Annotated in this window: 49 protein-coding genes (2 of these 49 running past the window's edge); 26 read left to right on the top strand and 23 right to left on the bottom strand. The window is 73.3% G+C overall.

Features of this window, described 5'->3' with window-relative positions; genetic code table 11:
• The 3 genes in view from GD748_RS11355 to GD748_RS11345 are tightly spaced (at most 5 nt apart) and all read left to right on the top strand, a layout consistent with a single transcriptional unit that may run on beyond the window.
• Positions 1-882, top strand: partial view of an ABC transporter permease gene (locus tag GD748_RS11355; RefSeq protein ID WP_152195317.1) — the 3' portion only. Its footprint begins 99 nt before the window's first position; only the last 882 of its 981 coding nucleotides appear in the window; its start codon lies off the left edge, out of view; its stop codon occupies positions 880-882.
• Entirely contained in the window at positions 879-1,895 is a 1,017-nt protein-coding gene (locus GD748_RS11350) for an ABC transporter ATP-binding protein (protein ID WP_152195316.1), read from the top strand. The genes GD748_RS11355 and GD748_RS11350 overlap by 4 nt, the downstream gene beginning before the upstream one ends.
• A gap of 5 nt (positions 1,896-1,900) precedes the next feature.
• Positions 1,901-2,770, top strand: a complete 870-nt coding sequence (locus GD748_RS11345; RefSeq protein WP_152195315.1) for an ABC transporter ATP-binding protein — start codon at positions 1,901-1,903, stop codon at positions 2,768-2,770.
• Between the two features lie 112 nt (positions 2,771-2,882).
• Here GD748_RS11345 and GD748_RS11340 read toward each other — a convergent pair whose 3' ends face one another.
• Positions 2,883-3,278, bottom strand: a complete 396-nt coding sequence (locus GD748_RS11340) for a DUF2695 domain-containing protein (protein WP_152195314.1) — start codon at positions 3,276-3,278, stop codon at positions 2,883-2,885.
• Between the two features lie 188 nt (positions 3,279-3,466).
• Between GD748_RS11340 and GD748_RS11335 the strand changes: the two genes are divergently transcribed.
• Entirely contained in the window at positions 3,467-3,889 is a 423-nt protein-coding gene (locus GD748_RS11335; RefSeq protein WP_152195313.1) for a DUF1801 domain-containing protein, read from the top strand.
• Between the two features lie 4 nt (positions 3,890-3,893).
• Here GD748_RS11335 and GD748_RS11330 read toward each other — a convergent pair whose 3' ends face one another.
• Entirely contained in the window at positions 3,894-4,793 is a 900-nt protein-coding gene (locus GD748_RS11330; RefSeq protein WP_152195312.1) for an ornithine carbamoyltransferase, read from the bottom strand.
• A gap of 303 nt (positions 4,794-5,096) precedes the next feature.
• Between GD748_RS11330 and GD748_RS11325 the strand changes: the two genes are divergently transcribed.
• Positions 5,097-6,221, top strand: a complete 1,125-nt coding sequence (locus GD748_RS11325; RefSeq protein ID WP_152195311.1) for a hypothetical protein — start codon at positions 5,097-5,099, stop codon at positions 6,219-6,221.
• A gap of 131 nt (positions 6,222-6,352) precedes the next feature.
• Here the strand turns inward: GD748_RS11325 and GD748_RS11320 are convergent, their stop codons facing one another.
• The 8 genes from GD748_RS11320 to GD748_RS11285 form a co-directional block, all read right to left on the bottom strand.
• Complete coding sequence (locus tag GD748_RS11320; RefSeq protein ID WP_152195681.1) at positions 6,353-6,871, bottom strand: MerR family transcriptional regulator; 519 nt, start codon at positions 6,869-6,871, stop codon at positions 6,353-6,355.
• Between the two features lie 259 nt (positions 6,872-7,130).
• A complete protein-coding gene (locus GD748_RS11315) occupies positions 7,131-7,706 on the bottom strand; it encodes a bifunctional nuclease family protein (RefSeq protein ID WP_152195310.1) in 576 nt (191 codons plus the stop codon).
• Positions 7,707-7,754: 48 nt separating this feature from the next.
• Positions 7,755-8,546, bottom strand: a complete 792-nt coding sequence (gene ftsR, locus GD748_RS11310; protein ID WP_226921224.1) for a transcriptional regulator FtsR — start codon at positions 8,544-8,546, stop codon at positions 7,755-7,757.
• Entirely contained in the window at positions 8,543-9,040 is a 498-nt protein-coding gene (locus GD748_RS11305; RefSeq protein WP_152195309.1) for an FHA domain-containing protein, read from the bottom strand. The genes ftsR and GD748_RS11305 overlap by 4 nt, the downstream gene beginning before the upstream one ends.
• Before the next feature lie 94 nt (positions 9,041-9,134).
• The gene (locus tag GD748_RS11300; protein ID WP_152195308.1) at positions 9,135-10,040 is read right to left on the bottom strand and encodes a DUF881 domain-containing protein; all 906 of its coding nucleotides are present in this window, start codon (positions 10,038-10,040) and stop codon (positions 9,135-9,137) included.
• Positions 10,037-10,369: a small basic family protein gene (locus GD748_RS11295; RefSeq protein WP_152195307.1), complete on the bottom strand. Its 333-nt coding sequence runs from the start codon at positions 10,367-10,369 to the stop codon at positions 10,037-10,039. Before GD748_RS11295 ends, GD748_RS11300 begins: the two co-directional genes overlap by 4 nt.
• Positions 10,370-11,269 (bottom strand): DUF881 domain-containing protein, encoded by a 900-nt coding sequence (locus GD748_RS11290; RefSeq protein WP_152195306.1) that lies wholly within the window; start codon positions 11,267-11,269, stop codon positions 10,370-10,372.
• A 35-nt stretch (positions 11,270-11,304) separates the two neighbouring features.
• Positions 11,305-11,925 carry a CDP-alcohol phosphatidyltransferase family protein gene (locus GD748_RS11285; RefSeq protein WP_226921222.1) on the bottom strand — a complete coding sequence of 207 codons (621 nt, stop codon included), beginning with the start codon at positions 11,923-11,925 and terminating at the stop codon, positions 11,305-11,307.
• A gap of 176 nt (positions 11,926-12,101) precedes the next feature.
• On the opposite strand from GD748_RS11285, the gene GD748_RS11280 reads away from it, so the two are divergent.
• Both GD748_RS11280 and GD748_RS11275 read left to right on the top strand, forming a co-directional pair.
• Positions 12,102-12,737, top strand: coding sequence for a DUF4126 domain-containing protein (locus GD748_RS11280; protein WP_152195305.1), 636 nt, complete (start codon positions 12,102-12,104; stop codon positions 12,735-12,737).
• 63 nt (positions 12,738-12,800) lie between these two features.
• On the top strand, positions 12,801-13,793 hold the full coding sequence (locus tag GD748_RS11275; RefSeq protein ID WP_152195678.1) for an LLM class F420-dependent oxidoreductase: 993 nt from the start codon (positions 12,801-12,803) through the stop codon (positions 13,791-13,793).
• 36 nt (positions 13,794-13,829) lie between these two features.
• On the opposite strand, the gene GD748_RS11270 is transcribed toward GD748_RS11275, so the two are convergent.
• From GD748_RS11270 to GD748_RS11255, 4 genes are all read right to left on the bottom strand, one after another.
• Entirely contained in the window at positions 13,830-14,585 is a 756-nt protein-coding gene (locus GD748_RS11270; RefSeq protein ID WP_226921220.1) for an RNase H family protein, read from the bottom strand.
• A 108-nt stretch (positions 14,586-14,693) separates the two neighbouring features.
• Positions 14,694-17,318: an aminopeptidase N gene (gene pepN / locus GD748_RS11265; RefSeq protein WP_226921219.1), complete on the bottom strand. Its 2,625-nt coding sequence runs from the start codon at positions 17,316-17,318 to the stop codon at positions 14,694-14,696.
• 241 nt (positions 17,319-17,559) lie between these two features.
• A complete protein-coding gene (locus GD748_RS11260; RefSeq protein WP_152195303.1) occupies positions 17,560-19,368 on the bottom strand; it encodes a thiamine pyrophosphate-binding protein in 1,809 nt (602 codons plus the stop codon).
• A 2-nt stretch (positions 19,369-19,370) separates the two neighbouring features.
• Entirely contained in the window at positions 19,371-20,141 is a 771-nt protein-coding gene (locus GD748_RS11255; protein WP_152195302.1) for a cyclase family protein, read from the bottom strand.
• 383 nt (positions 20,142-20,524) lie between these two features.
• On the opposite strand from GD748_RS11255, the gene GD748_RS11250 reads away from it, so the two are divergent.
• Entirely contained in the window at positions 20,525-21,010 is a 486-nt protein-coding gene (locus tag GD748_RS11250; protein WP_152195301.1) for a DUF6328 family protein, read from the top strand.
• A 6-nt stretch (positions 21,011-21,016) separates the two neighbouring features.
• Complete coding sequence (arfB, locus tag GD748_RS11245; RefSeq protein WP_152195300.1) at positions 21,017-21,448, top strand: alternative ribosome rescue aminoacyl-tRNA hydrolase ArfB; 432 nt, start codon at positions 21,017-21,019, stop codon at positions 21,446-21,448.
• A 123-nt stretch (positions 21,449-21,571) separates the two neighbouring features.
• On the opposite strand, the gene GD748_RS11240 is transcribed toward arfB, so the two are convergent.
• Both GD748_RS11240 and GD748_RS11235 read right to left on the bottom strand, forming a co-directional pair.
• Entirely contained in the window at positions 21,572-21,988 is a 417-nt protein-coding gene (locus GD748_RS11240; RefSeq protein ID WP_152195299.1) for a VOC family protein, read from the bottom strand.
• A gap of 85 nt (positions 21,989-22,073) precedes the next feature.
• Positions 22,074-24,617 (bottom strand): DUF222 domain-containing protein, encoded by a 2,544-nt coding sequence (locus tag GD748_RS11235; RefSeq protein ID WP_152195298.1) that lies wholly within the window; start codon positions 24,615-24,617, stop codon positions 22,074-22,076.
• Positions 24,618-24,897: 280 nt separating this feature from the next.
• On the opposite strand from GD748_RS11235, the gene GD748_RS11230 reads away from it, so the two are divergent.
• The gene (locus GD748_RS11230) at positions 24,898-26,502 is read left to right on the top strand and encodes an FAD-binding oxidoreductase (protein WP_152195297.1); all 1,605 of its coding nucleotides are present in this window, start codon (positions 24,898-24,900) and stop codon (positions 26,500-26,502) included.
• Between the two features lie 100 nt (positions 26,503-26,602).
• A complete protein-coding gene (locus GD748_RS11225) occupies positions 26,603-27,058 on the top strand; it encodes a methyltransferase family protein (RefSeq protein WP_152195296.1) in 456 nt (151 codons plus the stop codon).
• A gap of 77 nt (positions 27,059-27,135) precedes the next feature.
• Here the strand turns inward: GD748_RS11225 and GD748_RS11220 are convergent, their stop codons facing one another.
• A complete protein-coding gene (locus tag GD748_RS11220) occupies positions 27,136-27,873 on the bottom strand; it encodes a DUF5701 family protein (protein WP_152195295.1) in 738 nt (245 codons plus the stop codon).
• Positions 27,874-28,180: 307 nt separating this feature from the next.
• On the opposite strand from GD748_RS11220, the gene GD748_RS11215 reads away from it, so the two are divergent.
• Positions 28,181-28,366, top strand: a complete 186-nt coding sequence (locus tag GD748_RS11215; protein ID WP_152195294.1) for a DUF6191 domain-containing protein — start codon at positions 28,181-28,183, stop codon at positions 28,364-28,366.
• A gap of 284 nt (positions 28,367-28,650) precedes the next feature.
• On the opposite strand, the gene GD748_RS11210 is transcribed toward GD748_RS11215, so the two are convergent.
• Both GD748_RS11210 and GD748_RS11205 read right to left on the bottom strand, forming a co-directional pair.
• Entirely contained in the window at positions 28,651-30,294 is a 1,644-nt protein-coding gene (locus tag GD748_RS11210; protein ID WP_152195293.1) for a helix-turn-helix transcriptional regulator, read from the bottom strand.
• 184 nt (positions 30,295-30,478) lie between these two features.
• Positions 30,479-30,847: a VOC family protein gene (locus tag GD748_RS11205; RefSeq protein WP_152195292.1), complete on the bottom strand. Its 369-nt coding sequence runs from the start codon at positions 30,845-30,847 to the stop codon at positions 30,479-30,481.
• A gap of 268 nt (positions 30,848-31,115) precedes the next feature.
• Here GD748_RS11205 and GD748_RS11200 point away from each other — a divergent pair, with 268 nt between their 5' ends.
• From GD748_RS11200 to GD748_RS11175, 6 genes are all read left to right on the top strand, one after another.
• Entirely contained in the window at positions 31,116-32,096 is a 981-nt protein-coding gene (locus tag GD748_RS11200; RefSeq protein ID WP_152195291.1) for an AAA family ATPase, read from the top strand.
• Positions 32,093-33,322: a DUF58 domain-containing protein gene (locus GD748_RS11195; protein WP_152195290.1), complete on the top strand. Its 1,230-nt coding sequence runs from the start codon at positions 32,093-32,095 to the stop codon at positions 33,320-33,322. Before GD748_RS11200 ends, GD748_RS11195 begins: the two co-directional genes overlap by 4 nt.
• On the top strand, positions 33,319-35,637 hold the full coding sequence (locus GD748_RS11190; protein WP_152195289.1) for a transglutaminase family protein: 2,319 nt from the start codon (positions 33,319-33,321) through the stop codon (positions 35,635-35,637). Before GD748_RS11195 ends, GD748_RS11190 begins: the two co-directional genes overlap by 4 nt.
• A gap of 76 nt (positions 35,638-35,713) precedes the next feature.
• The gene (locus tag GD748_RS11185; RefSeq protein WP_152195288.1) at positions 35,714-36,751 is read left to right on the top strand and encodes a sucrase ferredoxin; all 1,038 of its coding nucleotides are present in this window, start codon (positions 35,714-35,716) and stop codon (positions 36,749-36,751) included.
• A gap of 119 nt (positions 36,752-36,870) precedes the next feature.
• The gene (locus GD748_RS11180) at positions 36,871-37,782 is read left to right on the top strand and encodes a hypothetical protein (protein ID WP_152816284.1); all 912 of its coding nucleotides are present in this window, start codon (positions 36,871-36,873) and stop codon (positions 37,780-37,782) included.
• A gap of 207 nt (positions 37,783-37,989) precedes the next feature.
• The gene (locus GD748_RS11175; RefSeq protein WP_152195286.1) at positions 37,990-38,913 is read left to right on the top strand and encodes a trypsin-like peptidase domain-containing protein; all 924 of its coding nucleotides are present in this window, start codon (positions 37,990-37,992) and stop codon (positions 38,911-38,913) included.
• A gap of 20 nt (positions 38,914-38,933) precedes the next feature.
• Here the strand turns inward: GD748_RS11175 and hrpB are convergent, their stop codons facing one another.
• Positions 38,934-41,429 carry an ATP-dependent helicase HrpB gene (hrpB, locus tag GD748_RS11170; RefSeq protein ID WP_152195676.1) on the bottom strand — a complete coding sequence of 832 codons (2,496 nt, stop codon included), beginning with the start codon at positions 41,427-41,429 and terminating at the stop codon, positions 38,934-38,936.
• 224 nt (positions 41,430-41,653) lie between these two features.
• Positions 41,654-42,610 (bottom strand): hypothetical protein, encoded by a 957-nt coding sequence (locus tag GD748_RS11165; protein WP_152195285.1) that lies wholly within the window; start codon positions 42,608-42,610, stop codon positions 41,654-41,656.
• Between the two features lie 260 nt (positions 42,611-42,870).
• Between GD748_RS11165 and GD748_RS11160 the strand changes: the two genes are divergently transcribed.
• The 3 genes from GD748_RS11160 to GD748_RS11150 all read left to right on the top strand — a co-directional run bounded on the left by GD748_RS11160 (position 42,871) and on the right by GD748_RS11150 (position 48,678).
• Positions 42,871-46,746: a 5'-nucleotidase C-terminal domain-containing protein gene (locus tag GD748_RS11160; RefSeq protein ID WP_152195284.1), complete on the top strand. Its 3,876-nt coding sequence runs from the start codon at positions 42,871-42,873 to the stop codon at positions 46,744-46,746.
• 165 nt (positions 46,747-46,911) lie between these two features.
• Positions 46,912-48,183 carry a M18 family aminopeptidase gene (locus GD748_RS11155; RefSeq protein ID WP_152195283.1) on the top strand — a complete coding sequence of 424 codons (1,272 nt, stop codon included), beginning with the start codon at positions 46,912-46,914 and terminating at the stop codon, positions 48,181-48,183.
• A gap of 105 nt (positions 48,184-48,288) precedes the next feature.
• Positions 48,289-48,678: a VOC family protein gene (locus GD748_RS11150; RefSeq protein ID WP_152195282.1), complete on the top strand. Its 390-nt coding sequence runs from the start codon at positions 48,289-48,291 to the stop codon at positions 48,676-48,678.
• Between the two features lie 171 nt (positions 48,679-48,849).
• On the opposite strand, the gene GD748_RS11145 is transcribed toward GD748_RS11150, so the two are convergent.
• Entirely contained in the window at positions 48,850-51,018 is a 2,169-nt protein-coding gene (locus tag GD748_RS11145; RefSeq protein WP_152195281.1) for a beta-glucosidase family protein, read from the bottom strand.
• Between the two features lie 109 nt (positions 51,019-51,127).
• Between GD748_RS11145 and GD748_RS11140 the strand changes: the two genes are divergently transcribed.
• The 4 genes from GD748_RS11140 (at position 51,128) to GD748_RS11125 (ending at position 54,978) form a co-directional block, all read left to right on the top strand.
• Complete coding sequence (locus tag GD748_RS11140) at positions 51,128-52,012, top strand: ATP-grasp domain-containing protein (RefSeq protein ID WP_152195280.1); 885 nt, start codon at positions 51,128-51,130, stop codon at positions 52,010-52,012.
• A 334-nt stretch (positions 52,013-52,346) separates the two neighbouring features.
• The gene (locus GD748_RS11135; protein WP_152195279.1) at positions 52,347-53,114 is read left to right on the top strand and encodes an SDR family oxidoreductase; all 768 of its coding nucleotides are present in this window, start codon (positions 52,347-52,349) and stop codon (positions 53,112-53,114) included.
• A 26-nt stretch (positions 53,115-53,140) separates the two neighbouring features.
• On the top strand, positions 53,141-54,058 hold the full coding sequence (locus GD748_RS11130) for an NAD-dependent epimerase/dehydratase family protein (RefSeq protein ID WP_152195278.1): 918 nt from the start codon (positions 53,141-53,143) through the stop codon (positions 54,056-54,058).
• Positions 54,055-54,978, top strand: a complete 924-nt coding sequence (locus tag GD748_RS11125) for an RNA polymerase sigma-70 factor (RefSeq protein ID WP_152195277.1) — start codon at positions 54,055-54,057, stop codon at positions 54,976-54,978. The genes GD748_RS11130 and GD748_RS11125 overlap by 4 nt, the downstream gene beginning before the upstream one ends.
• Before the next feature lie 54 nt (positions 54,979-55,032).
• Here the strand turns inward: GD748_RS11125 and GD748_RS11120 are convergent, their stop codons facing one another.
• A complete protein-coding gene (locus tag GD748_RS11120) occupies positions 55,033-55,263 on the bottom strand; it encodes a hypothetical protein (RefSeq protein WP_152195276.1) in 231 nt (76 codons plus the stop codon).
• 285 nt (positions 55,264-55,548) lie between these two features.
• On the opposite strand from GD748_RS11120, the gene GD748_RS11115 reads away from it, so the two are divergent.
• Positions 55,549-57,460, top strand: the 5' portion of a protein-coding gene (locus GD748_RS11115) for a glycoside hydrolase family 65 protein (RefSeq protein WP_152195275.1). Its footprint extends 422 nt past the window's final position; only the first 1,912 of its 2,334 coding nucleotides appear in the window; its start codon is at positions 55,549-55,551; its stop codon lies beyond the right edge, outside the window.

Raw genomic sequence — 57,460 nt, 5'->3', positions numbered from 1 at the left:
CTGCAGTCCCAGGGACGCCGCGCGCTGCGCCGCTTCCTCCACCACAAGGTCGCGATGACGGCGTTGGCCGTCTTCGTGCTCATCACCGTGGCCGCCTTCCTGGCCGACTGGATCGCGCCGTACGCCTACGACGAGCTGGACCTGCAGAACGTCAGCCAGCCTCCGACCTTCGAGGACAGCCACTTCTTCGGCACGGACAAGGTTGGGCGGGACTACTTCAGCCGCGTGCTGCACGGCACCCGGACGTCGGTGCAGGTCGCGCTGCTCGTGGCGGTGCTCTCCACCGTCATCGGGACCGTGGTCGGCGCCGTCGCGGGCTTCTACGGCGGACTCGTCGACAACATCCTCATGCGGGTCGTGGACTTCATCATGACCCTGCCGTTCCTCGCGATCGTCCTGGTCTTCGCGGCATTCCTCGGGGGCGGCTCCCCCATCCGGATCGCGTTCATCCTCGGCCTCGTGATGTGGACGACTATCGCCCGCATCGTGCGAGGGCAGTGCCTGGCGCTGCGCGAGGCCGAGTACGTCCAGGCCGGCCGGGTGCTGGGTGCGGGCGACCTGCGGCTCATCTTCCGCCACATGGTGCCCAACACCATGGGACCGATCATCGTCAACGCCACGCTCGTCGTGGCGCAGGCCATCCTGCTGGAGTCGACGATGTCCTACCTGGGCTTCGGCATCGACCCGCCCACCCCGGCCCTCGGCAAGCTCATCTCCGACGGTCAGGGCTCGATGCTGACCCAGTGGTGGCTCGTCTTCATGCCCGGCCTGACCATCGTCATCCTGTCCCTCTCGGTCAACTTCGTCGGTGACGGGCTCCGCGACGCGCTCGATCCCTCCTCCGGCGGCGGGAAGCGCAGGAAGAGGAGGAAGAGCTCATGAGCGAGCCGCTGCTGTCCGTCGCGGACCTGGTGACGGAGTTCGACACCCAGGACGGTCTCGTGCGCGCGGTCGACCATGTGAGCTTCGACGTCGGCCACGGCGAGGTGGTGGCCGTCGTCGGTGAGTCGGGCTCCGGCAAGAGCGTCACGATGATGTCGCTCATGGGGCTGCTCTCCGGCGCCGGCCGGGTCGTCCACGGACGTGCCGTCTTCGACGGGCGGGACCTGCTGGACATGACCGACGACGAGCTGCGGCGGATCCGCGGGGACGAGCTCTCCATCATCTTCCAGGACCCGCTGACGTCGCTGAACCCGGTGATCACCGTCGGTGACCAGATCGCGGAGGCCGTCCTCACCCACCGGGACGTGAGCCGGCAGGAGGCCCTCGACCGTGCCACGGAGCTGCTGACCGCCGTCGGCGTGGCCGGTGCCGAGCAGCGGGTGAACCAGTACCCGCACGAGTTCTCCGGAGGCATGCGCCAGCGCGTGATGATCGCCATCGCGATCGCCAACCGTCCCAAGCTCCTCATCGCGGACGAGCCCACCACCGCGCTCGACGTCACGGTCCAGGCCCAGGTCCTCGAGCTCCTCGCGAAGACCCAGCAGGACCTGGGCAGCTCCACGATCTTCATCACCCACGACCTCGGCGTGGTGGCGGAGATGGCGGACCGGGTGGTCGTCATGTACGCGGGCCGGGTGGTGGAGACCGGGCTCGTGCACGACATCTTCCGCGAGCCCCGCCATCCCTACACCCGTGGCCTCCTGGCGAGCCGGCCGGGCCTGGAGGGCGGCGACCGTCTGCCGGCGATCCCCGGGCAGGCGCCGAGCCTGCTGGCGATGCCGACCGGCTGCACGTTCCACCCCCGGTGCGACCAGTCCCACGGGCGCGCGCCGTGCTGGGAGACGGAACCGGCCCTTCGGGTCATCGACGAGAACCGGGCGAGCCGGTGCCACTACCACGAAGAGCTCGCGCACGACCCCGCCGGCGAGAGTGCCGCCGAGGGGCGGAGGTGATGGCGGTGGACGACGAGGTTCTCCTGCGTGTCGACGGCCTGGTCAAGGAGTTCGGCGCCCGTCGGGGACTGCACGGGCGCACCGAGCGGGTTCGTGCGGTGGACGACGTGAGCTTCACGGTGCGCCGCGGTGAGACCCTCGGCCTGGTGGGCGAGTCCGGGTCGGGGAAGTCCACGATCGCCCGGTGCGTGGTCCGGCTCGAGCGCCCCACCGCCGGGCGCGTCGACTTCCGTGGCCAGGACCTGGCGGACATCGGCAAGCGGGAGCTGCGCCGGGTCCGCCAGGACCTCCAGATGGTCTTCCAGGACCCGTACGCGTCCCTGGACCCCCGCTTCACGGTCCAGGAGATCGTCGCCGAGCCGTTGCGCATCCATGGCCGCTACCGGCGCGGCGGTGCGGCACGGGTCCGGGAGCTGCTCGACCTGGTGGGTCTGAAGCCGGAGCACGCGAACCGCTACCCGCACGAGTTCTCGGGCGGCCAGCGCCAGCGCATCGGCATCGCACGGGCCCTGGCACTCGGACCGCAGCTGCTCGTGCTGGACGAACCGGTGAGCGCACTCGACGTCTCCGTCCAGGCACAGGTCATCAACCTCCTGCGGGACCTGCAGGAGGAGATGGGGCTGAGCTACCTGTTCATCGCGCACGACCTCGACGTGGTCCGGCACATCTGCGACCGCATCGCGGTGATGTACCAGGGCAACATCGTGGAGACGGGCGACCGCGAGCAGATCTTCGACCGGCCCGAGCACCGCTACACCCAGGCGCTGCTCTCTGCGATCCCGGTGCAGGAGCCGTCCGAGCGGGGCACCCGGCAGCGCATCGTCCTCGACGACGGGACCGTCCGCCCCAACTCCCCCGACGAGCCGACGAGCTAGCGCGCCGTGACGCAGGAGCACCACCGTCGCTCCCGGACGCCCGTCGAGCGGCTCAAGATCTGCGCGACCGTCGGTGAACTACGGCTCGCCGCCGGTGGTAGCCGGCCGGGGCTCACCACCACGGGCGCGACGTCCGCGGCGCCCACAACGAGCACGGCTGGGTCGAGCCCGCCCGGACACCGTCGCACCCGTTCACGTGCTCCGGCCAGCACTCCGCGCCGGTGTCCGGGTCACGCACCGTCTCGACCGTGACGTCGAAGGCGTTCGTGTAGATCTCGCAGTCGCAGTACGCCCCCAGGCGACCGAGCCGGCGCTCGAGCGCTGTCGCCTGCGGAGCGCGCGCCGTCCGCCAGCGCCTGGCCCAGCGCAGCGTGCTGTCGCAGCCGAACTGCACGATCATCCGGTTGGCGAAGCAGAGGACGCACTCGCGCCAGAGCGGCGTCGTCAGGTCCTCGGCCAGGCTCGCCAGCTCGATCTCCAGCGTGCGGACCCCGTCGTCGACAGTCATGGGACCTCTCCCCCAGCATCCGGCCCGAACCCGGGTGGTTCGAACCTCTGTACGGAGCATGGCAGGCACCTACGACATCAAGGCCAGCCCAGGCGCGTCGCCCGCCGAGGCCGCGCGCACGGGCCGGGGTACGGTCGTCAGGTCAGCGTGCACTCTGGCGCCGGTGATCGTGCACCGAGGAGGACCCCATGACCGACCGCAAGGAGAACGCCCCGAAGCTGCTCTCGGGCGGCAACCCGCAGATCCCCAAGGGCGACGGCGCCGGGCCGGTGCGGGACTACATCGCCGCGATGCCCGGCTGGAAGCGGGACGTCGGGCAGCGGATCGACGACGTCGTCGTGAGCACCGTGCCGGACGTGCGCAAGGCGGTGAGGTGGAACCAGCCGTTCTACGGCGGCGAGAGCGAGGGCTGGTTCCTGTCGTTCCGCTGCTACACCAGGTACGTGCAGGTGCAGTTCCTCAGAGGCACCTCGCTCGACCCCGTGCCGCCGAAGGCGTCCAAGCACGACGAGGTGCGCTACCTCGACATCCACGAGGACGACGAGCTGGACGAGGAGCAGCTCCGGTCCTGGGTCGAGCAGGCCAGCCGGCTCCCGGGCGAGACGATGTGACGCCTCAGCCGAGCGCGCGCTCGACGATCGCGGCGTGCGTCGGCGCGAGGTTCCGCTTGGCGGCGAAGCTGATCGACCGCGGGTCGGCGAACGCCTCGGCGGTGACCTCGTCACCCCGGTGCACCGGCATCGCATGCATGAGCAGTGTGTTCTCCCCTGCCGCGTCGAGCGTCTCGGTGCCGATCCGGTACGGCTCGAACGCTGTCCGGCGACGGCCCGGTACGCGGGCGGACGCCGGCCAGGCGTCGGTGTAGATGACGTCGGTGCCGGCCACACCCTCGGCGAGGTCGTGCATCACGGTCACCCGTCCCCGCTGCCCGCGGTCGACCAGGTCCTCGCGGAACTGCTCGTCGAGGGAGTGCCCGGGCGGGCAGACGTGCCGGACCTCGAGCTCGAAGCTGACGGTCAGCTCGCACCACGAACGCAGCACGTTGTTGTCCTCCCCCACGAAGGTCAGGGTGACGTCGTCGAGGTGTCCGCGCCGCTCGAGCACGCTGAACGCCTCCGAGAAGACCTCCACCGGGTGCCCCGCATCGGTCATCGCGTTGATCACCGGCACCTGGCACGCCGCAGCGAGCTCGGTGACGGCGGCGTGGTCGCGCGCGCGGACCACCACGGCGTCCACCGCGTCGGAGAGGATCGCGGCGGTGTCGGCGATCGGCTCCCGCTCGCCCAGCACCACCGGCAGGTCCACGCGGTGGGCGCCGACTGCGTCGATCGCGGTGTCGTACGCCAGCCGACTCCGGAAGGCGGGGCCGTCGAAGATCGTGGCCACCCGACGGTCGGCGAACCGCCTCCGACGGCGCGAGCGCTCGTCCTTCCACCCCGCGGAGGCGAGCCACAGCCACTCCAGGTCGGGGCGTCGGAGGTCGAGGAGCGTCAGTAGGCTCCGGTCGTGCGGCACCGTGCCAATCTACCGGCTCGCGCGTCGTGAGCACGCCGGTAACCGGACGTAGCCGTCCCGAACGCGGCCGACGTCCGCCCCGAGCGCGGCCTGCGTCCGTCCCGAGCGCGGCCGACGACCCTCCCGAACGCAGCCGACGTGCGTCCCGAACGCGGCCGGCGTCCGTCCCGAGCGCCACCAACGTCCGTCCCAAACACCATCGGCTTCCGTCCCGAAACGCCACCGGCGTCCGTCCCGAGCGTGGCCGCGTGCGGGCGCCGGACGCCGCGCGACCCCCGGTCGCTCCCCCGTTACCCTGTCGACGTGCCCCGCTCCCCCGCCCCGTTCCGCCGCACGGCCGGACGGGTGGCCGGCATCCTGACCGTGGCGCTGCTCGCGCTCGGCCTCGCCGCGTGCGACGACACCACGACCCAAGACGGGTCGACGACCGCCCTCGAGGACCGGCTCGCGTCCATCCCGGACGTCGAGGACGCCCGCGTCCGTCTCCAGACCGGCGGTGACGGGTACGTCAGCCTGCAACTCGGTCTCACGCCCGGGGCGCGGGCCGGGCAGGTCACCCCGGTCGTCCAGGCCACCAAGGCTGCGGTGGAGGCCTCCGAGCACGTCGACACCGAGCTCATCGTGTACATCGACTGGGTGGACGGGGAGCGCTCCTACGAGATGGGCATGATGGGCCAGGTGCGCCTGCTCGGGGCGCTCGGCAACGAGGTTCCAGCGATGGCCGAGCTCATGCAGCACGACTTCGGCAGCACGCGGGTGTGGGTCGACGAGTACGGCGAGGACGGCGCCCAGTACGGCCGGGACATCGACGTCACCGTGACACCGGGCACCCCCGACCGGGCGCTCGTGCGGATCTTCCACGCCCTGCACGCTCAGCTGCCCGACCAGCAGCAGAGCACCCGCTTCGACATCAGCTACCACGACTACAGCGCGGACGGTCCGCGCGACGGACGACGGGTGGGCATCGACGCGCGGGCCCCCGCACCGGTGGTGGCCGCCGTCGACCGGATCATGCGCTCGCCCGAGCCGCGCGGGTGGGACGGCGCCACCGATCTCTCGGTCAGCACGGGCGGCTACGGCGCGGACCCGGCCGACTGGTACGTCTCCGTGCACGCCCGCCTCACACCGGCGGACCTGGCCGACGCGCCGGAGGACGAGCTCGCCGACCGCGCCGGCGACGACGTCGTGACCGCCGCGGCCGAGCACCTCGCGGAGGCGCTCGTCATGGACGGGCCGGAGGCGATGCTGGACGTCACGCTCGCGAGCGCCGAGGGCCACGCCGACGTGGGCGGCTTCTACTCGGCCAGCTGTGCGGAGGCCTGGGAGGACGAGAGCGGCCGCTCCCGCCAGCTCTGGGAGGCCTGGGTCGGCGCGGGCGGGCAGCCGACCCAGGACGGCGCGACCGCCACCGAGTGCCCGGACGCCTGAGCGTTACCGCCGGAGCTCAGCCGGCGTGGCGCGCGGCCACCCAGTGCCCCGAGCAGTTCGCCAGGGCAAGGTGCTCTACGTCGGCGTCGACGACGCCGGGCACGGCGGACGCCTGAGCGTCGCTGCTGAGCTCAGCCGGCGTGGCGCGCGGCGCGCCGACGGGCCAGCTCGTCCTCGACGGCCGGCTCCTCATCGTGGGCGCGCTCGGTGGGCAGCTCGGCGAGCGACCCCTCGACCTCGCGCCAGACGCGGCCGACGGCGATCCCGAACACGCCCTGACCGCCCTGGACCAGGTCGATCACCTCGTCCGCGGAGGTGCACTCGTACACGGACGCGCCGTCGCTCATGAGGGTGATCTGCGCGAGGTCCTCGACGCCGCGCTCGTGCAGGTGGGTGATGGCGCTGCGGATCTGCTGCAGCGAGACGCCGGTGTCCAGCAGCCGCTTGACGACCTTGAGCACGAGGATGTCGCGGAAGCTGTACAGCCGCTGGCTCCCCGAGCCCTTCGCGCCACGGATGCTCGGCTCGACCAGCCCCGTGCGGGCCCAGTAGTCGAGCTGGCGGTAGGTGATGCCGGCGGCACTGCACGCCGTGGGCCCCCGGTAGCCGGTGTCCTGGTCCAGGTCGGGCAGCGTGTCACCGAAGAGCATGCCCTGGGCGCGCTGGGGGACGCCGGTGACGGCGTCGGCCGTCGCATCAGTGCCGCTCACAGGGTTCTCCGTTCGTCCGCGTCCCTCGTGCCCCAGCCTTCAGGTCACGAGGATACCGCTGCCTCGCTGCTGATGGGTGACACGCTATGACCGCACCCCACCCAGGTCAACGAGGCTGGCCGCGGCAACCTCCGGCGTGTCGCAGGTCGCATGTCTGAGTCTCGACCTCAGGTCGAGACCCGCGGCGCGCGTCCGTCGCTCAACCCGCGCCGCCACCCCGCGAGCCGGGTCCCGGACCGTCGTCGTCGTTCTCCCCCGGCGCGGCGAAGTCCTCGGGCTCGACGTCCTCGAGGAACGCACGGAACTCCTCCATGACCTCCGGTGCGCCCTGCGCGGTCAGGTCGGCCTGCGGCTGCTCCTCCTCGGCCTCGTCGAGGCCTGCCTCCTCCACCGGGACGCCCGCGAGCGTGAGCAGGGTCTCCTCGCACAGCACGGGGCACCGGGCCCGCAGGGCGATCGCGATGGCGTCCGAGGGACGCGCGTCGACGATCTGTCCCCCGCTCAGCACGAGCTCGGCGTGGAAGATCCCGTGGACGACCTGCGTCACCCGCACCTCGCTCACCGTGACGCCGAGGCGGTCGAGGATCGAGACCAGGAGGTCGTGCGTGAGCGGCCGCGGCGGCACCAGCCCGGCCTGCGCGGAGGCGATCGCGGCGCCCTCCCGCGGGCCGATGACGATCGGCAGCACACGGGCGCCCCCGGGCTCGCCGAGCACGACGACCACCTCGTTGCCAGGCACGCTCACCCGCACGCCGAGCACCACCATCTCGCGCATGCGGCAACGGTACGTCCCCCGCCGGGCCCGCGCCCCTGGAACAGCGGGTCAGCCGAGCTGGTCGACGGCGGTCCGGAGCAGCTCGGCGTGCAGCCGGGCGTACAGCTCGGCCAGCTCCGCGGCCTGCGCGGCGCTGCGCTCCCGCGCGACGCCGGAGCGCTGCGAGCGTGTCGGTGCGACGACCTGGTCGATGACGTCGGCCTGGCGCTCGGCACCCGTGCGCACGGTGCGCAGGTGGCGGGCACTGATGCCGTGCCGGGCCAGCGCCAGGGCGGCCTGGACGACCTGCACCGCCCGTCCGGGGAAACGCCCGCGCGTGTCGGCAAGCACGAGCCCGGCCTGGGCCATCTCGTCGAGCTCGGCCTCGCTCGCCCCGGTGAGCTCGCACAGCTCCGCCGCGCTGACACGCGCCCCGCTCGGCGGTGTCACGAGCTCGCCGTCGCGGGTGACGACACGGGCGCGCGACGGCTGCTCGACGGCGCGCCCGGCGTCGAGGTCGGCGAGCTGGTCCCGGATGACACGCAGGGGCAGGTAGCTGTCACGCTGGGCGGTCAGGGCGAAGCGGATCCGCTCGGCGTCGGCGCGCGAGTACATCCGGTAGCCGGAACCAGTCCGGCGCGGCGTTACCAGCCCCTGCTCCTCCAGGAAGCGCAGCTTGGAGATGCTGACCGCCGGGAACTCCGGCTTGAGCACGGCGAGCACGCCACCGATGCTCATCGACGGCTCGTGCGAGACCTCCGGCGGCCAGCTGACGGCCTCCGACCGGTCTGCCGGCGCGGCGTCGTGGTCGACCCTCCCGGCGTCACGCTCGGCGGGGTGGCGTCGTACGGCGGGGCTCACCGCTCGTCAGCACCTGCACCTGCCCCGCCGCGGTGCGGGCTGGGGTGGTAGGTGAGCCGGTACTTGCCGATCTGGACCTCGTCCCCGGCGCGCAGCACCACCGTGTCGATGCGCTCACGGTTGACGTAGGTGCCGTTGAGGCTGCCGACGTCGCGCACGGAGAACCCGCCGTCGACGGCCAGGAACTCGGCGTGCTTGCGCGAGACCGTGACGTCGTCGAGGAAGATGTCCGAGTTGGGGTGGCGTCCGGCGGTGGTGCGCTCGGCGTCGAGAAGGAAGCGCGCCCCGGCGTTCGGGCCCCGTTGGACGATGAGCAGGGCGGACGCAGGTGGCAGCGCCTCGACGGCGGCGGCGTCGTCGACGCTGAGCCCCTGGGCGACGAGGTCGCTCTCGGTCTCCTGGCCGATGGCGCCGAACCTGGCCGTGCTCGTGGAGTCCGGCCGCTCGGTGCTGCCCGCGCCGACGCGTTCGGGCTGCTCCGGGGTGCTGGTCATGCGCCTGCCTCCTGGGTCTGCTCGCTCGTGGGGCCGATGCCCGCTGTGCTGAGGTCCACTCTAGAGGTCCGCGGGCCCGTGGCGGGACCGTCCCTCACTCCGCCGCCTCCTCGGGCGGCACGGGAACGGCGTGCTCGGTCTCCTCGAGGGTGCGCACGGCGGTGATCTGCACGTCGTCGGACTCCTCCACGGTCGCGGTCCCGCCGGCGTTGCGCACGGAGGCGAGCGCCCCGCCGTGGATGTTCAGCGCCACGGCGAGGGTCTCGGGATCGCCGATCGCGGTCCACTCGTACGGCGGTGAGATCTCGGTGCCGTCGACGACCATGCCGTCGACCTCGTCGTCCAGGATCCAGCTGCTCGCGGTCAGCCGCTGCCCGGACAGCTCGACGGACTCGGCGCCGGCGTTGCGCAGCTCTTCGAGGATCGTGACCATCGTCTGGGCGCGAACGCCGCCGCCGGGGTCGTGGACGGTCAGCTCGATGCCCGGCCCGTGGACCGGCAGAGTCCCCGCCAGGATCCCGCGGGTGCGGGCCTGGGCCGCCGCAGCCTCCTGCGCCGCCTGCCGGGTGTCGGAGCTGCTGCGCAGCTCGGCGAGGTCCTGGCGCAGGTCGACCTGCTCCTCGCCGAGCTCGGCGTTGCGCTGGGTGAGCTCGTCGAGGAGGCGCACGAGGTCGTCCTGGCGCATCGCTGCCAGCGCGTCGCCCTGGGTCTGACGCACCTGGGCGACCACGCCGAACCCGAGGCCGGCGCACAGCAGGGCGACCACGACGTGGGCGAGGGAGAGCTTCGGTCCGAGCATCTCCCGCCAGGTGGCGGCACGCTCCTCGGACGGCGCCGTGGCGCCTTCGCGGGGAGCGTCGTCCCGGGGTGCGTCGTCCCGGGGTGCGTCGCCCCGGGGTGCGTCGTCGCGTCGTGCGCCGTCGTCCCGGGGGGCGTCGTCGGCCGCGCCGACCGGCTGCTCGCCCTCGCCGGCCTGCCCTGCCCCGTGCCGCCCGCTCATGCCCGGAAGACGTGGCGGCGGATCGCCGCGGCGTTGGAGAAGATCCGGATGCCCAGGACGACGACGACGGCCGTGCTCAGCTGCGTCCCGACACCGAGCTGGTCGCCGAGGAAGACGATGAAGGCGGCGATGAGGACGTTGAACACGAAGGAGACGACGAAGACCCGGTCGTCGAACACGCCGTCGAGGCGGGCCCGCAGACCGCCGAACAGGGCGTCGAGCGCGGCGATGACCGCGATGGGGAGGTAGGGCTGGAGCGCCACCGGCACCGTGGGGTCCAGCAGCACGCCGGCGACCACACCGATGAGGAGGCCGATCACCGCTAGCACTCAGCTCACCTCCGTGTCGTCGGCCGACCCGCGACCGGCGGCGGCATTCTGGCCCGAGCCTGACACATCCGCGGGCGCACGCGCCACGTCCTCGCCGTCCGGCGCCTCCTCGAGCGGCTCGGCGAAGCGCAGGTTGCCCGTCGGCAGCGCGGCGAGCTCGAGCTCGTCGCTGGTGGAGATCTCGACGGTGATGTCGTAGGCGGTCCGGAGCACCCCGAGGTGGGTCGAGGCCGGGGTGCGGGTGAGGTCCGTCTGCATCTGGGCCGGGTCGCCGATGACCTCGATCACGTACGGGGAGAGCACCGGGTCGAGGTTGACGAAGATGGCCTGGCCGGCGGTTCGGATGGCGCTGGTGGAGCTCAGGCGGTGCCCGTCGACGGCGATGGCCTCGGCGCCGGCGGACCACAGCGAGTTGACGAGCACCTGGAGGTCGACGTCGTGCACACGCTCGTCGTCGGTGTCCGGCTGCCCCGCCTGGGCGGCTGCGGAGTCGGCGAGCTCGATGACCAGGCCCGGACCGGTGACCCGCGTGTTGCCCGACGCGACGCCGAGGCGGCGCACGTTCTCCTGGTACTTGGCGTCCTGACCGGCCAGGGCCTCGCTGCGGAGCCGCTCGGTCTCCGCGAGGATCTCGGCGTTGGTGGCCGCGAGCCGATCGCCCGTGGCGCTGCGGTCCTCGATCTCCTCGACGAGCAGGGCGCGGGCCGGCAGCACCCCTTCCTGGGGTGCCCGGAGCTCGCGCGTCGCCCACACCCCGCCGAGCGCCATCGCCGCGCAGGCGAGGACGACGACGCCCTGGCGCCACCAGGCCAGGGAGCGCACCGGCCGGGGCCGGTTCCTCGCCACGCCGGCGTACCCGACGTCGAGCGGGTGCTCCTGCATCTCGCGGAGCAGGGACATCGTCTCGTCCGGGCGCCGCCCCCCAGGCTGCGCGCTCACGCGGTGCCCGGCTCGGCCCGTCGGTCCCGGCGCACGATCTGCACCACCTGCTCGACGTAGAGGAACGCGGCGAACCAGTACAGGCCCACGCCCCACAGCGCGCTCGCCCAGCCGAAGGTCCAGGCCAGGCTCCCGACCAGTCCGGGGACGTTCGCCAGGAGGAGCAGCGGGAACGCGTACATCAGCGCGAAGGTGCCCGCCTTGCCGGCGAGGTGGACGGGCAGCGGCCCGTACCCGTGGCGGGTCAGGATGGGCATCAGGCAGGCGAGGACGACGTCGCGCAGCACCACCAGCGCGACGAGCCACCACGGCACGAGGTCGCGCCAGGCGAGCGCGATGATCGTCACGAAGATGTAGAGCCGGTCGGCCGCCGGGTCGAGGAGCTGGCCGAGGCGGCTGGTCTGGTCGAAGATCCGCGCGACGACCCCGTCGAGCCAGTCGGTGACGCCGGCGACCACGAGCACCACGAGCGCGGCGGTGTCCCGCTCGGTGAAGATGAGGACGCCGAACACCGGCACGAGGAGCAGCCGCAGGAACGAGATCATGTTCGGCACAGTCCAGACACGGTCCGAGACGGCCCGGCCCGCGCTGCTGTCCTGGGGCGCCTGGGTGCTCACCGTCCCAGGGTACGCAGCGGCCGGGCCTGTCGAGGGCCGACACGAGCCGGATCCACCGGTGCGTTCTGCCAGGTCCGTCGGCGCGTGACGCAGCTTCGTAGGTGCGGGTCGCAGCTCCGTGGGCGCGGGTCACAGCTCCGTGGGCGCGTGTCGCACCCGCGTGGGACCCTGCTCCCGTGCTCGAGCTGCTGACGGGGTCCGGCCTGGCGATGGCCGCCGGCCTCAACGCCTACATCCCTCTGCTGGGGCTCGGTCTGCTCTCGCGCTTCACCGACCTGCTGTCGCTGCCCGCCGGATGGCAGTGGCTCGAGAGCACCCCGGCGCTCGCCGTTCTCGCCGTCCTGCTCCTGGTGGAGGTCGTGGCGGACAAGATCCCCGCCGTCGACTCGGTCAACGACGTCCTGCAGACGGCGGTGCGGCCGGTGTCGGGCGGCATGGTGTTCGCCGCCGGCTCGTCCTCGGAGACGACGGCGGTCACGGATCCCGCGAGCCTGCTCCAGGACTGGCGGTGGGTGCCGGTCGTGCTCGGCGTCCTGCTCGCCCTCACCACCCACACCACCAAGACGCTCTCCCGGCCGGTGGTCAACACCGCCACCGTGGGGGTCGGCGCCCCCGTGGTCTCCACCGCCGAGGACGCCTCCGCCGTCGGCCTGGTCATCGCCTCGGTCCTGCTGCCGGTGCTGGTGGGGCTGCTCGTCGTCGTCGTGCTCGTGCTCCTGGTCCTCGCGGTGCGGCGGCGGCTCGCCGCCCGATCCACGCCGCCGCGTTACACCGCCCCAGGCGCCTCCGAGGGCCGGCCGGACCGGCGCTGACCTGCTCTGAGACTGGAACTGCCCCGCGGCGCCGCCGCCCCTACGCTGTCGCCCATGACTCCCATGAGATTCGGACTGTTCCTTCCGCAGGGCTGGCGCTTCGACCTCGTCGGCATCGACGAGTCCCAGCACTGGCCCACGATCTCGAACCTCGCCCGCAGGGTTGACGGCCAGGACCTGTGGGAGTCGGTCTGGGTCTACGACCACTTCCACACCACACCGGTCCCCAGCGAGGAGGCCACCCACGAGGCGTGGTCGCTGATGGCCGCGCTCGCCGCGAGCACCGACCGGGTGCGCCTGGGGCAGATGTGCACGTGCATGGCCTACCGCAACCCGATGTACCTAGCGAAGGTGGCCGCCACCGTCGACCACATCAGCGGCGGCCGCCTGGAGATGGGGATCGGTGCCGGCTGGTACGAGCACGAGTGGCGCGCCTACGGCTACGGCTTCCCGCGTGCCGGGGTGCGGCTGAAGATGCTCGAGGAGGGGGTGCAGATCTTCCAGCAGGCCTGGCGCGACGGGGTCGCCACCTTCCACGGCGAGCACTACGACGTCGACGGCGCCATCTGCCGGCCGCTGCCCCTCCAGCCGGGCGGGGTCCCGCTCTGGATCGCCGGCGGCGGCGAGAAGGTCACGCTCCGCATCGCCGCCGAGCACGCCCGCTACACCAACTTCGACGGCACCCTCGAGGGATTCACCCGCAAGAGCGCGCTCCTGCGCGAGCACTGCGAGGCCGTCGGCGCCGACTTCGACCAGATCACCCGCACGTCGAACTACAACGTGATGCTCGGCGCCAGCGAGGCCGAGGTCGCGCAGAAGTTCGAGGCCCACGCGGCCCGGCTCTCCTCCCACATGGACTCCGACAAGGTCGAGAAGCAGCTGCGCGGCTTCCGCGACATGCCGGCCTTCGGCACCCCCGAGCAGGTGGTCGAGAAGCTCACGGCGCTGCGTGAGCAGGGCCTGGCGTACGGGATCTTCTACTTCCCCGACGCCGCCTACACGACCGAGACGATCGCGCTCTTCGAGCGCGAGGTCATGCCGGCCCTGGCCGGCTGACAGGCTGACAGGCTGACCGGGTGACCGGCTGACCGCTCAGCGAACCCCGGCCGCGGTGGCCGCCCGCGCGGCGGCCACCGCCAGGACGTCGGCCTGCTCGTTGTGCACGTCGCCGTTGTGACCGCGGACCCACTCGAAGTCCGTCAGGCCCGTGCGTGCCTCGAGCTCGGCCATGATCGCCTGGACGATCTCCAGGTTCTCTGGGACCTTGCCGTCGCCCTTGCGCCAGCCGCGGCGCTGCCACCCCTTGGCCCACGTGGTGGCGATGTTGATGACGTACTGCGAGTCGGCCCGGACGAGGAGGTCGACCTCGCGCCCGGCGTGGCGCAGCGCCTCGAGCAGCGCGAGCAGCTCGCCGATGTTGTTGGTGCCGTGGGGCAGCCCGCCGGAGCCGGTCTCGCCCGTGGTCTGGTCCACCCATGCCCACCCGGTCGGTCCGGGGTTGCCGAGCGCGGAGCCGTCGGTGGCGACGACCTTGCCGTAAGCCGACGTGTCCCGTGGGGCGGCGTCCGTCTTCGCCCGGCTCTTCGGCCTGCCCGCCCCGGCCGCGGCAGCGTCAGGCTCGAGACCACGGGCGGCGAGCAGCGCCACGACCCGGTCGGTGTGCCACACGTAGAAGACTGTCCCGTCGCGCATGGTCCGGTCGGTGGCGAGCTCCTCGGCGAGGGCCTTCTCGGTGGCGCGCGAGCCGTCCTTGAGGCCGAGCTCGCTCAGGTGCACACCGATCTGCCGGGCGGTGAGCCCGAACCGGGTGCCGAGCTCGGTCTGGGTGGACCAGGTCTTCGCTGCCAACGTCTCTCCTCCGGGTGGGTCCGGCGCAGTGCCGAGCGCGGTGTCCGGCGCGGTGCCGACGCGGTGCCGGCGACCCGACAGCCTACGTCGCCGGAGCCTCCCGGCCGGTCAGGGGCGCGCCGCGGCCTGGGCCCGCAAGGAGCGGAGCAGGTGGTCGTGGCCCTCCAGCACGAGACGGCGCAGCCCGGCGGGTGCGTCGGCGTTGTCCGCGAGCCAGGTGGACGCCCGGGCCGCGACCGGGTGGTCGGCCGGGTCCAGGCCGGGCTCCACGTCCTGGTGGCTCGGGTAGAGCCCACGCACGAGCCGGCCGGCGATCTCGATGCTGTGCCGCGCCCAGATCTGCCGGAGCGCCTCGAAGTACGGCTCGGTGTAGGGCGCCGTCAGCTCGCGGTGCCAGGGCTGGGTGAACCCGCTGATCGTGGCGTCGACGTGGTCGTTGCTGAGCGAGCGCGGGGTCAGCAGCGTCTCCCACGAGGTCGCCTTGACGTCGGCGTCGGGGAAGCTCGACACCGCGGCGAGGTGCTGGGTGGCGCCGTCGGCCGTGCGGTCCCGCTCGAGCTCGCCGTCGAGATCCTCGAGGCTGGCCGCACCGACCGCCGCGAGCGACTGCCACAGCGCCCAGCGCAGCTCGGGGTCCATCGGCAGGCCGGCCACCGGCTCCGTGCCCTGCAGGAGTCCGCGCAACCGGGGGGCGACGGCAGGGGTCGTCGCCGCGGCGCGTGCCAGCGAGCGCGCCCAGACCAGCTGCGCGTCGGAGCCCGGCTCGGCCTCGTGCAGCCTGGCCCACGAGCCCCCGGCGAGCCTGGCGCGCAGGTCCTCCCGCTGCTCGGGCGGGGCGTAGCGCTCGACGGCGGTGCGCGCGTCGGTGACCAGTCCGACCAGCACAGCGCTGTCGTCCTCGGTCGCGCCGTGGCGCAGCACCAGCTCGACGAAGTGCTCGGCCGGCAGCAGCGCGTCCCGGGTGGCGTTCCACAGCGCGGACCAGACCAGGGATCTGGCCAGCGGGTCGGACAGTGCGCCGAGATGCTCGGTGGCCGTGGCGAGCGAGCGCGGGTCGAGCCGGACCTTGCCGTAGGTGAGGTCGTCGTCGTTGACGAGCACCAGGGCAGGCACGGGCAGCCCCGCGGCCTCGGAGACGTCTGTGACCGCGCCGGTCACGTCCAGCTCGAGGCGATGGGTGCGCACCAGCTCGACCGTCTCGTCGTCGCGGCGGTCCCGCAGGTCGTAGAGGCCGACGGCGAGCCGGTGCGGGCGCAGCACGGTCCGGCCGGTCAGCGGGTCGGTGGCGTCCTGGCGCACCCGCAGGCTCGCGATCCGGTCGCCGTCGGCCTGGAGCTCGGCGGTCAGCTCGGGGGTGCCGGAGGTCTGCAGCCACAACCGGGCCCACTCCCCCAGGTCCCGGCCGGAGGAGGCCTCGAGCGCCCGCAGCAGGTCGGGCAGCGCGGTGGTGGCGAAGGCGTGCTCGCGGAAGTAGCTGCGCGCCCCGGCGAAGAAGGCGTCGGTGCCGACGTAGGCGACAAGCTGCTTGAGGACGGCGGCGCCCTTGGCGTAGGTGATGCCGTCGAAGTTCTGCTTGGCCGCCTCGAGGTCGGTGATGTCGGCGACGATCGGGTGCGTGGTGGGCAGCTGGTCCTGCGTGTAGGCCCAGGCCTTGCGCCGGTTCGCGAACGCGACCCACGCGTCGGTGTACTCGGTCGCGGCGACCGAGGCGTGGGCGCCCATGTAGTCCGCGAAGGACTCCTTGAGCCACAGGTCGTCCCACCACCGCGGGGTGACGAGGTCGCCGAACCACATGTGGGCCATCTCGTGCAGGATCGTGTTGGCGCGGCCGGCGTGCTGAGCCCGGGTGGCCGCCGAGCGGAAGACGTAGGACTCGGTGAAGGTGACGCAGCCGGGGTTCTCCATGGCGCCGAGGTTGTACTCGGGCACGAGCACCTGGTCGTACTTGCCCCACGGATAGGGGTAGGCGAAGTGCTCGTGGAAGAAGTCCAGGCCCTGCGCGGTGACGGTGAGGAGGTTCTCGGCGTCGAGGTGCTCGGCGAGGGACGCACGGCACAGGACGCCGAGCGGGACCTCGAGGGTGCCGCCGTCGGGCAGGGGTCCCGACCAGTGCCCGTCGACGCGATGGTACGGACCGGCGACGACGGCCGTCAGGTAGCTCGACAGCGGCGGCGTGGGGGCGAACTCGGTGGTCGCCGTCCCGTCGCCGCGGTCCTCGACGGCGACGGCCGGCTGGTTCGACAGGACCTGCCAGCCCGACGGCGCGGTGACGACGAAGGTGAAGGCCGCCTTGAGGTCGGGCTGCTCGAGGACGGCGAAGACGCGCCGCGAGTCGGCGGGCTCGTACTGCGTGTACAGGTAGGTCTGCCCGTCGACGGGGTCCACGAACCGGTGCAGGCCCTCACCGGTGCGGGAGTAGGCGGCCTCGGCGACGATGATGACCTCGTTGTCGTCGACGAGGCGGTCGACGCTGATCCGGGCGCCGTCGTAGCACGCGTCCGGGTCGAGGGCACGGCCGTTGACGACCACGGAGCGCACCGCCGGGCCGACGAAGTCCAGGAAGGTGCTCGGCGTGGTGGAGGCGAGGCGCACGGTCGTCGTCGAGGTGAACGTCGGCCGGCCGGGGTCGGTCGCACCGCTGAGATCGAGCTCGACGCGGTAGCCGCGGACGTCAAGGTGCGCGGACCGCTCGGCGGCCTCGGAGCGGCTGAGGTTCTCGGTCGTCGTGGTCACCGTGGCACTCAACCACACGCCTCGCCGGGTGGTCGCGCCCACCGGTTCCCCACCTCCATGGACTGACGCCGCCCCGGCACCAGCGTCGACCGGACAGGCCATGCTCGCCTCGACGTCGAGGGTCCACCCTCGAGGAGCACGTCCGGCTCCTCCCAGCATCCTCGTCGACAGCCCCACGGTCTCGACGGACGGCCCGGGCCGCAACAGGGACCGGTGCCACGGGCTCTCGAGCAGAGCCGGCTCAGTGGCCGAAGGCCTCGGCGAGCCACCAGGAGGGTTCGTCCGCGCGCACCTTGGCGTCGATCAGCAGCGGGGTGTCCCGCGGCCCGTCGAGCCAGGAGCTGACGCCGGCGAGGTCGGCGACGGAACGCACGGTCACTGCGGTGAAGCCGTAGCCGCGGCCGATCGCGGCGATGTCGGTGGGCGGGAAGACGACGGTGCCCAGATCGTCGCCGTCGGGACCGAAGTGGTGCACCTCGGCGCCGTAGGCGTCGTCGTTATAGACGACGACCACCATGGGCAGTCCAAGACGCCGGACCGTGTCGAGCTCGGCGGTGCTCATCAGCGCCCCGCCGTCGCCGAGGGCAGCCACCGGGAGCCGGTCCGGCCGGGCGAGCGCGGCGCCGACGGCGGTGGCCAGGCCCAGCCCGATCGACTGGAACGCCTGGGTGAAGCAGAACCCCGCCTCGTCGGGGACCTGGAGGTACATGCTCGGGTAGCCCATGAAGTTGCCCGAGTCGACGGCGACGACCCGCTCGGCAGGCAGCAGGTCGTCGAGCCTGATGGTGAGGGTGCGTGGGTCGATCCGGTTCTCGCCTGTGTCGTCGGGGCCACCTACGTCGGTGAAGGGCACGTCGCGCCAGCGCAAGGAGGTGGCCAGGCGGTCACGAACCTCACGGGTGCGGTACCCGGTGCCGACGTCGCCACCGCCGCGACCGGGAGGGACGCCGGCATCGCCGTCGAGGCGCACACCGCGGTCGAACCGTAGATCGCCGTCACGACCCGTATCGCTGTCACGGTTCGTGCCGCCGTCACGACCCGTGTCGCCGTCACGGTTCGTACCGCCGTCACGACCCGTACCGCCGTCGAGCCGCGCGAGCGCAGCCTGCGCCGTCGCCGTGACGTCGCCGAGGACCCCGAAGGTCAGCTCACGGTGGGTGCCGAGTGCATCGGCGGTGTCGTCCACCTGGACGACGGTGGCGCCGTCGCCGATGAGCCTGCCGTGGCGCATAGTCCACATGTTCAGGGCGCAGCCCCAGCCGATGACGAGGTCGGCGCCGTGGATGAGCTCGGCGGCCAACGGTGAGGAGAACCCGCCGGAGACGTCGAGCGAGAAGTCCTGGTCGTGGAAGAGTCCCTTGGCGACGGCGGAGGTGGCCAGCAGTGCTCCGCACCGGTCGGCCAGCGAGATCAGCGCCTCGCGTGCCCCGGGCGAGCGGGCACCACGCCCGGCGACGAACACCGGACGGGCCGCCGTGCCCAGAGCCTCGACGAGCCTGTGGAGCTGGTCGCCCGGCGGCACCAGAGCCTCCGGCGGGACGGGGAGGTGGACCGGGCCGTGCTCCGGGGCTGGCCGGTCCTGGATGTCGAGCGGCAGGTTCAGGAGGACGGTACGGCGCTGGTGCAGCGCCGTCGCCACGGCGTCGACGGTCTCGCCGACGGCGGTTTCCGGGGAGGTGATCCGGACCGGCACCGCTCCGACCGCCCGGGCGAGGGCATCCTGGTCGACGGCGAAGTTCGAGGTCGGCGAGGTCGCCTCCGGGGCGAGCACGACGAGCGGGGTGCGGCTCTTGGCTGCCTCGGCGATGCCCGTCATCGCGTTGGTGAGGCCGCAGCCCTGGTGCACGCTCAGCGAGGCCACGGCGCCGGCCGTGCGGGCGTACGCGTCAGCCATGGTGGCCGCGCCGCCCTCGTGCCGGGCTGCGACGAACCGCGCGCCGGCGTCGACCATCGCGTTGGTGATGTGGAAGTTTCCGGATCCGACGACGCCGAAGACATGATCGACACCGAGGTCGACCAGGGCGCGGCCGACCGCCTCGCTCACCCGCACCGTCAGTCCTCGACGAGGGCGAGCACCCGCACCGGTGAGCCGGAGCCGCCGACGATCTTCAGCGGCGCGGCGAGGACCACGGCACCCGTCGGCGGGAGCTGGTCGAGGTTCTGCAGCTGGGCGAGGCCGTACTTGCCGTTGCCGAGCAGGTGCGCGTGGCAGGGGAAGGCGGGGTCGAAGGAGTGTGCTGAGCCGGCGTCGGTGCCGACGGTCTCGACGCCGATGCCCTGCAGCGGGGACTCCTCGGCGACCCAGCGGGCGCACTCGGCGGACAGTCCCGGGCTCGTCGGGCCGGTCTCGGTGTTGTTGATCATCTCCTCCTGTGTCGCGCGGGAGGACCAGCCGGTGCGGCACAGGAGCCAGCCGCCGTCGGGAAGCGGGCCGTGCTCGGCCGCGAAGGCCTCGACGTCGGCCACCTCGATGAGGAAGTTCGGGTCGTCGGCGACACGGTCGGTCACGTCGAGGACGACGGCGGGCGCCACGAACGCCCCGACGGGCACCGCGTCGACGTCGGGCAGCTCCTTGCCGGTGACCCAGTGACTCGGTGCGTCGAAGTGCGTGCCGGTGTGCTCGCCGGTGCGGAAGTTGTTCCAGTACCACCCCGGGCCGCGGTCGTCGTAGCGGCTGATCTCCTCCAGCTGGAACTGCGCGGTCTGCCCGAACTGCTCGGGCAGCTCGAGCAGCGGCGTCGCGTCGGAGAGCGGCGCGGTCAGGTCGACGACCCGCACGGATCCGGCGGACAGGGCGGTGAGGAGGTCGGTCAGCACGGGCATCGTTGCTCCAGCGGGTTCGGCGCGCACGGCGCGGGTGTGGTGGTGCTCGGGAACATAGCCGAGCCGGCGACGCGCCGTGGGCGGGACCGCACGGTGGACCGGTCCTGGTGGGCCATGCAGATCGGCCGGCCCTACGCTGAGTTCCGACCAGCTGGGAGGTGCCCGTGACCGACGACGAGCAAGCGCGCCGAGGTCATCGGCGCGACGAGCGCGTGCGCGCGGCGACCGGCGGGCGCCCATCAGGTGACGGTGGGCGGACGACCGACCGCTCTGCCGACGGTCGCCGGAGGACCGACCGCTCCGCCGACGGTGGCCGAACGACCGACGACTCTGCCAACGATGGGCGGACTACCGCCGTCGCCCGGCCGGGCGACGGCGAGCAGGTGGCCGACGGCGAGAGCAAAGGCCGCCGTGAGACACCGGAGGAACGGTCGGACCGCAACTGGAACGAGCTCCTCCAGGAGCTGCGCGTCACGCAGACCGGCGTCCAGCTGCTGACGGGGTTTCTTCTCACCCTTCCATTCCAGAGCCGGTTCGCCGACCTCGCACCGGACCAGGTGGGCATCTACCTCGTGCTGGTCGTGCTGGCGGCAGCGGCGACCGTGCTGCTGACGGCGCCGGTGACCATGCACCGCCTGCTGTTCCAGCGGCGGCTCAAGGCAGAGATCGTGCGGACCGGGCACCGGGTCGCCATGGTGGGGCTCGGCTGCCTGGCCCTCGTGGTGACCGGAACGGTGCTGCTCATCTTCGACGTCGTCGTCAGCCGCGAGGGCGCCCTCTACGCCGCCGGTGGAATCCTGTTCCTGCTGGTCGTCGGGTGGATCGTCGTGCCGTTCGTGTTCGCGCGACGCCGCAGCGACGCGGGCTGAGCGGCGATGGTCGTTCGTGAGCCGGTCCGGGTGGCTGCCGGGGTGAGCATCGACCCGTCAGAGCTGCAGTGGCGCTTCTCGCGCTCCGGCGGCCCGGGCGGTCAGGGGGTGAACACCACCGACTCCCGCGTGGAGCTCTCCTTCGACATCGGGGTCTCCGCGGCGCTCACAGACGCCCAGCGTGGCCGGGTGCTGGATGCCCTTGGTGGCCGCCTCGTCGGCGGCGTCCTCACGGTCACCGCGTCCGAACGGCGTTCGCAGTTGCAGAATCGGCGCAGTGCCCAGGACCGGCTCGTGGCACTCCTGGCTGAGGCCCTCGCTCCCCCACCACGGGCGCGGCGGCCGACCAAACCGTCGCGCGGGGCGCTGCGGCGCCGCACCGAGGCGAAGCAGCGGCACAGTCGGACCAAGCAGCTACGCCGCCGGCCGAGCGACTGAGCCGAGCCACCGCGGACTTTTCGACCGCGGAGGTTCGACCGCAGACGTGACGTTTCGACCTTCCCATCGTCGCCCTGTCGTCGACACGACCGGCGGCTTACCGCCGTCGTGGACGTTGCTGGGTCAGTCGAGAAGGGTCGCGCCTTCCTCCGTCACCCGCCAGAACGGGTTGTGAGCTATCTCCCACGCGTGCCCGTCCGGGTCGGTGAAGACACCCGAGTAGCCGCCCCACTCCGTCGGTGCCCCGCGACGGCGCACCTGGCCGCCTGCGTCTTCGATCGAATCGAGAATCGAGTCGACCTCCGCCGGGGTGCTCACATTGTGCGCGAGCGTGATCCCGCCCCATCCGCCCGAGTCGACGGCGACGCTGTCCTCGGCCAGGAGTTCCCGGTCCCACAGCGCGACGACGATCGCTCCTGCCTGAAAGAAGACAGTCCCCTCGACGATCCTGTCTGGCTCCCACCCCAACCCGCGGTAGAACGTCAGCGATCGCTCGAGGTCGCGAACGCCGAGAGTCACGAGACTGAGACGTTGGTCCACACCTCGAAGGTAGTGCCAACCGCTCCGAGGAGTGCTGTCCCGAGTGATGTCGGCGGTTCAGCGACGTACAACGTTGCAGACGTCGTCAGAATTGTGGGTCGCCGGCATGGGTCGCGTAGTAGCCGGGAAGGCGGGTGATGGTGCCGTCGATGTTGCGGCGGTAGGCGTGCCCGGTCGGGGTGATCCACTCGAAGACGCCGGGCTCGGGCTGGGTGACCTGGGCCTGGCCGTTGGTCTTCACACTGTGGTCGCGCACGCACGCCGGACCGAGATTCTCCGCGCTGGTCGCACCGCCCTGCGAGGCCGGCACGGTGTGATCGAGCTGGCACCTGGTCGCAGGGGTCGAGCACCCGGGCCGGATACACGTCTTGTCCCGCTCACGCACATACACGGCCAGGTCCGCCGGAGGCCGGTACCGACGCCGGCCGACATCAAGCACCGCACCGGAGAGCGGGTCCGTCACGATCCGCCGCCACGTCCCACCAGCAGCGATCGCCCGCGCCACGTCCGCGGTGACCGGCCCGTACCCGACGAGCTCGGCGACCTCCGACAACGGCGGATCGTCCCAGAACCGGGCGCCGGGGCTCTCCGCCGCGGTACCGGCATCGACGCCGGCTACCGCGGTGGCCTCGCCGGCGGAATCGGCGGCGTCGGTGCGATCGGCTGTCGCGGCGGCGGTACCGCTGCCGTCCGCGCCGGCGGTCACCGTGGTGTCGGTGCCGCCGACGACGCGCGTGCCACCAGTGTCGGCGGCCGTGCCGGCTCCGGTGGGCTCGTGCGGTGGCAGGGCGACCGAGAGCGGGACGACCAGGCGGATCTCGGTGCGGTTGGTGCGCGCATCCCCCAGCCGCATCGCCGGCCCGAAACGCAGCCGGCGAAGCAGCTCTGGCAGCACCCCCAGCGCCGCGGCCACGCATCCGCACCCATCGCCGTCCGCAGTGCCGCAGCACGGCACCGAAGGCACACCACTCGCCTCGTCGGAGGCGGCCACAGCTGTGCCCTCACCGGTGGCAGACGCACCTGTCCCCACACCGGCAACAGGCGCACCGTCCCCCTCACCGGCAGCAGGCGCAGCCGTCCCCTGATCACCGGCAGCAGGCGCAGCTGTCCCCTCGTTGCCGGGTTCAGGTCCCGTCGAGACCACTACGGTGCTGCCAGCCGGGTCAGACTCAGGCTCTGCCGCGGCCGACGTCGACGGTGCCGGTGATGCCAAGCAGTCCGGGACCCCGCTCGTGGCGGATGCCGCCGAACCATCGGTCTCCAGACCGCCCGCCGACACAGCACCGCCACCGCCAGCCGCCGCGCCGGGCACGGAGCTAGCCGCCGCACCGGGCTCGGAGCCTGCCGCCGTACCGGGCACGGAGTCGGCCGTCGCGCCGGCCGTCGCGCCGGGCGCCTCGCCGGGCAGGGAGCCGGGGCGTGTCTCACCGGGTGGGCCGGTGCTGCTGCGCGGGGGTTGGCCGACCCACCGGCTCTCCATCGCACCCGCAGACAAGGTGAAGAACGCATCCGCACGCAACTGATCCCTGCTCCGCGGATCCCCACCGGCCTTCGCCGCCGCCGCGACCGCGTCCAGCACCAGATCAACACCGACCAGATCCTGCGCCGCCCCCACGACATACATCGACGCCATCCCATCGGGCAACGGCCGCGGATGCGTCACATGACGCTCCCGCCTCGCCCGCGCATGCGCAGCCGCAGCATCCTCCGCGTCCACAGCGATCAACGCCTTGGCCAGACCCCGCGTCAGCTGGTGCACCGTCTGCTCCCCGGCCTGACCCAGCACCTCCTGCTCGACGAACCAGGCCACCGCACCAGGCCGGTGCGCCAACGTCGTGACGATCTCCGCCGCCTTACGCGCATCGATCCGCCCGCTGCTCAACGCCCGCCCCGTCGCACCGAACGACCCCTCGATCCCCCGCCCCAGGGCGATGAGCTTCTTGCTCTCCCCCTTGGTGATCCCCAACCGCAACGCGATCTCCTCCGGCACCGCCGCCGCCTCCGGATCCCGCGACCCGAACCGGGCCGGATCAAAGACCTCCGCATGCGAGAGCTGCGCCGCCGCCCGCGCCGTGACCGAGGCCGCCCACGACTCCACCCGCCGCGCCGCCGCCAGCACCTCCACCAACGCGTAGTCGTCCAACGAGGCCAGATCCAGACCGTCCAGCTCCGCCGCCAACGCCTGCCCCGGCTCAAGCACCGCGAGCACATCCACCGGCATATCCAGACAATGTCGGCCCGCCGGACCGCGTCGGGCACCGCCAGCGCCGGTGGCATCGACGACACCGCGGCCGTCCTCGTCACCCTCTGTGTCACCGACGATGTCGTCATCGTCGTGGTCGCTGCCCGAGTCGTCGAGCAGCTCCCATGCCACCGGATACCCCTCGGCAGCCAGCACCGCCAGCTTCTCCGGACCCGCAGCCTTCAGTTCAGCCACCTGGGCAGCCACCAGGACCCGCTCGGCCGCCAGCGCCTCCTCGACCACCGCAACCATGTGCTCGCACACCCCACCCGCGGTCGCGAGATCACAACACTCGTCGGCATCGGGCAACTGGGCGTGCGGACGAGCCGGGGCCGACGGCGGCGTCATCGCCTCGTCGTCCGACCGATCCCGCTCGTCCTTGAACATGCTCCAACACTAGTTCGAGGCACTGACATTCCGGCGGGCACGTCGCTCACCAGCGGTGATGCCGGCAGGAGGCACCAAGACGACCAACCCTGGTCGTCCGGACCTGCCCGGCGATCCCGGCCCGGCAAGATGGTCGAACGTCACGGTCCGACCATTGTTCGGCGCCATGCGCAGACCTAGACTTCTCGCGACCGGACTAGCGGGGGTGCGCTCGGCCGGGTCGACGGCGCCCTGGCCAAGCAGTGCAGGCTCGTCGGATCCTTGCGCCGCGGAGGTCACCATGACCGGCACTCCCAGGCTCGACGTCGACTTCTCCGCGCTCCAGGACCGGCTCACCGGCCGCGTGCACCTGCCCGGCGAGGACTCGTACACAGCTCTTACCACTCCCTGGAACCTGGCTGTCCAGCCCACGCCGTCCGCCGTCGTCGCCGTCGCCGACGCCGCCGACATCGGCGAGGTGCTCCGTTTCGCAGCCACGGTCGGGCTTCCCGTCGCCGTCCAGTCGACCGGTCACGGAATCGTCGACAACCTTGACGGCGCACTCCTCGTCCACGTCGGTGCCCTGGACGAGTGCACCGTGCACCCCGAGGGATGGGCACGCGTCGGCGCCGGCGTGAAGTGGCAGACGGTCCTCGACGCGGCGGCCGTGCACGGTCTCGCCGCGCTGGTCGGCTCGGCGCCGGACGTCGGGGTCGTCGGCTACACGACCGGCGGTGGTATCGGACCCGTGGCCCGGACCTGGGGCGCCGCCTCGGACCGGGTGCGCGCCGTCGACGTCGTCACCGGCGACGGCGTCGTCCGCCGCGCCACCGCGACCGAGGAACCTGACCTCTTCTGGGGGCTGCGCGGTGGCAAAGGGGCACTCGGCGTCGTCACCGCCGTCGAGTTCGACCTGGTCGAGCAGCCCGAGATCTACGGCGGCGGTCTCTACTTCGACAGCGAGCACACGACTGCGGTACTCCACAGCTGGCGGACGTGGTGCGAGGACCTGCCGCCCGAGGCGACGACGTCGCTCGCCCTGCTCAACCTGCCCGACGGCGTCCCCGGAGTTCCCCCGCCGTTGGCGGGCCGTTTCAGCGTCGCCGTCAGGTTCGTCTGGACCGGGGACCACCGCGACGGCGCACGGGTCCTCGCACCGATCCGCGCCGTGGCCGAACCGATCATCGACGCAGTCGGACCGTTGCCGTTCAGCCAGATCGGGTTCGTGCACTCCGACCCGGTCGACCCGCTACCCGTCCACGAGTCGAGCCACCTACTGAACGAGCTGCCCGGTGAGGCCGTCGACGCACTGCTCGCCGTCGCGGGCCCGGGGACAGGCTCGCCGCAGCTGATGGTGGAGATTCGCCAGCTCGGCGGTGCCCTGGCACGACCGGGACCGGTATCCAGCGCACTCTGCCAACGGGACGCGGCCTTCTCGGTGCTGCTCATCGGAGTGCCCGCACCGCCGATCGCCGAGGCGGTGCTCTCGCACGCCGCCATGGTCGCCGAGGTGCTCGCTCCGTGGACCACGGGAGGAAGGCTTCCCAACTTCGGCGCGGACGCCGGCGTCGAGAGCTTCGCGCGGTGCTACGACGCCCCGACCATGTCCCGGCTGACCGACCTGGCCGAGCGGTACGACCCGCACAGTCTGTTCCGGGTGGGACACGTCCCGGCCCGCACACCCGCGACCGCACCTCGTGCTCCCGTCGACGACGCCGAGGCGGCCGACGCGACAGTACGCACCGTGTCGGTGCCGGCCTCGGACCCCGAGCCGGACGTCATGGCCGGGAGGGCGGCGGCGACCGTGCCCGAGCAAGAGACCGACCTCGAGCGAGGGACCGGCCTCGAGCGCGAGACCGAGCTCAAGCGAGGGCCTGACCTCGAGCGAGGGACCGAGCTCGACTGACATCACGTGGGCGCGACCACCGTCTGCATCCCGACTGCCCTCGCTGTCGGGGCACGCCGTCCACCCGTAGCAGAGCGAACACGCGTGTCATGCTTCCGAGATGGACCGCTCCGATGCGCTCGTCGCCGCCCAGGCTCTCGCCCTGGTCGCCGTGGCGGCGCGCGGCCGGCCGCGCTGGCGGCTGTCGACCGGGCTCACGGTGGCGGCCGGCACCCTCGTCGTGGGCGGCGGCGCGCTCGCCCTCGCCGGTGTCGTTCCGCACCAGGGCCGGGTGAGCCCGCGGGTCCGCCCGCCGGCCGGCGCCCACCTGATCACCACCGGGCCCTACGCCGTGACCCGCAACCCGATCTACGCGGGTCTGGCGCTCGCCACGACCGGCGTCGCGATACTGCGCCGCCGCCCGCTGCCGCTGGTGGCCGCCGGCGTGCTCGCCGTCGTCCTCACGGCCAAGGCGAGGCTCGAGGAGGACGCACTGGCAGAGCGCTTCGGCGACGCCTACAGCGACTACGCCGCCCACACGCCCCGGCTGCTCGGGCTGCCCCGCCACTCCCGGTGACCTCTGCTGACCGCTCCCAACGTCGCCGAGGCTCGGGCGGCACGGAGTCGCTTATCTCTGCGGCCGCCCGCACCCGATCAGACCGCTGGCATCGCTCGTCGGTAGCCGGCCGACGCGGTGCCCAACCAGGTGTGCGGGTTGCGGTCCCAGCACCAGCCCAGCTTCGGACGGCGCTCGCTGATCCAGATCGCGGGGACGCGCTGGTTGGTGCCCGTACGCGACGCTGCGAGGGAGAAGCACCGGTTCGGCCGGAGCATGTCCGGCCGCAGGATCACGACGGCGAGACCCTCGGCGATCGTCAGCGGGCTGCGGCCGGCCTCGACGACGGACGCCAGGGCGGTCTCGGGCGTGACGTTGACGTAACGCGAGCCCACGTCGATGCCGCCGAGCAGGTACGCGACGCCGTCCGGCAGGTCGACGCCGTCGACCGGACGGTAGGTCTCGATCTCCTCGTCGTCGATCACGCTGACACCGTGCTTGGTCCCGCGTCGCATCGCGGGCACCGCATCGTTGGGTCGCCGTGCGGCGTGGTCGAGCACGACGACGAAGGGGACGTGGTCGTCCTCCGGGACGGCACTGTCGTGCGCGTCCAGACGGAGGTCGGCGACCAGGCCGCGCAGCGGCAGGAGCGCCGCCCGGAAGGCCGGCTCGTCGAGGCCGAGCAGCTCGGGGAATCCGAGGTCGACGTAGGTCTGCACCTGGCGGTCGAGCTCGGCGCCGCCGTCGGCCTTCGGGTCGTAGGAGCGGGCGGTGGGCGAGACCGGCGCGGTGAGCGTGGGCAGGTTCTCGGGGTGGCTGACGATGACGGTAGGCAACGGCGGTCCTCTCCACGGCGGCGGCACCCGGCACTCCGGGCCAATGCTCAACGTCAGCTGGCCGGCGGTTTGTTCCCGGTCCGTGGGCAGCAGCCCGACGAGATTCGGCGGCCGACCTGCTGCAGACAGCACCCGACAAGATGCGGTACACGACCTACCGCAGGCAGCGCCGCGCGAGATGCGGTTGCAGAGGCCAACCTCAGACAGCACCCCGTGATGGGGTGGCCGACCCACCTCGGACAGCACCCGACGGAACGCGGTGAGCGTTCCTCCTGCAGCCGCGTCATCTCACGCGTAGGTTGGCGGCATGACGGAGCTGTTCGAGATCTTCGAGCCCGGTCTCAAGCACCTGAACGCCGAGCGGGAGCGCCAGCGCCACGAGGTGCAGATCCCGGGCGACGCGGCGCCGCCGTTCGGGATCGACCTCGACGACAACGTCGCGTACATCGAACGTCCTGTGCGCCCTCGCGAACCCGACGAGCCCGAGACATAACCGGGCACACGGGCGCCACCCGGTACGCGCCCGGACCTGCACGAACACTGCACGGAGGCGGCCAAGCCGCGGCGTCGACGTACCCAAGGGCGATGGAGCGAGGTCTACTGCCGGCCGTCGGCTGCGCGGGTCGTCCGCGCATGCCGCACCGACGTCGTCGCGCTCAAGGGTGATGGAGCGAGGTTTAGCATGCTGGCCGCCGGCTGCCCCTGGCCGTCCGCGCAGGCCGTACCGACGTCGTCACGAGCGCGCCCAGGCCCGTACTGCCAACGCACCGTGCGGACTCACACGAGGTGGTGCTCGTACGCGTACGCGGTCACCGCTGAGCGGGAGGTGAGGTCGAGCTTGGTGAAGATGTTGCTCAGGTGCCGCGCCACGGTCTTCTCGCTCAGGAAGAGCTGGGCGGCGACGGCCCGGTTCGTCCGACCCGTCGCGACGAGGCGCAGCACCTCCACCTCGCGAGGCGTCAGTCCGCCGGGCGCGTCGGCATCCGGCGTCACCAGGGCCAGCTCCTGGTCCACCCGGACGAGGTCGGGGTCTGCACCGAGGCGTCGGAACGTGCGACGGGCGGCGTCGAGCTCCAGCCGGGCCCCGTCCCGGTCGTCCAGCGCCCGGCACGCCTGCGCGAGCAGCACTCGGGTGCGGGCCACCTCGTACGGGTCGTCGAGCCGCTGCCACGCTGCCCACGCGGCGCGGAGGGACTCCAGCGCCGGGCGCGGTTCGCCGGCCGCCAGGAGCACTGCACCACGGGCCTGCCCGGCCAGCGCGGTGAGCACCGGCGCACCTGCCGTCCGTGCGACCTGTGCCAACGTCTGGGCCGCGGTACGAGCTCCCTCGGCGTCCCCGGCGGTCAGCAGGATCTCGACCGCGGCGGCCAGGGTCGCGCTCTGTGACGCGAGGTCGCCGGGCTCGTCGCACGCGCGGCGGATCGAGGCGGCGGCGTCGTCGACGGCCCCCTGCGCCAGCCGGAGGAGCGCCAACCCCGGCTGCGGGTCGACGCCGTAGTCGGCAGCCGTGCGGTACGCCGTCTCGGCGGCCGCCGTCTCCCCGCGCAGCCGCAGCACCTCGGCCTGCTGGTACCACGCCGCCCCGGCGACGCGGGCGGCGCCCAGACCGGTGAGCCGCTCGAGCGCCCGCCCCGCCTCGGCCATGCAGTCCTGCCACGCGCCACGGTGGCGCATCACGAGCGAGCGGTGGGCGAGGCACTCCCCCCGGAAGGGGACGAGGTCGGGCTGCGACTCGCACCACCGGGTCAGCGCCTCGGTCCACTCCCGCGCACGTCCGACGTCGAGGGCCGCCGCGCAGACCCCGAGCACGCCGCAGTAGATGATCCCCGCCGGCATGCTGGAGACCTCTCCCGAGGTGACGGCGACCATGACCTCGTCGAGCACAGCGAGACCGGCACTGCGTTCGCCCTGCATCACCTGGGTGGCGCCGAGGGCCATCTTCCCCAGGGCGGCCAGGTCCTGGTCGCCGGCGCGCTCGCCGTGGGCCAGCGCGGCGGTCGCGGCCGTCATGGCCTCCACGGTCCGGCCGGCCACCATGTCCCCGCGCGCCCGGGCGACCTCGAGGTATCCGGCGGCGGCCGATCCACCGACCCCGTCGTCGACGAGTCGCTGCACGCGTGCGAACCAGCCGGCCGCCTGGGCCGGGTTGCCGCTCTCGAACATCGTCAGACCGGCCCAGAATGCGCTGCGCGCGGCACGGTCGCCGTCGCCGACGGCGATGAATCCCTGGTAGGCGCGGGCGATGAGGTCGACCGCCTCCTCGTCGCGGCCGAGAAGCAGCGCGGAGGTGGCGAGGAGGTCCAGGTCCTCCGGTCCGGTCCGTGCGTCCTGGGCGACGGCGGCCAGCTCGCTGTACGCGTCGGCCCACCTACGGCGCGCGAACGCCTCACGTCCTCGGTCCCGCTTCTCCACCACGGACATCGCACTCTCCACCGCGGCCCGCCGGGCCCGCCGGCGCAGGCCGCACCACCACGCTACTCCCGGGCGCCGTCGCCGTTGTGGACACGACCGTGGCACCGGGGGGTGCACGACGTGTGCAGCACGAGGTAGGGAGCACGAGGTGGCGCGCGCCAACCCGCTCGGCCGGAGCTCGGCCGGCGCTCCGCTATGCCTGGACGATCTGCTGGACCGCCCAGCCGTTGCCGTCAGGGTCGGCGAAGAACACGAACCGACCCCACGGGAAGTCCTGGACCTCGCTCACCGGGACACCGCGGTCCGCCAGCTCGGCGTGCGCCTCCTCGATGTCGCTGACGACGAGCTGGAGGCCCTCGACAGAGCCGGGCGTCATCCCCGACAGGCCCTCGCCGATGGCGATCGACGCCGCCGATCCCGGTGGTGTGAGCTGGACGAACCGGATCCCGCCACCGACGTCGTGGTCGTGGTCGAGGACGAAGCCGGCCTTCTCCGTGTAGAACGCCAGTGCGCGGTCGACGTCGCTGACGGGCACCTGGACGAGCTCGAGTCGGAAGTCCATGCACGGACGCTACGCGCCGGCAGGTGGGACGTCATGCCGATTTCTCCGCCGCGCACGCCCACGCCCGCCGGGGTCTCCGGCCGGGTCTCCCCCGGGGGCCTCCGGCCGGGTCGCTCCCCGAGTCGGTAGCCGGGTCACCCGTCGGGGCTCCGGCCGGGTCACCCGTCGGGGCTCCGGCCGGGTCACCCGTCAGGCTCCGGGCAGGTCACCCTGCACGTCACCGGCCCAAGTGTTCCCCCGTGCCCCTCGGATGAGGGATCATCGGCAGATGGATCCGGTAGTCACCGAAGACGTCGACGTCTCGCTCGAGCGCCTGCACTCCGTGGTGGGCGACGCCCACCAGGCGATGACCACAGTGATCGAGGGCAAGGACGACGTCGTCCGGACAGCACTGACCGTGCTCCTCGCCGGCGGGCACCTCCTCATCGAGGACGTCCCCGGCGTCGGCAAGACGATGCTCGCCAAGGCGTTGGCCCGCACCATCGACTGCACGGTGCGCCGCATCCAGTTCACCCCGGACCTGCTGCCGAGCGACATCACCGGCGTCAGCGTGTTCAACCAGGACAGCCACGCCTTCGAGTTCCGTGCCGGCGCCATCTTCGCCAACATCGTGGTCGGCGACGAGATCAACCGCGCCTCGCCCAAGACCCAGTCCGCGCTGCTCGAGTCCATGGAGGAGCGCCAGGTCACCGTCGACGGCCGCACCTACGTGCTGCCCGACCCGTTCATGGTCATGGCGACCCAGAACCCGTTCGAGATGGAGGGCACCTACCCGCTGCCCGAGGCGCAGCGCGACCGGTTCATGGCCCGGATCTCCATGGGCTACCCGGCGGCGGGCGCCGAGCTGCGCATGCTCGACACCCACGGCTCCGGCTCCCCGCTGGCCACGCTGCAGCCGGTCACCGACGCCGCCACCGTCGCCTCGCTCGTGGGCACCGTCGAGCGGCTGCACACCTCCCCGGCGGTGCGCCAGTACGTCGTCGACCTGGTGACCGCGACCCGCAGCAGCCGGTACCTGCGCCTGGGCGCCTCGCCCCGCGCCGGTCTGCACCTCCTGCGCGCCGCCCGCGCGCACGCCGCGCTCGAGGGCCGTGACCACGTGCTTCCCGACGACGTCCAGCACCTCCTCTCACCCGTGCTCGCCCACCGGGTCCTCCTGACCGGCGAGGCCGAGCTCTCCGGCGCCGGCGCTCACGAGGTCCTGACCTCCCTCATGGCCGGTGTCCCCGTCCCCGACCGACCGCGATGAACGCACCCCGGCTGACGATGCGGGGGCGGACCTTCCTGGCCGCCGGGGTGCTCGTCGTCGTCGCCGCGACGCTGCTCGGCTTCCCCGACGTCACCCGCATCGGCGTCCTGCTCGCCGTGCTGCCCCTGCTCGCGTGCCTGTCCATCTGGCGGCGGGCGCCGCGGCTCGCCGTCGCACGTCATGTGGCCCCGGTCCACCTCCAGCGGGGCGAGGACGCGCACGTGCGCCTCGAGCTGCGCAACGACGGGCGGCGCGCGACCCTCCCCCACCTCGCCGAGGAGCACGTCGACCCAGCACTCGGGGCGCCCGCGCGCTTCGTGCTGCCCCGGATGGCGCCGCAGGAGGTCCAGACCCTCACCTACCCGTTGCACGCCACCGTCCGCGGCAGCTACCACCTCGGTCCGGTGCGCCTCGGCCTGACGGACCCGTTCGGCATGGCCGGCACCGTCCTCACCCTGCGCCCGACGGCGGAGGTGCTCGTCCTCCCCCGGGTGGAGCCCATCGACGGACCCGGGCTCCGCCGTCAGGGCGGCACCGGCGACTGGCCGGTGCCGCACATGGTGGCGACCCAGGGCGAGGACGACGTGAGCACCCGCACCTACCGGGTCGGCGACGACCTGCGACGCATCCACTGGCCGGCCACGGCGCACCGCGCCGAGCTCATGGTCCGGCAGGAGGAGCGGCCCGCCCGGCGCCGCGCCGTCCTCGTGCTGGACTCGCGCCGCACCGCCCACCGCGGCCACGGCGACGGCAGCTCGTTCGAGTGGGCCGTCAGCGCCGTCGCCTCGGTGGCCGTCCACCTCGCCGCCCAGGGCTACTCCCTCCAGCTCGTCTCCACCGAGACGGTCCGCGACGGTCGCGCCGGCGAGGTTCTCGGCGTCGACGTCGTCCTGCGGTACCTGGCCGTGGCGCTGCCCGAGGCCGGCGACCTCGAGCCCGTGCTGCGGGCGGCCCGCTCCAGCGCACCTGGTGCCCTGATCGCCGTCGTCGCCGACGAGGACGCCGAAGCCCTCCACCAGCTGGCCCGCGCGCGCGGCTCCGGCACGACGGGGATCCTCCTCGTGCTCCGCACCGACACGTTCGCCCCCGGCACCGAGCCGCGGCCTACCGCCGAGCTGGTCGGCATCGCCCGGCAGGCCGGCTGGCGCACCGAGGCGGTCGACGCCGAGACGAGCGTCCGGACGGTCTGGCACCACCTCGCCCGGTCCCGGGAGACGGTCCGGTGATCAGCCGCAGCCGCATCCTCGACGCCCTGCTCGCGGCCCTGGCCACGGCGGTGGCGAGCTGGTCCGTGGCCGGGCTCCTCCAGGGCCGGGAGTGGGTCTGGCCGATGCTGACCGGGCTCGCCGTCGTCGCGGCGGTCGGCATCCTGGCGCGCGCCGTGCGGCTGCCCGCCTGGGCCGTGGTCACCGCCCAGGCGGCACTGGCAGGCATCGTGCTGACCTGGATCTTCGCGCCGGGCCACCACTGGTTCGGCCTCCCGCGCACCTCCGGCCTCGAGACCCTGCGCGCCCTGCTGGGCCAGGGCGTCGTGACGATCCAGGAGGAGTCCGTGCCCGCGCCAGCGACCGCCGGTCTGGTGTTCGTCGTCGTCGCCTCCATGGTCGCCGTGGGCCTTGCCGTGGACGCCATCGGCGTGACGCTGCGCTCCCCCGCCCTGGCCGGCCTGCCGCTCCTGGTCGTCCTGACGGTGACCGCCTCCGGCACCGGGAAGGCCCTCTCGCCGCAGTACTTCCTCGCGACCGCCGCCGTGTGGCTGCCGCTGGTCGCCCGGCAGAGCATCTCCACCGTGCGGAGCTGGTCGAACCAGCACGCCTGGTCGCGCACCACCACGGTGACGGGGCCGGCCGAGACGGTGGTGGAGCGCAGCACCCGGCGGCACCGCACGTGGGCGACGTCGCTCGGCGTGGTCACCGTCGTCCTCGCCGTGCTCCTTCCCGGTTTCCTCCCCCACCTCTCGCCGACGACCGTCCTGCAGGGGCTGGGCCGGGGGCCGGAGGTCGCCTCCGGAGAGGTGACCTTCACGGAGACCCTCGACCTCGCAGCCGACCTCGGGAGCCGCAGCAACCAGCCGGTGCTGAGGTACCGCACGGACGACGCGCGCTCGGCGCCCCTGCGGGTACGCGTGACGCCGCTGTACTCCGACGGCCGGTGGTGGCCGGTGGTCCGGAGCCCCGGCACGACCACCGCGGAGCCGCCGCTCGAGCCGGTCGGCGGACCGGAGGTGGAACGCGACGAGTGGTCGCTCACGGTGGTCCTCAACGAGCTCAAGTCGCCCCAGGTGGCGCTTCCCCACCCGCTCGTCGAAGCCGACTTCGGCCAGATCGACTGGGACCTCGACCCGCAGACCGGCGTCGCCTACGTGCGCGAGCGTCCCGAGACCTACGAGGCCACCGCGTGGCGTCCCGCCGGCCCCCTGCCCGAGGGCATCGGCGAGGGACCGCCGCCGGACGTCGTCGAGGAGCCGTTGCTGCAGGTCGACGTGCTCTCCTCGGACCTGGTGGTGCCCCTCGCCACCGAGCTGACCGCCGGAGCCGAGAACCAGATCCAGGCCGCCCGGGCGATCCAGGGCTACTTGCGCGGTCCCGAGTTCTTCTACTCGCTGACCCTCGCGGACCCCGTCGTCGGCGAGGACGGGCGCACCCTGGACCCGATCAGCCACTTCCTCACGACGAAGCAGGGCTACTGCACCCAGTTCGCCTCGGCGATGGTCATGATGGCGCGCGCGGTGGGGATCCCCGCCCGGATGGCGGTCGGGTTCCTCCCGGGCGACCGGGAGGCGGACGGGTCGCGCACGATCGTCCGGGCCGACGCGCACGCGTGGCCCGAGCTCTACATCAACGGTCTGGGCTGGACCCGCTTCGAGCCCACCCCCGGCGGGCGGTCCGGCGCTGCGCCGGTGTACCTGACCGAGGCGGACATGGACGGCCTGACCCCGGCCACCCCCGAGCCGACGGTCGAGGCCACCGAGCCGCCTGTGACCGACCCTCGGATGGACAACGCCGTGGGCGGGTCGACCGGCAGCAGCTGGTTCGACGACGTGCTCGGTCTCCTGGCCGACGTCGCCCCGCCGCTCGCCATCCTCCTGCTGCTGGCCCTCGTCGTCCCGTCCGCCGGGCGCTGGCGGCGCGAGGCCGGCACCCGTGCCGCCCGCGACGACGGCGGCCGCGTCGAGGGGCACTGGCGCAGCCTCGTCCTGACGCTCACCGACCTCGGCCTGCCCCCGCCGGTCGGCGCCACGCCGCGCCAGGTCGCCGAGCACTACCGCGACGCCGCCGCTCTCTCCGGAGCGCCGGCGACGGCGATGGGCCGGGCGGCCGCGCGGCTCGAGCGGGCGCGGTACGCCCCCGGCGCCACCGAGGTCGGCACCATGGCGCAGGACGTGGGGCTGGTCGTCGCCAAGGTCAGGTCGGCGCTGCCGTGGCGGGCCCGGCTGCGAGCGTGGTGGTGGCCGCGCAGCGGCCGGGACCAGATCCGGGCGATGGCCACGCGGGTGGCCGACCTCGGACGTGCGCGCCGGCCGGTGCGTCCGGGCGCGTGAGCGCCGCTGCCCGGTGCGTGACGCCCGGGGCGTGACGCCCGGAGCGAGGTGCATGGACCCCACCTACACTCGGGGCGTGCCCCTGCCCACCGAGCGCGCCGCCATGACCAGCACCCGGCCGAGCGCCTGCAGCCGGCTCAGCCTCGACGCCGGCGAGCCGCTCGCCGGCAGCGCCTCGACCGCGAACGGCTACCTCGTCGTCGAGCACGGCGGCCCGTGGGGTGCCAAGGTGCTGCGGGACGCGCCGTTCGCAGACCACGACGGCACGCCTGTCGCCCTCGGCGAACACCTCGCCCGGGTCCTCGCCCCGCTCGGTGTCACCACCCTCCTGGCCCGACGCACCGGCTCGCGGCACGGCATCCCGTTCCCCGCCACGGTCATGCTCGTCGCGGTCGACGCCGCCGGCGGGCACGGCGCACGGACGACCGTCGGCGGCATCTCCGAGATCCTCTCCTGGGACCTCCCCGAGCTGCTCGCTCGGCTGCTCGGCGGTGCGGTCCCTGCGGGGTGGGACCGGCTCGACACGCAGTACCTGGTGTGTACGCACGCACGGCGCGACGCCTGCTGCGGCGAGCTCGGCCGCCCCCTCGTGGCGGCGCTCGGCACGCGGGACCCGGGACGGACCTGGGAGGTCAGCCACCTGGGCGGTCACCGGCTCGCCGCCTCCGCCCTCGTGCTGCCCGACGGGGTGGTCTACGGCCGTCTCGGACCGGACGACGTCCCTTCCCTGGTCTCGGCGCACACCGAGGGCGCGGTCCTCAGCCGGTCCCTCCGCGGCCGGGCGGCCCTGCCCCAACCCGCTCAGGCCGCCGAGATCGCGCTGCGCAGGCATACCGGTATCCGCGGCTCCTCCGGCCTGCGCCTGGACTCCGTCGACGGCGCCGAGGACCGCACCACGACGCACTGGACTGCGAACGACGGCACCTCCTGGCGGGTGGTGGTGCACACCGAGCGGCCCGACGCCCCGGAGATGGCGCGAGCTGCGGTGCGGAGCCGTCACCGCCCGCCGCCCGGCAGCGGGTCGTGGAGATCGTGCCCGCCGACGACCAGCAGGTCCGACGGCCGTCCAGCTGACAACCGACTGCCTCTACCCGCCGTCGACCGGCGGCGGTAGCATCTGACCAGCGCCGCCGGGACCGGTGGGGACTCGCGAACCAATGGCGCCCGGGCACTTCGGGCCGCCTCCCGCGAACCCACGTCGTCCGTGATCGCCGACGGTCGCAGGAGCCGGCCATGGCTGCGATGACACCGCCGCGACGCCTGGTCGCGGCTTGCGGAGCGACACTGCTCCTCCTGGTGGCGTGCACGAGCGATCCGGGCCCAGCACCATCCGTGCCGACAGCACCGTCTGTGCCGACCGAGCCGCCGACGGCAAGCTCTCCCGACCCGCTCGAGCCGGACTCTTCGGCCGGGCCGGCCACCGGCTCGGAGTACCTGCCAATCACTGTCGAGAACATCGTCGGGACCTGGGTGACAGCGGACCAGTTCGGGTGGCTGTGGTCGTTCAGCGCCGACGGGAGCGTGACCTGGGTCAATCCGTTGCCGACCGACGACGGTGCACCCTACGAGAGCACGACCTTCGAGCTGGAGTCGGGCACGATGAGCACGCCGTTCTGCACGTGGGAGATGGACATCTGGGCCGACGGATCGATGTACGGCGTCACCGTCGACGGGGTGGAGGACTGCCCCGACGGGGAGTCGTGGGAGTGGGCAAAGCTGTCGCCGGCGCCTGGGGTCGCCACCCTGGTGCTCGAGACCAGGTCGGACCCTGCCCCGCGAGCACCGTCCGAGCTGATCCACGTCAGTCACGCATGGTGGCAGCAGGAGTCCGGGCACCTGATGCTGATCAGCTACGACACTGCAGCCGAGGCGGCCCGCTACGCGCTCGACGACGACGGCGACCTGTTCACCGACCCTGACGACGTCGGAACCGTCACCATCGACGAGGCGGGCACGGTCACCCTCACCAGCACCGGGTCGGCGAGCTGCCCAGCGGGTGCGCTGGTCACCCTGGGCGGGGAGCTGGCGCAGGCGGACGGAGAGGCGACGGGACCGGCGTGGAGCTGGGATACCGAGGCCGTCGGTGCCTCCGGTGGGTGTCCGGCGCACGAGGGCCTCGACGGCACCTGGGTCTCCGTCTCGTAGCGCCCGCGACAGGAAGCCCGGCAGCGTGACGGCAGGGAGGCGTGGCCGGGTGACGGCGGGAGGCCTGGCCAGGTAACGGCGGGGTGTCAGCCGCCGCACGGGCCCCGTCCCCCGCCCGTCCTCGGCCCGAGCCGGCGCACCCGTGCCGTCCGCCGTCGGCGTAACCCGACCGGGCATGCCCGGGCCGGGCCGTGTCGTTGTGCCGTCATGGACCCGGCGATGGACGCCTACTCGAGCGTCGTCAGCTCGGTCGCGGCCGCCCTGCAGCCCTCCGTGCTGTCCGTCCTCGTGCGCAGCCGCCGCGGCAGCGGGGCCGGCTCCGCCGTCGCCTTCACCGACGACGGGCCTCTGCTCACCAGCGCCCACGTCGTGGCCGACGTGACCGGCGGCGGGGTCGTCACCGCCGGCGGCGAGGAGGCGCCGTTCGACGTCCTCGGCGTGGACCGGCTCTCCGAGCTCGCCGTCCTGCGCACCCGCAGCCACCTCACCCCGCCGGCCGAGCTCGGCGACGCCGACGGCCTGCGCGTGGGGCAGCTCGTCGTCGCCGTCGGGAACCCCATGGGGCTCGCCGGCTCCGTCACCGCGGGCGTGGTCAGCGCCCTCGGCCGGTCCCTGCCGGTACGGACCGCGCGGGGCGCGCACTCCATCGACGACGTCATCCAGACCGACGCCGCGCTGAACCCGGGCAACAGCGGCGGCGCCCTGGCCGAGTCGTCGGCCACCGTCGTCGGCATCAACACCGCGGTCGCCGGCTTTGGCCTGGGCCTGGCCGTGCCGGTGAACTCCACGACCCGGCGGATCGTCTCCGAGCTCATCGCCTCCGGGCGGGTGCGGCGCGCGTGGCTCGGCGTCGGCGGCGTGACCCTGGCGGTCCCGCCGGCGCTGGCGGAGCGGCTCGGGCGGCGCACCGGCCTGCACGTGGCCGAGGTGGTCCCCGGCAGCCCGGCGGCCCGCGCCGGCATCTACCTCGGCGACATCGTGATCGCCTCGGGCGCCACACCGGTGACCACCGCGCAGGACCTCCAACGACTGATGCTCGGCACGTCCGTTGGCGCACCGTTCCCGGTCACGCTCTACCGGCGCGGTGCCCTCGTCGACGTCGTCGCCACCCTCGCCGAGCTCGTGGTCTGAAGGCCGGCGCGCTGCGTTTCTCAGCCGCCCGAGCGACGGCGGACCCCGCGGACCGGCGTCGCGGCGAGCGGGTCCTCGGGCCAGTCGTGCTTGGGGTAGCGGCCGCGCAGCTCGGCCCGGACACCGGGGTACCCGCTGCGCCAGAAGGACTCCAGGTCAGCCGTGACCGCCGCCGGTCGCCGGGCCGGAGAGAGCAGGTGCAGCAGCAGTGCCACCCTGCCGTCGGCGACGCGGGGGCTCTCTCGCCAGCCGAAGACCTCCTGCACGCGCACGGCGAGCACGGGCTGCTCGCCGTCGTAGTCCACGCGGACGCTCGAGCCGCTGGGGACCTGCAACCGCTCCGGCGCCAGCTCGTCCAGTCGCCCCGCCTGCGGCCACGGCAGCAGCCGGCGCAGGGCCGCGAGCACGTCGATGCGGCGCAGGTCGCGCGTCCCGCGGATGCGCGCCAGGTCGGGACCGAGCCAGCCGTCCAGGTCCGCGAGCAGTGCGGCGTCCGAGACGTCCGGCCACGGCGCGCCGAGCGCAGCGTGGAGGAACGCGAGCCGCTGCCGCAGCCCCACGGCGGCCGGCGTCCACGGCATCAGCCCCAGTCCCTCGCGGTCCAGGCCCTCGCGCACCGCGGCGACGACGAGGCCGGCGGGCGGGTCGGCGATCGTCGTCGAGGAGAGCTCGATGGCCCCGAGCGACGTGGTCCGCCGGGCCACCACCCGTCCGTCGTCCCAGCCGATCTGCTCCTCCTCCGTCAGCGCCGCGGGTGCGGCCTCGACCGCCAGGTCCGCGTCGATCGGCGCGGCGGACCGGATCGTCGCGTCGCGCCGTCCGGCCCCGCGGTCCGCCTCGGCGACGGCGAGCCACGGCAGCCCGGCCAGGGCCGAGCCCGGCGGGAGGACGGCGCCCGTGCCCGAGACCATCAGGTAGGTGCTCCCGCCCGGCCGCAGGCGCGCGACCCGGTCCGGGTGCGCGAGCGCGACCACGAGGCCGACGGCGAGGTCGTCCGTCAGGGGCGCGCTGCCCGTGCCGGCGCCCTCGTCGCGGGGTAGCGACTCGCGCAGCCGCCGGGTCTGCGCGGACCAGGTGGCCGACTCCGGCCCGCCCCGGCGCAGCGCCCGCAGCGCGGCCACCAGGTCCCCGCCCGGTGCCCGCACGTCCTCCGAGAGCAGGGCCACCACCTCCGCGGCCCGTCGCGGCCCCACCTCGGCCGCGGCGTCGAGCAGGGCACGGGCCAGGCGCGGGTCGGTGGCGATGCCGGCGATCTTCCGGCCCCTCGGCGTCACCGTGCCGCCGGGCTCGAGCGCCCCGATGCCGACCAGCGTCGTGCGGGCCGCGTCCATCGCGGCCTGCGGTGGTGGGTCGAGTAGCGCGAGCCCGGTACCGTCCGGGCTGCCCCAGCAGGCGAGCTCGAGGGCGAAGGCAGTCAGGTCGGCGGTGGCGATCGCCGGCTGCGGGTGGGCGCGGAGCTTCGCGTGGTCGCTCTGGGACCAGCAGCGGTAGACGGCACCCGGCGCCTCGCGGCCGGCCCGGCCCGCCCGCTGCTCGGCGGCGGCCCGGCTGACCGAGACGGTGACCAGGCCGGCCAGGCCACGCCGGTGGTCGGCGCGCGGCTCGCGGGAGAACCCGGCGTCGACGACCACCCGGACCCCGGGCACCGTGAGGGAGGACTCGGCGACGGCCGTGGCGATGACCACGCGGCGCCGGGGTCCCGGGGTGAGGGCGAGGTCCTGCTCACGGTGGGGCAGGCGGCCGTGCAGGGGGCGGACGTCGGCGTCGACCCCGGCGAGGCGGCGGGCCGTGCCGGCGACCTCGCCCGCGCCCGGGACGAACACCAGCACGTCGCCCTCCCGCTCGGCCAGCGCGCGGCGCGTGCAGGCGGCCACGTGGTCGAGGAACGAGGGGGTCACGCCCCGGTCGTCTGCGCGGGCCACCTGCGCGGGCGGCGGGCACCACACCTGGTCCACCGGGTGCAGCGCCCCCTTGACTGCCACCACGGGCGCCGGTCGGGTCCCGCCGATCAGCGCCGCCGTGCGCTCGGCCTCGACGGTCGCAGACATCGCGACCAGCGGCAGGTCCTCGCGCAGGTTGGTCCGGACGTCGACCAGGAGGGCGAGGGCGAGATCGGCATCGAGGTGGCGCTCGTGCACCTCGTCCAGGACGACGGCGCCCACACCGGGCAGGTCCGGGTCGCGCTGCAGGCGACGCAGCAGCACCCCGGTGGTCACCACCTCGATGCGGGTGGCGCCGCTGGTGCGCCGGTCGCCGCGGACGGAGTAGCCGACGCTCTGTCCGACCGGCTCGCCGAGCAGCTGGGCGAGCCGGCGGGCCGCCGCGCGCGCGGCGATGCGGCGGGGCTGGGTCACCACGACGGTCCCCGTCACGGTCGCCGCCAGCGCGGGTGGGACGAGCGTGGTCTTGCCGGTGCCGGGCGGCGCGTGCACCACCGCCGTGCCGTGCGCCCGGACGGCGTCGACCAGCGCGGGCAGGCCGCGGCGGACCGGCAGGTCCGGCGGGTCGGCGAGCAGTCTCGCGATGGGGTCGGGCACCCGTGCAGTCTGCCGGGCGACGGCGGCGCACCGCGAGACGGCCCCCTCCGCGCGGCGCCCGCGGCCGGTCGGAGCGGCGTGCACCACGGCTCCCGGCCCCGTCCGCACGGCGCCTAGCGGCCGGTCGGGCGGCGCGCACCACGGCCCGCGGCCCCATCCGCACGGCGCCTAGCGGCCGGTCGGGCGGCGCGCACCACGGCCCGTCACCGTGCGCGCGGGCCCCGCAGCCGATCCAGCTCGCCCCGCGCGACGTCGGCCCGGGCCGTGGCGTCCTCCGCCCGACGCCGGGCGGTGGACCGCTCCTTCTCCGCCTTGGTGAGGGCGCGCTCGTTGCGGTCGAGCTCGTGCTCGCGTTCGTGCATCTGCCGCCGCAGCTCCTCCAGCTCGGACCGCAGCCGGAGCTCGTTGGCCTCCAGCTCCTGCACCGCCGCGTCGGCCTCCGCCAGCGCGTCGTCCGCTCGCACGGCCCGGGTCTCGGCGGCCTCCAGCTCCTCCTGCGCCTTCGCCGTCGCGGCCCGGGCCGCCCGCTCGTCCCGGGCCGCCCGCTCGTCCTCGTCCGGTCCCGCGGCCTTCCCCGTGGTCCTCTTCGACCCCTCGCTCTTCTTCCCCTTCTTGCGCCTCGTCGGGGGCGCCGGCGAGAGCTCGCCCATCGCCTCGGGGACCGCGAGGACGCCGTCGAGGTCGGCCGGTCCCAGGCCGCTCGCGGTCATGGCCTCGACGAGCAGACCGGTGCGCAGGGCGGCCGCCGCACCGGCGTCGGTCATCGCCGCGTTGAGCGTCGCCTCGACCTGCCCGGCCACGGCGGCGCTGACCTTCTGACCGTGGTCGGCGGCGAGCGCGCTCCCCTGCCGGACCACCGCGGCCACCAGGGCCCGGCGGTCCTTGTTCAGCTGCTTCAGGCGGGCGGCGTCGAGATCGTCCTGGGCCTGGCGCAGCGTGGCGCCGAGCTCCAGCAGGCCGGCGACCGGCTCGCCCAGGTGCCGGACCATGGTGTTGACCAGCCAGGCCGCGGCGGACGGCTTCGGCAGCGCCTTCACCGCCGCGGCGAGCTCGGCGTCGCCGGCCGTCCGGAGCTGCCTCGCCCGGTCGTTGCGGGCAGCGGTGAACTCACCGGGCGGCCGCCCGTAGAGCTCCGAGGCGACGTCCGTCAGGTCGCTCATCGTGCTGCCCACCCCGCGTCCGTAGGTTCGACCGTCGCCCGCATCGTGCCACCGGGGTGGCCCGCGCGCGCTCGGTGGTCCTTTGCGGCATCACCCGGTGAGGCCCGACTTTTCGGGTGCCCGGCACTCTTGGCACGCCCTGGGGGCCGGGCTACCTTCCGACCATCCTGGTCTGGCGTGCCCCTTCTCCCGGGCCGCAGCGCGCGGCACCGACGCCGCCACCCCAGACGGTGCGTCCCCGCGCGTTCAGGAGGAATCAGATGTCCAGGCCCCGCAAGCCCGCGCTCGTCCCGGCCGCCGCCCTCGCCGCGGCTCTCTCGCTCCTGGCGGTACCTGCGACCGCCGCACCCCCAGGTCCCGACACGGCCACGGTCAAGGCTGCGACGGCGCAACGCGCTGACGGCGACGACGACCGACGCACCGACCGGGAGGACCGCCGCGGCGGCGGAGGACAGGACGACGGTCACGACCACCGCCGTCGAGGCGACGGACACCACCGGGACAAGCACCGATCCCGCGACGTCGACAAGGCCGTCTTCTTCGCCTCGGACGGGCTGCGGCAGGACCTGGTCGAGGAGTACGCGCGTGACGGGCTCATGCCCGAGATGCGCTCGTTGCTCCGCCACGGCACCCGGGCGGCCGACGGCGGCCTGCTCACCCAGGCGCCGCCGAACACCGGGGCCGGCTGGTACACCCTCGCCACCGGCGCCTGGCCGGGCGTGCACGGCTCCACCAACAACACCTTCCACAAGCTCGGCGACCCGTTCGGCAACCGCACCGCCGCCTTCGACCCCGGGGTGCTCCAGGCGGAGTCGATCGCCCAGTCCGCCGAGCGTGGCGGCCTCAAGGTGGCGCAGGTCGAGTGGGCGGGCGGGCGCAACGCCTCGATCGACGGTCCCACCATCGACTTCCGGACCTTCCTCTCCGGGCGCGGCGTCGCGACGAACTTCACGGGCGGCCCCGGCGACGTCCTGTTCGACGACGTCGGCTTCATCACCGCCTTCGGGCTGCAGTTCGACCACCCCGACGGCTTCGCCGGGCAGGACCCGTTCCCCGGGGCGGAGCCGACGACCGCGACCGGGTGGACCGACGTGCCCGAGTCGCACAGCCCCGCGATGGAGATGCGGCTGCGGGTGCTCGACGGCGGCGTCGACAAGTACGGCCTGAACGCCTACCTCTACGACAGCACCGACGACGGCACGACGGGCTACGACCGGGTGCTGCTCTCGCGGACCAAGGACGGCGGGGACGCCGTCGGGGACCTCGCCGAGGGCGAGTGGGCCGACGTCAAGGTGACCGTCGACGGCGGAGACCTGGACGGCGCGACCGCCGGGATGCTCGTCAAGGTCGAGGAGCTCGAGGCGGACCTGAGCCGGGTCCGCCTCTTCCACACCTCGGTCAGCCGGGCGATCGCGAGCTGGCCCACCTGGCCCGGCGAGCCGGGCTACACCGAGTTCGACGAGTTCCTCGCTGCGGAGTTCCCCACGTCCACCGCCGCCGACTTCGCCATCCTGGAGGCCGGCATCACCAGCGAGGAGACCTACGTCGAGCAGGGCCTGTACTGGTCGACGGCGCACCACCCGATGATGGAGTACGTCGCCGACACCTATGATCCCGACCTCTTCCTCGTCGGCATGCCGACCACCGACGAGTTCCAGCACCAGTTCCTCGGGCTCGTCAGCCCCGAGCTGATGAACGGGGAGCCCAACCCCGCCTACGACGACGTCGACCTCGACGGTGTCGCGGACGGCCGCGTCGACGCGCGCGAGGGCTTCATCCGGCAGGCCTACGCCGAGTCCGACGAGACCCTGGAGCTCGCCAGGGACCTCCTCGGGCGCAACCCCACCACGTTCGTCGCCTCGGACCACGGCTTCGCGCCGCAGTTCCTCGCGGTCGACGCCAGCCAGGTGCTCGTCGACCTGGGCCTGCTCTCGACCCCGCAGACCTCGAACTGCCGGCCCGCCACCGGTGAGACGATCGGCATGGCCAAGGCCTGCTGGGCAGGCGGCACGGTGCAGATCTACCTCAACCTCGAGGGCCGCGACCCCGCGGCCGACCCGGCGGACGACGTCCCAGACTTCCAGCAGGTGGCGGCGGCCGACGAGGCTGCGACGGTCGCGGCGATCGAGGAGGCCTTCCTCGCACTGACGGACCCCAACGACTGGACCCACGACGGCGCCCCGGAGGACTGGCCGGTCATCGACCGCGCCTTCACCCGGGCCGAGGCGCGGTACATCCCCAACGGGCCCGACTCCACCACCGACATGGCGCACCCGACCCGCACGGGCGACCTCGTCGTCTTCGCCACCCCGCCCTACCAGTTCGACGCCGCCACCCCGGGCACCCTGGTGTCGCCGTCGCACTTCTTCGGTCAGCACGGCTACGTGCCGGACGTGCAGGACCTCGACGCGAACGTCAACATGCGGGCCACCTTCATCGCCGGCGGCACCGGCATCGCCAGGGGCGAGGTCACCGCCCGCTCGATCGACCTGGCCCCGACCCTGGCGTTCCTCCTCGACATCCCCCAGCCCCAGCACAGCCAGGGGACGGTGCTCCTCGACGCCGTCCGCGGCGGCAGCTCCTACAAGCCGCTGTCGGTCGTCGGCATCAACGACTTCCACGGACAGCTGGAACCCACGACCATGGCGTTCGACAACGCGATCAACGCGCCGGTCGGTGGTGCGGCGTTCCTCGCCACGCTCTTCGACGAGGAGCTCGCGGCGCTGCCCGGCGAGGGCCTGATCGTGGCCGCCGGGGACAACGTCGGCGCCTCGCCGGCCAACTCCGGGCTGCTGGAGGACCGGCCGGCCATCGACGTCGAGAACGCGTGGGGGCTGGACGCCACCTCCTACGGCAACCACGAGTTCGACTACGGCGTCGAACGTCTCCTCGCCCACCAGGAGCGGGCCGACTTCCCGTTCCTCGCGACCAACATCGTGGACGCGGCGACCGGTGAGCGGCCCGACTGGGTCACCCCCTCGATCGTGCTGCGGATCGACGGCGTCAAGGTCGGCGTCATCGGTGCCGGGCTCGAGGACACCCCCGAGCTGGTCGCGGCCGGCGCGACCGAGGGTCTGGAGTTCCTGCCCGAGGGACCCGCGCTGCGGGCGGAGTCCGAACGGCTGCGCCGGCACGGCGTGCGCGTCCAGATCGTCGTCGTCCACGAGGGCACGTCGACCGGCACGAACACCGTCGGGACCACGCCGGGCGAGCCGTGGGCCGGCCCCGTGCTGGAGATCGCCGACGCGCTCGAGGGCACGACCGTCGACGCGATGGTGGTCGGGCACACCCACCGCATCTCCAACCTCGAGTACAAGGGCATCCTCATCACCGAGGGCATCAACGCGGGAGCGAGCTACTCGGTCCTCCAGCTCATGGTCAGGGGCGGTGACGTCAGGTGGGCGGGCGGCGCGACCCGGGTGGCCAAGACCGTCGGTGTCACCCCGCGGGCCGACGTGCAGGAGATCATCGACGCGGCCAACGCCGAGACCGAGGTGCTGCGCAACCAGGTCATCGGCGAGCAGGCGGCCGACGTGCTCCGCGACCCCGACCGGCTGTCCGAGTCGGCCATGGGCAACCTCGTGACGGACGCCATGCGCGCCAGGTACCCCGACGTCGACGCCGCCCTGACGAACTCCGGCGGCCTGCGGGCCGATCTCACGTGCAGCCCGCCGAGCGCGGGTGAGGCGCCGTGCGAGGTGACCTGGGGCGAGATGTTCGCCGTCCTGCCGTTCAGCAACCGCACGGTGATCGCCACGTACACCGGCGCCCAGCTCGAGGAGGCGCTGCTCAACGGCTTCTCCCCGGTGTGCGACAGCCTGATCCACACCGGGCGCTTCCCGCAGGTCTCCGGTCTGCGCCTGACGTTCACCTGCAACGGCACGACGCCGGAGGTCACCGGGATGTGGCTCACGCCCGAGGGCGTCGGCGGGCCGGAGACGCCGATCGGCCCGACAGACACCGTCCGCCTCGTCACGAACGACTTCATGTTCACCGGCGGCGACGGCTACACCGCGCTCGCCGGCGGCACCGACGTCCTCCAGCCGGGCGACGACCTGCTCCTCGTCACGATCGACCACATCACCGCCAGCTCCCCGGTGGCGCCGACGGTCGAGGGGAGGATCACCGGGCCGTGAGCCACTGCGGGGACGGGTCGACGCCGCCCCGTCCCCGCACTTCGGCCCGCACCCACACTGCGGAGGCTGACCGGGCTGCCGCCGCGCACCGCCCGACAGCGCCCGGGGCGGGCCCGGGCGGTCGTCGTGTCGAGGGGCGTGGTCCCGGGATGCTTGGATGGGGCGGTGCCCGAGAACCCTGCCGCACCCGACGTCCACGCCCACTCCGACGACCTCGCCGCGTTCATCACCGCCTCGCCGTCGTCGTACCACGCGGCCGCGGAGGTGGCCCGTCGCCTGGGCGCCGCCGGGTTCGACCAGCTGGCGGAGACCGAGGACCTCACGGCCCCCGGGCGGCACTTCGTGCTGCGTGACGGCGCCGTCATCGCCTGGGCGCGTCCGGCGTCCGCCACGGCCACCACCCCGTTCCGGATCCTCGGCGCCCACACCGACTCCCCCGGGTTCAAGCTCAAGCCGAACCCGACGCACGCGCGCCACGGATGGCTGCAGGCCGGCGTCGAGGTGTACGGCGGCCCCCTGCTCAACTCCTGGCTCGACCGGGAGATCGAGCTAGCGGGGCGGGTCGTCACGCGCGACGGCGCGGAGCACCTCGTGCGCACCGGACCGTACCTGCGGATCCCCCAGCTGGCCGTGCACCTCGACCGGCAGGTCAACGACGGCCTGAAGCTCGACCGGCAGCGGCACCTGAACCCGGTGTTCGGGATCGGCGACCACGGTGACGTCCTCGAGCGCCTCGCCGCCTCCGCGGGGCTGAGCGCCGACGACGTGGTCGGCCACGACGTGCTCGCCGCGGACACCCAGCCACCGCGGCGCTTCGGGCTGGACGAGCACCTCTTCGCGGCCGGCCGGATGGACAACCTCACCGCCGTGCACGCCGGGCTCACGGCCCTGCTCGGCGCCCCCGACGACGCCGGGCACGTCAGCGTGCTCGCGGCCTTCGACCACGAGGAGCTCGGCTCGCAGTCGCGGTCCGGCGCGAGCGGGCCCTTCCTGGACGACGTCCTCACCCGCGTCTCCGGCGGGACCGCCGACGAACGGCTGCGCGCCTACGCGGGCTCGTGGTGCGTCTCGGCCGACGCCGGGCACGGGGTGCACCCGAACTACGCGGAGCGGCACGACCCGGTCACCGTCCCCACCCTCGGAGCGGGTCCGCTGCTGAAGATCAACGCCAACCAGCGCTACGCCACCGACGCGCACGGCAGCGCGCTGTGGGCGCGCGCCTGCGAGCGCGCCGGGGTCCCGTCGCAGCCGTTCGTCTCCAACAACACGATCCCGTGCGGGTCCACGATCGGCCCGCTGACGGCCACCCGGCTGGGCATCCGCACGGTCGACGTCGGGGTCCCGCTGCTGTCGATGCACTCGGCGCGCGAGCTCGCGCACGTGGCCGACCTCGTCGCGCTCGGGGCGGCCGTGGCGGCGTTCTTCGCGGGTGCGTAGGCCGCGGTGATCGGTGCCTGACGGACCGTTGACCGGCGCCTCGGCGAGACCTATCGTCAAGGTGCCGACCGGTCGACGGTCGCCCGGTCCGCGCGGGAGGTCGTCATGCTCTCCACCTACAACCCGGTCCCGGCGCTCGCCGTGAAGGACCTCGCCGCCGCGCGGGAGTTCTACGAGGGCACCCTGGGGTTCGCCGCCGGCGAGACCTTCGAGGGCGAGGGGTTGATGTACAAGGCCGGGGCGGGTCAGCTCATGGTCTATGTCTCCGCCTACGCCGGCACCAACAAGGCCACCGCCGTCTCCTTCCAGGTCCCCGCCGACGCGTTCGACGACGAGGTCGCCGCGCTGCGGTCCGCCGGCGTCGAGTTCCAGACCTTCGAGATGGACGGAATGACCTGGGACGACGGCGTCGCGACAGTGTCGGGGATGGATGCGAAGGCGGTGTGGTTCACGGACCCGGACGGCAACATCCTCAACCTCGAGTCCTCGTCCTGACGAGGCGGTAGGAGTTCGACTGCTGCGCGGTACGTGCCGCGACGGCGGCCGGTGCCCGGCGCACGGTCACGGCCGCCGTCGGCGGGCGGTACGTCCCGCGGCAGCAGCCGCGCTCAGCGCACCGTCACGGCCGCCGTCCGGGGGCGGTACGTGCTGCGGCAGCAGCCGTGCTCAGCGCACGGTCACGGCCGCCGTCAGAGGTGTGTCCGCGCTGGACGTGCCGACGTGGACGGTGTACTCCCCCGGCACGACGACGAAGTCGTGCGCGCCGTCGTCCCACACGGACAGCGGGTGGTTGGTCGCGGCCGGGTCGATCCGCACGCTGGCACGCTCGGCCGCGCCCGGCTCGAGGCGGACCTTCGCGAAGCCGACGAGGCGCCTGGGCGGCTCGCCCGCGGACGTGGGCAGCTCGAGGTAGACCTGCACGACCTCGGCACCGGCACGGTCACCGGTGTTGGTGACGGTCACCTCGACACTCAGCGGCGCGGTGCCGTCGGTCTCGGTCGGCCCGACCGTGAGGTCGGAGATGTCGAAGGTCGAGTAGGACAGCCCGAACCCGAACGGGAACAGCGGCTCGATGCCCTCCGACTGGTACCAGCGGTACCCCATCCGCAGGCCCTCGGTGTAGCGGATCACCGGGTAGCCGGCGCCCTCGTCGGTGCCGGGGTACCGCTCCGGGTGGCCGGCGAACGGCGTGTCGTCCCACGACCTCGGGTAGGTCGTCGGCAGCTTGCCGGAGGGGTTGACGACGCCGAGGAGCAGGTCGGCGACGACGTGCCCGTCCTCGCTCCCCTGGTTCCAGACCTCCAGGACCGCGGGCACGGCGTCGATCCACGGCATGAGGATCGGGTTTCCGTCCTTGAGGACGACGACGGTCCTGGGGTTGACCGGCCCGATCTCGGCGATCATCCGGTTCTGGTCGTTCAGCATGTTGGCGTCCGCCTGGTCCGCCCCCTCGGTGGCCACCAGACCAGCCATGATGACGACGACGTCGGCGCTCTCGGCGGCCGACCTCGCCTCCGCCAGGTTCGACAGGTCGTCGGCGACCGTGACCTTGGTGATGACGTCCGAGGAGCCGAGGCCGTCGAGGACGTCCTGCAGGCCCGGCACCGGCGGGACGGTGTAGAGCGGGTCGACCTTCGAGCTGCCGCCGCCGCCGAGGCAGGCCTGGTCGACGTACGTCGCCTGCCCGATGACCGCGATGGTGCCGACGCCCGGGTCGAGCGGGAGCGTCCCGTTCTCGTTCTTGAGCAGGACGGCGATCTGCTCGCCGATGCGCCGGGAGACGGCGCCGTGCGCCTCGGCGTCGATCTCCCCGGGGGCGTAGGGGCGCTCGAGCTGGCCGAAGCGGATCATCTGCGTGTAGCGGCGCACCAGCGCCCGGTCGACCGTCTCGATCTCCAGGCTGGTGTCCTGCAGCGCCGCCTTGACGTTGTCCTCGCCCAGCCACTTCGCGTCCGGCATCTCGTGGTCCAGGCCGGCGTTGATCGAGGGCGCCGCCGAGCGCGTCGACCAGAAGTCGGACTGGACGTAGCCCTCGAAGCCCCACTCCTCGCGCAGGATCGTGTGCAGGGTGTAGCGGTTCTCGGTGGCGTAGGTGCCACGGACGCGGTTGTACGCGCTCATGATTGCGGCGATGCCGGCGTCCTTGACGAGCATCTCGAAGGGCAGGAGGTACAGCTCGCGCAGGGTCCGCTCGTCCACCTCCACGTTGGTGCGGAACCGCTCGTACTCCTGGTCGTTGACGACGTAGTGCTTGCCCATCGCGATGACGTCGTGGCCCTGGATCGCCCGGGTGACGGCGACGCCCATCACGCCGGAGAGGTACGGGTCCTCGGAGAAGTACTCGAAGTTGCGGCCCGCCGTCGGCAGGCGGTGCAGGCACACCCCGGGCCCCTCGAGGACGTGCTGGCCGAGCGTGGCGGTCTCCGAGCCGATGACCGAGCCGTACTCGTGCGCGAGCGCGGCGTCGAAGCCGGCGGCGAGCCCGATCGTCATCGGCAGGGCGGTGGCCGGCGGGCTCGGGTGCCCGTCGCCCATCCCGACGCCGACCGGTCCGTTGGTGATGCGGAAGCGCGGGATGCCCAGCTCCTCGATCCCCGCGACGTGCCGCTCGACCCGGATCTGGGCAGCCAGCTGCTCCATCTCCTCGCCGCTGAGCGAGCCCATGTCCGCCGTGAGCGAGTAGATGTCGATCGTCTGCATCGACCCGTGCAGCTGGGCGATCTTCTGCTCGAGCGTCATGGCCTTCACCAGGAGCTCGGCACGTTCCCTCGGGGAGCGGGACAGGTCGTTCCACGGGCGCCCGGTCGGGGCTGACGCGGTCGTGTCGCTGGTCATGGTGATCTCCTTCGATCAGCACGGGCTGGGTGGCACGCAGCGTCCCCAGCATGCCCCATCCGCGGCGGGCCGACCCGTCGGTGGCCGAGGTGCGACGTACAGTCTGGGCGTGCGAGTAGCCATTGCGACGATCGTGGCCGTGCCCCCGGAGTTCCGCGACGACGAGCGCCTGGCCGAGGCGCTCGGCCGCCGCGGCGTCGAGGTCCGGCGCGTCCCGTGGGACGCGGACGGGGTCGACTGGAGCTCGTTCGACGCCGTCGTCATCCGCTCCACCTGGGACTACTCGACCCGCCGCGACGAGTTCGTCGCCTGGGCCGACGCCGTCGGGCCGCGCCTGCACAACAGCGCCGCTCTGGTGCGCTGGAACAGCGACAAGCACTACCTGGCCGATCTGGCCGAGGCCGGCATCGGCGTCGTCCCGACCACCTACGTCCTGCCGGGCGACCCGTTGCCGCCGTTGACGGGCGAGATCGTCGTGAAGCCGGCCGTGTCGGCGGGCGGCAACGACACCGGTCGCTTCAGCCCCCGCACGCACCACCTCGCCGCCGACCTCGTCGCGCACATCCACGCCGGCGGCCGGACGGCGATGATCCAGCCGTACCTCGCCTCGGTCGACACCCGGGGCGAGACCGCCGTGGTCTGCATCGACGGCACGCCGAGCCACATCCTGCGCAAGCGTGCCGTGCTCCGCGCGGACGAGGTCGCCCCGGTGCTCGACAACGGGGTCGTGGCGGCCGCGGCGATGTTCGATCCCGACCTGGTGGTCGCCGGCGACGCGACGGACGCCGAGCTGCAGGTCGCGACGGCAGTCCTCGACCACGTCACCGACAGGTTCGACTACGTGCCGCTGTACGCCCGCGTCGACCTCGTCGCCGGCCCCGACGGCAGGCCGGTGGTGATGGAGCTCGAGGCGGTCGAGCCCAACCTCTACCTCGACGTCGCTCCCGGCTCGCTGGACCGGGTGGTCGAGGCAGTCATCGCCCGGGCGTCCTGACAGCCCCTCCGCCCCGATCCCCGCTCACACTCCCGCCCCGCGGTGTCCAGACTGCGCAGCGCCAGACCACGCCGCGCCGAAGCGCAGGACTGCGGCTGCGCCAGACCACGTAGCGGTGCCGGAGCCAGGCTCGCGGCACCGCCGCGCACGGTGCGGTGCCGGAGCCAGGTCGCGGCACCGCCCCGCACGGTGCGGTCCCGGAGCCAGGTCGCGGCACCACCGCGCACGGTGCGGTGCCCGAGCTTCCCATGTCACAGACCGACCCGGCTGTCTCGTCATGGTCATGAAGCAAGGTTCTGCGACGAACCCCCGACGCGACAGAAGGGAGCTGGACATGAACGAGCACACCACACGGCCGAAGGTCGCGCTGGTCACCGGCGCGAACAAGGGCATCGGCCGCGCGGCCGCCGAGCAGCTTGCCGGACTGGGCATGACGGTCCTGCTCGGCGCCCGGGACCCCGGACGCGGCGAGACCGCCGCAGCGACGCTGCGCGACGCGGGTCACGGCGCGCACGCGATCACCGTGGACGTCACCGACCCGGCCACCGTCCAGGCGGCAGCACAGGCGGTCGAGGAACGCTTCGGCCACCTCGACGTGCTGATCAACAACGCCGGCATCACCGGTTCCGGTCAGGTCGCTCCGGCTGACGCCCTCGACCAGGTCCCCAGCTCGGTCGACCTGGACATGGTCCGGAGGGTGTTCGAGACGAACGTCTTCGGGGTGATCGCGGTGACCAACGCCATGCTGCCGCTGCTGCGGCGCTCACGGGCGCCGCGCATCGTCAACGTCAGCAGCGGCATCGCGTCGCTGACGGCCGCCGGCGACCCGGCGGGCCCACTGGCGGCGCTGCCCGCGTCGGCGGCGTACGCGCCGTCCAAGAGCGCGCTCACCGCGCTGACGGTGCAGTACGCCAACGAGCTGCGCCAGGAGGGCATCCTCGTCAACGCCGGCGACCCCGGCTACGTCGACACCGACAGCAACAACCACGACGGGTACCTCACCCCGGCACAGGGGTCCGCCGTCCTGGTACGGCTGGCGACCCTGGGACCGGACGGCCCGACCGGCGGGTTCTTCGACGAGAACGGCCCGGTGCCCTGGTGAACGAGGACCGAGGGAAGGTGAAGGACATGCGTGTGTTCGTGGCAGGCGGTGCGGGAGTGCTGGGACAGCGGCTGGTGCCGCAGCTGGTCGCCCGCGGTCACCAGGTGGTCGCGACGACGACCAACCCGGCGAAGCTGGGGCTGCTGGAGCGGCTCGGCGCCGAGGGCGTGGTCATGGACGGCCTGAAGGCGGACTCCGTCGGTGAGGCGGTGGCCACGGCCCGGCCGGACGTCGTCGTGCACCAGATGACCGCCATCGCGCCCAGACCCGACATGAAGCATCCCGACAGGTGGTTCGCCACCACCAACCGGCTGCGCACCGAGGGGACGGACCACCTGCTGGCGGCGGCGGAGGCGACCGGCGTCGCCCACGTCGTCGCGCAGAGCTACGCCAGCTGGAACGGGATCCGCGAGGGCGGCTGGGTGAAGACCGAGGAGGAACCCCTGGACCCGGGCCCCAGGAGCGCACCCGAGGGCGCCCGGGCGATCCGGCACGTCGAGGACGCGGTCGGCAGCGCCGGCGGCGCCGTCCTGCGGTACGGATGGCTCTACGGACCGGGCGCCACCGAGGCCCTCGTCGCCCCCGTGCGCAAGCGACAGTTCCCCCTCGTCGGCGGCGGCACCGGCCACACCTCGTGGGTCCATCTCGACGACGCTGCGAGCGCTACCGTGCTGGCAGTGGAGCAGCGCGCGACCGGGGTGTTCAACATCGTCGACGACGAACCGGCCCCGGTCAGCGAGTGGCTGCCGTACCTGGCAGAGCGCGCCGGGGCGAAGCCGCCGATGCGGGTCCCGACGTGGCTCGCCCGGCTGCTCGCCGGAGAGTGGGTGGTGACGATGATGACCGAGGGCCGTGGCTTCTCCAACGCCAAGGCCAAGCGCGAGCTCGGGTGGGTACTGCGGTACCCGTCGTGGCGGCACGGGTTCCGGGAGGAGCTGGCGTGACCCCGGCGGAGGAGTTCGAGGACCTGCGCCCGCTGCTGTTCGCGATCGCCTACCGCATCCTCGGCAGCGTGAGCGAGGCGGAGGACGCGGTCCAGGAGACCTGGCTGCGCTTCGACGCCTCCCCCACCCGGCCCTCGTCGGTCAAGGCGTTCCTCTCGGCAGTGGTCACCCGGATCTCGATCGACGTGCTGCGCTCGGCCCGGGTCCGGCGCGAGCGGTACGTCGGGCAGTGGCTGCCCGAGCCGCTCGTCAGCGATCCGTACCAGGATCCGGCGCGATCGGCGGAGCTGGCCGACTCGGTGTCGATGGCCGCGCTGCTGCTGCTCGAGCGGCTCAGCCCGCTCGAGCGCGCGGTCTTCGTGCTGCGGGAGGTGTTCGGATTCGGCTTCGCCGAGGTCGCCTCGGCCGTGGGGCGCTCGGAGGCGGCGTGCCGCCAGCTGGCGGTGCGCGCACGCCGCCACATGGAGGCGGGGCGCCCGCGGTTCGAGGCGGACCGGCGAGCCCAGGAGGAGCTGACGGCACGGTTCTTCGACGCGCTCCGCGAGGGCGACGTCGACTCTCTGCGCGAGCTGCTCGCCGCCGACGTCCAGATGGTCGGTGACAGCGGCGGGAAGGCCCCGCAGTGGAGCGAGAGCGTCGCCGGCGTCGAGAAGGTGGCCAGGCTGCTCGCGGCGCTCGCCCCGTCGTTCGCCACGATCGGTGGCGTCGTGGAGCCACACGTGGTGAACGGCCAGCCGGGTGCCATCTTCCGTGACCGCGACGGCAAGGTGGTCAACACGTGGGCCCTCGACATCCTCGAGGGCCGGATCCAGACGATCAGCACAGTGATCAACCCAGACAAGCTCGGCCACCTCGGGCCGGTGGCGGACGCGTGGGCGGTCGTCCGCGAGGCCACCCGTGCCCGCCGGCAGACGGAGTGATCACGGCCGGCCTGATCAGCGCCGTGGGCGAGCGAGTGATTGCGGCCGGCCCGATCAGCGCCGTGGGCGACGGGCGACCCGCCACAGCGCCGTGACGACGACGAACAGGACGGCGGCCTGGGCCAGCCCGATGGCGACGACGGCGACCTCGGGAACCGTCCCGACGGGCATCAGCCAGGAGCGGAGGTAGTTCGCCCCGAGAAGGACGACGAGATAGATCCACCACGGCGCCCACCGCCCGGGCCGATCGGCCGGCGTGCGGGGATCCGGCTGTGGGCGTGCCATGGGCGCTGTGCGATCGTCGTTCCCGGAGGGCTGGTTCGTGCTCCGTGGCGAGGTGTCCATGACGGTGACCCTAGGAACGCGGCGCACCGGTGGCATCGGTCGTCCGGCTGAGGCCGCATGCATCGAAGGTTGTGGTCGGGAACGGCCGTCGACCGGTGATGCGTCGCGAACCCGCAGTGCGGCGGGCGGCGTCCCCGGATCGCGCGCGGGCGCGCCAGGGGGTAGGAAGAGGCGTGCTGCGGACGCAGCCGCGCCCCGCCCGCCGCGCACCTGTGGAGGACCGCCGTGACCGCACCGGCCTTCGACGTCGACCCGTGGCTCCTGACCGAGCCGCACGTGGACACCGGGACCCTCGCCGTCGCAGAGTCCGTGCTCAGCCTGACCAACGGCTACGTCGGTATCCGCGGGACGCTCGACGAGGTGGAGCCGTGCGTCTCGCGCGGCACGTACCTCTCCGGCGTCTACGAGACGCACCCGCTGTCCTACCCGGAAGGCGGCTACGGGCACCCCGAGCGGGGGCAGGCGATGATCTCCGTCGCCGACGGCACGCCGGTGCGCCTGCTCGTCGACGGCCGCCCGCTGGACGTGCGCGAGGCCGAGCCGGACGTGCACTCGCGCACGCTCGACCTGCGCGCGGGCACGCTCGACCGGCAGGTCCGCTGGACGGCCCCGTCCGGCACCACGCTCGAGGTCCGCACGCGACGGCTGGTGTCCCTGGCCGAGCGGTCGGTCTGCGCCGTGCGCTACGAGGTGCGCGCGCTCGACGGCCCGGCGCACGTGGTGCTGCGCTCCGAGCTGGTGGTCGGGGCCACCCCGCCGGAGGTGAAGAACGACGACCCGCGCGTCGCCGAGGCGCTGGACCACCCCTTCGAGACCCTCGCCCGGGCGGCGGACCCCCGCGGCGGGGTGCTGGCGGTGCGGACCCACGGGTCGCGGCTGACGGTCGCCTCGGCGGTGGACCACGACGTCGAGGGCGCCGCGCGCATCGGCACCGACCTCGACGACGACGCCGTCGTCACCACCGTCGTCGCGGACCTGGCCGCCGGGGAGAGCCTCACGCTGACCAAGACGCTGGGGTACGCGTGGTCGCGCGACGCCGAGGCCGAGAGCCTTCTCGCGCAGGCCCGCGCCGCCGTGCGGTCCGGCCGCGACAGGGGCTGGGACGGGCTGCTCGCCGCCCAGCGCTCGGTGCTGGACGAGCTGTGGGCCACCGCCGACGTCGAGATCGACGGCGACCCCCAGCTCCAGCAGGCGCTGCGGTACGACGTCTTCCAGCTGTTCTGCTCCGCCGCGGCCATCTCCGGCGCCCCGGTCGGGGCGAAGGGCCTGACCGGGACGGGGTACAGCGGCCACACCTTCTGGGACATCGAGGGGTTCGTCGTGCCCGCGCTCACCCTGCTGGCGCCGGACGCCGCCGCCCGTCTGCTGCGGTGGCGGGCCTCGACGCTCGACATGGCGCGCGAGCGCGCCGGTGTCCTGAACCTGCAGGGCGCGTCCTTCGCGTGGCGCACGATCGACGGGCACGAGGTCTCCGCCTACTGGCCGGCCAGCACGGCGGCGATGCACGTCAACGCGGACGTCTCCCGGGCGTTCTGGCTCTGGGGCAACGTCACGGGCGAGTCCCTGGACGCCGTCGGCGGGCTGGCGGTCCTGGTGGAGACGGCGCGGCTGTGGATGTCGATGGGCCACGAGGACGCGGCCGGCGGCTGGCACCTGTTCGGCATGACCGGGCCGGACGAGTACACGGGCGTCGTCGACGACAACGTCTTCACCAACCTCATGGCGCGGCGCAACCTGATCCGCGCCGCCGAGGCCTGCGAGGCCCAACGGTCGGACGCGGCAGAGCTGGGGGTGGACCACACAGAGACGGCCCGGTGGCGCGCCGCCGCCGCGGCGGTCTATGTGCCGTGGGACGAGGGCCTGCGGGTCCACCCGGCGAACCAGAGCTTCACCACCTACCGCGAGTGGCGGTTCGAGGACAAGCGCCACTCCTACCCCGTGCAGGAGCACCAGCACTACGCGAAGTTCTACCGGCGTCAGGTGGTCAAGCAGGCCGACCTGGTGCAGGCGCTGTGGTGGTGCCGCGAGGACTTCACCGCCGAGGAGGTCGCCCGCGACCTCGACTACTACGAGGCGCGGACGGTGCGCGACTCCTCGCTCTCGGCCGCGATCCAGGCGGTCGTCTGCGCGCAGGCCG

It is taken from the genome of Georgenia subflava, assembly GCF_009193155.1.
Classification (GTDB): Bacteria; Actinomycetota; Actinomycetes; order Actinomycetales; family Actinomycetaceae; genus Georgenia; species Georgenia subflava.
The sequence above is the reverse complement of the archived record's forward strand: the minus strand, read 5'-3'. Positions and strand labels throughout refer to the sequence as shown.

Bases quoted from the DNA above. Each gene is read 5' to 3' on its own strand.
- GD748_RS11350 (WP_152195316.1), top strand. From the start codon at position 879: ATGAGCGAGCCGCTGCTGTCCGTCGCGGACCTGGTGACGGAGTTCGAC.
- GD748_RS11340 (WP_152195314.1), bottom strand. From the start codon at position 3,278: ATGACTGTCGACGACGGGGTCCGCACGCTGGAGATCGAGCTGGCGAGC.
- GD748_RS11335 (WP_152195313.1), top strand. From the start codon at position 3,467: ATGACCGACCGCAAGGAGAACGCCCCGAAGCTGCTCTCGGGCGGCAAC.
- GD748_RS11320 (WP_152195681.1), bottom strand. From the start codon at position 6,871: ATGCTCTTCGGTGACACGCTGCCCGACCTGGACCAGGACACCGGCTAC.
- GD748_RS11315 (WP_152195310.1), bottom strand. From the start codon at position 7,706: ATGCGCGAGATGGTGGTGCTCGGCGTGCGGGTGAGCGTGCCTGGCAAC.
- GD748_RS11305 (WP_152195309.1), bottom strand. From the start codon at position 9,040: ATGACCAGCACCCCGGAGCAGCCCGAACGCGTCGGCGCGGGCAGCACC.
- GD748_RS11300 (WP_152195308.1), bottom strand. From the start codon at position 10,040: ATGAGCGGGCGGCACGGGGCAGGGCAGGCCGGCGAGGGCGAGCAGCCG.
- GD748_RS11290 (WP_152195306.1), bottom strand. From the start codon at position 11,269: ATGTCCCTGCTCCGCGAGATGCAGGAGCACCCGCTCGACGTCGGGTAC.
- GD748_RS11275 (WP_152195678.1), top strand. From the start codon at position 12,801: ATGAGATTCGGACTGTTCCTTCCGCAGGGCTGGCGCTTCGACCTCGTC.
- GD748_RS11255 (WP_152195302.1), bottom strand. From the start codon at position 20,141: ATGCCCGTGCTGACCGACCTCCTCACCGCCCTGTCCGCCGGATCCGTG.
- arfB (WP_152195300.1), top strand. From the start codon at position 21,017: ATGGTCGTTCGTGAGCCGGTCCGGGTGGCTGCCGGGGTGAGCATCGAC.
- GD748_RS11235 (WP_152195298.1), bottom strand. From the start codon at position 24,617: ATGTTCAAGGACGAGCGGGATCGGTCGGACGACGAGGCGATGACGCCG.
- GD748_RS11230 (WP_152195297.1), top strand. From the start codon at position 24,898: ATGACCGGCACTCCCAGGCTCGACGTCGACTTCTCCGCGCTCCAGGAC.
- GD748_RS11225 (WP_152195296.1), top strand. From the start codon at position 26,603: ATGGACCGCTCCGATGCGCTCGTCGCCGCCCAGGCTCTCGCCCTGGTC.
- GD748_RS11215 (WP_152195294.1), top strand. From the start codon at position 28,181: ATGACGGAGCTGTTCGAGATCTTCGAGCCCGGTCTCAAGCACCTGAAC.
- GD748_RS11210 (WP_152195293.1), bottom strand. From the start codon at position 30,294: ATGTCCGTGGTGGAGAAGCGGGACCGAGGACGTGAGGCGTTCGCGCGC.
- GD748_RS11205 (WP_152195292.1), bottom strand. From the start codon at position 30,847: ATGGACTTCCGACTCGAGCTCGTCCAGGTGCCCGTCAGCGACGTCGAC.
- GD748_RS11200 (WP_152195291.1), top strand. From the start codon at position 31,116: ATGGATCCGGTAGTCACCGAAGACGTCGACGTCTCGCTCGAGCGCCTG.
- GD748_RS11195 (WP_152195290.1), top strand. From the start codon at position 32,093: ATGAACGCACCCCGGCTGACGATGCGGGGGCGGACCTTCCTGGCCGCC.
- GD748_RS11180 (WP_152816284.1), top strand. From the start codon at position 36,871: ATGGCTGCGATGACACCGCCGCGACGCCTGGTCGCGGCTTGCGGAGCG.
- GD748_RS11175 (WP_152195286.1), top strand. From the start codon at position 37,990: ATGGACCCGGCGATGGACGCCTACTCGAGCGTCGTCAGCTCGGTCGCG.
- GD748_RS11165 (WP_152195285.1), bottom strand. From the start codon at position 42,610: ATGAGCGACCTGACGGACGTCGCCTCGGAGCTCTACGGGCGGCCGCCC.
- GD748_RS11160 (WP_152195284.1), top strand. From the start codon at position 42,871: ATGTCCAGGCCCCGCAAGCCCGCGCTCGTCCCGGCCGCCGCCCTCGCC.
- GD748_RS11150 (WP_152195282.1), top strand. From the start codon at position 48,289: ATGCTCTCCACCTACAACCCGGTCCCGGCGCTCGCCGTGAAGGACCTC.
- GD748_RS11145 (WP_152195281.1), bottom strand. From the start codon at position 51,018: ATGACCAGCGACACGACCGCGTCAGCCCCGACCGGGCGCCCGTGGAAC.
- GD748_RS11135 (WP_152195279.1), top strand. From the start codon at position 52,347: ATGAACGAGCACACCACACGGCCGAAGGTCGCGCTGGTCACCGGCGCG.
- GD748_RS11130 (WP_152195278.1), top strand. From the start codon at position 53,141: ATGCGTGTGTTCGTGGCAGGCGGTGCGGGAGTGCTGGGACAGCGGCTG.
- GD748_RS11120 (WP_152195276.1), bottom strand. From the start codon at position 55,263: ATGGCACGCCCACAGCCGGATCCCCGCACGCCGGCCGATCGGCCCGGG.